The sequence below is a fragment of the Pseudomonas sp. 01L34 genome, assembly GCF_056400265.1.
Map to the genome: position 1 here is coordinate 619,302 of NZ_JBFTSX010000003.1, position 57,671 is coordinate 676,972.

Below are 57,671 nucleotides of genomic sequence, written 5' to 3' on the forward strand. Positions count from 1 at the left end.
GATTGGCAGGTCATGACCGCGGCTTCCGGTTTTGAAGCCCTTGGCCTGTTACTCGAACACGATGTCGACCTGGTGCTGCTGGATGTGCGGATGCCGGGCATGGACGGTTTTGAAGTGGCGCGTCTGATGCGCGGCAGCCAGCGAACCCGCCTTACACCAATCATTTTTCTTACCGCCAACGAACAGTCCCAGGACGCCGTGATCAAGGGCTACGCCAGTGGCGCGGTGGATTACCTGTTCAAGCCGTTCGATCCGCAAATTCTCAAGCCCAAAGTCCAGGCGTTGCTCGAGCACCAGCGTAATCGCCGTGCCTTGCAGCGGTTGAGCCATGATCTGGAAGTCGCCCGGGCCTTCAATGCCTCGGTGCTGGATAACGCCGCCGAAGGCATTCTGGTGGTGAGTGAGGACGGGCTGATTCGCTTCGCCAACCCGGCGATGTCTCGCTTGCTCAATGCCACGGTGAACGACCTGCAAGGCAAGGAGTTTCTGGATTTCCTGCAAAAACCGCACATTCCGATGTGGGCCGATTCCGAGTTGTTTGCCGGTTACAAACGCGGTGAAACCCTGCGCTTGCACGATGCGCTGCTGCGTACCGCGCCCGGCCAGCAAGTGCCGGTGGCGTTGTCTTGCGCGCCTTTGCCCGCCGAACAACATGCGATGGTGGTGACGGTGCTGGACATGTCGGTGGTGCGCCATCTGCATCAGCAGTTGGAGTTCCAGGCGGTGACCGACCCGCTGACCGGGCTGCTCAATCGCCGGGGTTTCTACCAGACCGTTGAAAACCTGCTGCTGCGCGGCGAACGTTCCGACAGCACTTGGGTGCTGTTGTACCTGGACCTCGACGGCTTCAAGCGGGTCAATGATTCCCTCGGCCACGATGCCGGCGACCGGGTGCTGCGTTGGGTGTCCGAGCAGTTGAAGGCGTGCCTGCGGCCCTTCGATATTCTGGCGCGGATGGGGGGCGATGAGTTCACTGCGTTGCTGGATCTTGAGCTCCCCGAGCAGGCGGCAAAGATTGCCGAGAAGCTCATCGAGCGGGTGTCGATCTGTCAGCAGATCGAAGGCATGGACATCGCCTTGGGTGCCAGCATCGGCATCGCCACTTATCCCGATTGCGGGTCTAATCTGGACGGGCTGATGCGCGCCTCCGACATTGCCATGTACGAAGCCAAGCGCGCCGGGCGTCAGCAATATCGCTTCTACGATCACGAAATGAACGGCCGGGCACGCTCGCGGCTGATGCTTGAAGAGAGCGTGCGCACGGCCATCGAGAACCGCGATTTCAACCTGGTGTATCAGCCCCAGGTGGCGATTGCCAATGGGCAGATCCGTGGGTTCGAAGCGTTGTTGCGCTGGCAGCACCCGAGTGTCGGCGATGTACCGCCGGGGCTGTTTTTGCCGTTGCTGGAAGAGGCGCGGTTGATCAGTCGCCTGGGTAGCTGGATTTATCATCGCGGGGCCAAACAGCGCAAAGCCTGGGAAACCTTGTTTGCCGAAGATCTGGTGCTGGGCGTCAGCTTGAGCAGCACCCAATTCGGGTTGCCCAACCTGGTCACCGAGCTGCGTCAGGTGCTGGAGCGCCATGGCCTGAAGCCGCAGCAGCTGGAAGTCGAGGTCACGGAAGAGGCCTTGATGTCTAACCCCGACGAGACCCGCAAACAACTGCGTTTACTGCGCAATCTGGGGGTACGGGTGGCGCTGGATGACTTCGGCTCCGGGGCTTGTTCGCTGGCGCATTTGCGCGACCTGGAACTGGACACGCTCAAGCTCGACCGGCATTTGATCGCCCGGTTGCCAGGGTCCGAGCGGGATGCGGCGCTGGCACGCAGTGTCATCGATTTGTGCAACCGGTTAGGGCTGCTGGTGATCGCCGAAGGGGTTGAAACGGTGGCGCAATATGAGTGGCTGCAAGCCAACGGTTGCCAGTATGTGCAGGGTTTCCTGGTGGCGCGACCGTTGATGGCCGAGGACACCGGTCACTTTGTCGAGCCGTTCGACTGGGGCGCGCTGACGAGTTGAATTCGCTACACTGGCGACCTTTTCGTGATGCGTGTTGCCGCTCCAATGACTGTGTTGAAATACCTCCAGGCTTATCCTGCCGCGTTGCAGGACCAGGTGCGCCAACTGATCGCCGAAGGTCGGCTGGGCGATTACCTGAGCCAGCGCTATCCGGAAAAACACGGGGTGCAGAGCGACAAGGCGCTGTACGCCTATGCCCTGGACCTCAAGCAGGAATACCTGCGTAACGCCCCGGCCATCGACAAGGTGTTGTTCGACAACCGCCTGGACCTGACTCACCGCGCGCTCGGTCTGCACACCGCGATCTCACGGGTGCAGGGTGGCAAGCTCAAGGCCAAGAAAGAAATTCGCATCGCCTCGCTGTTCAAGGACGCGGCGCCGCAGTTTCTGAAGATGATCGTGGTGCATGAGCTGGCGCACTTCAAAGAGTCGGATCACAACAAGGCGTTCTACAAGCTGTGCGAGCACATGTTGCCGGGGTATCACCAGGTGGAGTTCGATTTGCGGGTGTACCTGACGTGGCGGGATATGCACTGACAGACCAAGATCTTCTACAAGGAGTGCATGGATGGACGTGAGCAAGACCAAGAGCAGCTTCTACCGCCGATTGTACGTGGCGTACCTGATCGACAGCGGGCTGGCCAGTAACGTCCCTGCATTGACCGAGGTGACCGGCATGCCCCGACGCACGGCTCAGGACACCATCGCGGCGTTGGCGGATCTGGATATCGTTTGTGAATTCGAGCAGGAAGAGGGCGCACGTAACCACGCGGGGCGCTATCGGATTCGCGAGTGGGGGGCGATTGATCGGGGGTGGATCGAGCGTAATCTGCGGCAGATCAAAGCGGTGCTTGAATATCCCTGAATTCCCGACCCCGATCATTCCCACGCAGAGCGTGGGAACGCTCATAGGGGCCTCAGGAACGGCGCATCCCGATATGCGGAATCTGATCCTCGAGGTATTCCTCACCCACCACCACAAACCCGTACCGCCCGTAGTACCCCTGCAAATGCGCCTGGGCCGAGAGGTAGATCGGCACCTCGGGCCAGTGCTTCTCGGCCTGTTTCAACGCCTGGCTCATCAACTCATGCCCAAGCCCGGCACCGCGTGCCTGGGGTGCAATGATCACCCGGCCAATCACCACATCGCCGCCCTGCAACTCCGGGTCGAGCAATCGCAGGTAGGCCACCAGCCGATCCCCGTCCCAGCCCATCAAATGGCAAGTGTCACCTTCCAGGTCCTGGCCATCGATGTCTTGATAAGCGCATTTCTGCTCGACGACAAACACTTCGGCGCGCAGTTGCAAAATGGCATACAGCTGCTCTTTACCCAGATCGCTGTGGTGTTTGCAGACCCAATCGATTGTCATCTTCACATTCCTTGAACAACGTTGTTCCGATACTAAGCGCCCTGAGACGGGATGTCTTTATCGCAGGGGAATCTGTGATAAAGACCAAAATGCCATCATTCATTTCTCGCGAAGTTGTCTTCTTTGTGTAATCTGCGATGAAGCGCTGTGCAATGGCCTCAATGAGCTAATGTTAGGACCTGGGTTCGCCGGTAGAGGAATCCTGGAGTTTTGGCTGAAAAACACGTCGGGCAGCCCGCCCGCTAAGGATTTCTGGCATGCCGCGGTTTCATCGAGCGTTTGCTTTGATCGGATTGCTGTTGCTGACACAGGCCGAGGCTGCGGAAAAGCTGCGTCTGGTCGCCGATGCCTGGCCACCCTTTACCGACGCCACGCTGGTCAATGGCGGTGTGGCCACGGACATCGTCAGCACCGCGCTGGCCCGGGCCGGTTACGCCAGCGATTTCGAACAAGTGCCGTGGGCCCGGGCCTTGTTTGGGGTGGGCGAGGGACGTTACGACGTACTGGTCAACACCTGGTACACCGACGAGCGCACGAAGCTGGGGCAATTTTCCGGCGAATACCTGCTCAACCGCGTGCGCTTTCTCAAGCGCAAAGACACGCCAATCGAATACAACAACCTGCAACAACTGCACACCTACCCGATAGCGGTGGTACGCGGTTATGCCTATTCGCAGGAATTTGATGAGGATGTGTCGTTGCAGAAAGTCCCGGTGCATAACTTCGCCATGGCTGTGCGCATGGTCGCGGCCGATCGGGTCAAGCTGACTTTGGAAGACGAGTTCGTCGCCCGGTATTACCTGGCGCGGGAATCACCCAAAGTGCGCAATGCCGTGGAGTTCCTGCCCAAGCCGTTGAGCGAGAACAGTCTGCATATTCTGGTGAGCCTGAAGAACCCGGAGCATGAACAGATCGTCGCCGGTTTCGATCGCGAGATTGCGGCGATGAAGGCTGACGGGAGTTATGAGAAGTTGCTCAGGCAGCATGGGATGTAATCTGAAAGGCCTGCAGTGTCCGAGCTGAAGCCTTCGCGGGCAAGCCCAGTCGCTGCACATCTCAGGCTTCGTTAGTGTCCTTGATCAAATGCGCCGCCAACGTCCGTAGCGGCCCCAGTTGCCGACAGATCAACGCCAGTTGTGTCTGTACCAGCCGCTGCCCTTCATCGATTTCATCCGGCATCTGCTCAAGCGCATTGGCCAGTGCTTCTTCCTCATCACTCTGAATCGCAATCGGCTGTTTGCTCGCCAGGCCCTGGGCAATGTCGTCGAGGCTGGCGGCCACGCTCACGCCCGCACCGTCGATCAGGTGCTCGCGCACATCCGACGGCAGTTGGGTTTCACGGTGTGCCCCAAGCCCCGACAAATAGCTGAGCAGGGTGTGCGACAGCACCAGGAATCGGAATCCGACATCGGCTTCCTTACGGAAGTGCCCCGGCTCCATCAGCATGTTGGCCAGTGTCGTCGACAACGCGGCGTCGGCGTTGTGCGCGTTACGTCGGGCCAGGCGGTAAGCCAGGTCGTCGCTTTTACCGGCGGCGTATTGCTGCATGATCTGGCGCAGGTAAATGCTGTTGCAGGTCAGGGTATTGGCCAGCACTTTGTTCAGGCGTCGGCCCTGCCAGTCCGGCAGGAACAGGAACACCGCCAAGCCGGCGATCAGGCTGCCGAGCAAGGTATCGAATAGTCGCGGCAGAAGCAGCCCATAACCGTTGCCCACCTGGTTGAAGCAGAACAGCACCATGACCGTAATGGCGGCCGTCGCCAGGGTGTAGCGGGTGGTGCGGTTGGTAAAGAACACCACCCCGGCAACGATGGCGAAGCTCGACTGGATCAACGGGTTGGGAAACAGATCGAACAGCGCCCAGGCCACGGTCAGGCCGATGGCGGTGCCGATGATCCGCTGGCCCAGTTTGCGGCGGGTGGCGCCGTAGTTCGGCTGACAGACAAACAACGTGGTGAGGATGATCCAGTAACCTTGCGAGGGGTGGATCAAATGCACCATCGCGTAGCCGATGCTCAACGCCAGGGGCAGGCGCAGGGCGTGGCGGAACAGCAAGGACGTCGGCGTCAGCTGTGTGCGCAAGCGAATCCACACATCCTTGAGGCTGCGTGGCGAACGGTCGAGCAGGCTGCTGTCGGTGGCGTCTGCAAGCGCATCGGGGTTGCTGGCGTCGCTGAGCAAACGGTCGAGGGTGCCGAGGTTGGCGGCCAATGCCCGCAACGAGCGCAACAGACCGCGCCAGGCCGGATTGCTCTGGATGCGCAGGTGTTCGAGGGAGGCGTGCAGGTCGCTCAAGGCTTCGGCGAAGCTGGCGTCATAGATGAACGGCTGGCGCATCTGGATCGATTCGGCCAGCGCGCGGCACACCTTGCCCTGTTGGCGCAGCAGGCGCTGACAGCGGAACAGCACGTCGCTGTGGAAGAACGCCTCGGCCAGCGCGTTGTAAGGGTAGTGCGAGGAGCTGGCGCGCTCGTGGATGTCCTGGGCGAGGAAGTACAGCTTCAGGTAACGGCTGAGTTTCGCCCCCGGCCTGCCATCGCCGACCCGGTGCAGAATGATTTCCTTGGCGGCGTTCAGGGCTGCCACCACCCGACCGTTCTGCTGGGCCAGTTCCAGGCGGCGCGCTTCCACGTCCAACTGCCGGATCGGTTCGAACAACGACGATTTCAGTTTCAGGTAATAACCCAGTTCACGGAATAACCGCGCCAGGCTCTGTTGCACCGGCTGGTTGGAAAACAGCACCTGCCACAACACCGAGAGCAAGCCATACCACGCCGCACCCGCCACCAGCAGTACCGGCTCGTGCCAGAAATCAGTGACTGCGCCGCCGCGCTGGTCCACGCCGATCATGGTGTAGACCGACAGAATCAGCGTCGCTGACGCAATCGCGCCATAACGCTCGCCCAGCGCGCCGAGCATGGTCAGGCAGAAGCTGGCCAGGGCAAAGGCGATGATAAAGAGGATGGGGTAGGGGAAGAGCAGTTCGACGGACAGGGCGGCGACCATAAAACACACCAGCGTCACGGCCAGTGCGTTGAGGCGGCCCTGCCAACTGTCGTCGGTTTCGGCCAGGGCGCTGGCGATGATCCCCAGGAACAACGGGATCAGCAGCCCCATTTCATCTTGATACCAACACAGCGCCATGGTGCCGGTCAGGGCGATGAATACCCGAACGCTGTAACTGAATTTATCCAGCGCCCAGAGGCGACGCAGAGACTGCCGAAATGTGGTCGATGACATGAAGTGCGAAGGCCTTCCGAGGCAATGACGCTAAATTGAGCCACTAATGACGCCGACGCAATGGCGCCGATCACATCAGACAGCAAAATCTGTTCCTTCCCAGGCGAAACACGCTCCCCTGCAGGGGGAGCGGTGTAGTCAGACGTACTGCGCCGCCGCGTAACCGGACGCCCAGGCCCATTGGAAGTTGAAACCACCCAGATGCCCGGTGACGTCGAGCACTTCACCGACGAAATACAGGCCGGGGCTTTTCAGCGACTCCATGGTCTTGGATGACACTTCGCGCGTGTCGACGCCACCCAGGGTCACTTCGGCCGTGCGGTAGCCCTCGGTGCCGGCCGGCACGACTTTCCAGCTCGCCAGTTTTTCAGCGATGTCTGCAATTTCTGCGTGGGTGTATTGCTTCATCGGTTTGGAGACGAACCAGTTGTCTGCCAGCAAGTTGGCCATCTTCTTGGTGAAGATCTCACCGAGCAGGGTTTTCAACTCGCTGTTCGGGCGTTCGACTTGCTGCTGTTGCAGCCAGCTCGGTACGTCGTGATCCGGCATCAGGTTGATCTCTACCGTGTCGCCGGATTCCCAGAACGAAGAAATCTGCAAAATCGCCGGGCCGCTGAGACCGCGGTGGGTGAACAGGATGTTCTCGCGGAAACTCTGGTCGTTGCAGCTCACCAGGCAATCCACCGACGTACCGGACAGTTCGGTGCACAGCTCCTTGAGCTGATCGGTGATGGTGAACGGCACGAGGCCGGCGCGGGTCGGCAGCAGGTCGTGGCCGAACTGCTTGGCCACCTGATAGCCGAAACCGGTGGCGCCGAGGGTCGGAATCGACAAGCCGCCGGTGGCGATCACCAGGGATTGGCAAGTGATCTGGTCCAGCGTGGTATCCAGCAGATAACCGCTTTCGAGCTTCTCGATGGTCTGGATCGAGGTGTCCAGGTGCAGGCTGACGCCAACCTGATTGCACTCGTCGAGCAGCATGTCGAGGATGTCGCTGGATTTGTTATCGCAGAACAACTGGCCGAGTTTCTTCTCGTGGTATGGCACGCCGTGTTTGGCCACCAGAGCGATGAAGTCCCACTGGGTGTAACGTGCCAACGCAGATTTGCAGAAATGTGCGTTCTGCGAGAGGAAATTGCTCGGCTCGGTGTACATGTTGGTGAAATTGCAGCGGCCACCGCCCGACATGAGGATTTTCTTGCCGGCCTTGTTGGCATGGTCAAGCAACATCACCTTGCGCCCGCGCCCGGCGGCGGTCAGCGCACACATCAACCCTGCGGCGCCAGCGCCAATGATCACAACTTCGGTAGAGCGCAAAACGGTGTCCTCACACATTGATCGTTCCCACACTCTGCGTGGGAACGATCACAGGGAAATACAGTGTTCTTACAGGATGCGAACGCGCAGCGAACGACCTTTGATTTTACCGTCGTTCAGGCGCTGCAAGGCTTGCTTGGCGATCCCGCGTTCCACGGCCACATAGGCCTGGAAGTCGAAAATCGCGATCTTGCCGACCTGGGCGCCGGGAATGCCCGCCTCACCGGTCAGTGCGCCGAGAATGTCGCCTGGACGGACTTTGTCTTTACGGCCCGCACCAATGCACAGCGTGCTCATCAGCGGCAGCAGCGGACCGCCGCCCTGGGACGTGAGGTTATCCACCTGATCCCAATTCAACGGCGACTTCTGCAGTTGCTCGATGGCTTGGGCGCGATGGGCTTCGGACGGTGCGACCAGGCTGATCGCGATGCCTTTCTCGCCGGCACGACCGGTACGGCCGACACGGTGAATGTGGATTTCCGAGTCACGGGCCAGTTCGACGTTGATCACCATATCCAGCGCATCGATGTCCAGGCCGCGTGCGGCGACGTCGGTGGCGACCAGTACCGACGTACTGCGGTTGGCGAACATGGCCAACACCTGGTCGCGGTCACGCTGTTCCAGATCGCCGTGCAGGCCGACGGCGGAGATGCCTTTGGACGTCAGGTGATCGACGGTTTCCTGCACCTGCTGCTTGGTGAAGCAGAACGCCACGCAGGACGCCGGACGGAAGTGGCCGAGCACCTTGGTCACCGCGCTCATGCGCTCTTCCGGGGAGATTTCGTAGAAGCGCTGCTCGATCTGCGTGTCGTCGTGGAACGCCTCGGCCTTCACTTGCTGCGGATTACGCATGAACTTCGACGCCAACTGCTTGATGCCCACCGGATAGGTGGCGGAGAACAGCAGGGTCTGGCGACGTTCCGGGCACTGGGCGATGATTTCTTCGATGGAATCGTAGAAACCCATGTCGAGCATGCGGTCGGCTTCGTCGAGGATCAGCGTGTTCAGGCCGTGAAGCACCAGCGAACCCTTGCGCAGGTGTTGCTGGATGCGCCCTGGAGTGCCGACGATGATGTGTGCACCGTGCTCCAGCGAGCCGATCTGCGGGCCGAAAGACACACCGCCGCACAGGGTCAGGACCTTGATGTTGTCTTCGGAGCGGGCCAGGCGACGGATTTCCTTGGCGACCTGGTCGGCCAGCTCACGGGTCGGGCAGATGACCAGTGCCTGGCAACCGAAGAAGCGCGGATTGATCGGGTTCAACAGGCCGATACCGAAGGCGGCGGTCTTGCCGCTGCCGGTCTTGGCCTGGGCGATCAGGTCCATCCCCTTGAGGATCACCGGCAAGCTTTGCGCCTGGATCGGCGTCATCTGGGCATAACCGAGGGAGTCGAGGTTAGCCAGCATGGCGGCGGACAGCGGCAAAGTATTAAAAGCGGTGGCGATGGTGGTCACGGGACTGGCCTGCAAAACAAAATGTCGCGCAGTGTATCAGTCCCAGGCTCTCCACCTGCAAATTCTGGACGAATAGCCGTAGCAGCTATCGAGGTACGAGGCTGCGTTGCGTGTCCGCAGGACCGCCCCGGGGGGCCGCTTCGCAGCCCAACGCAGCCTCGTGCCTCGGCAGCTGCTACGGGTCAGTGCTCGATATCGTGCTCACGGCTGACCATCCGTCGGCCATCCTTTGGTGAAAGCTGCGAGAAGATGGTTGCAGCCAGCATCGCCATGATGCCGACCGTCACAAAAGTCAGCTGGAACGCGCCCAGCACCGTGTCCACGTCGTCATTGCCCATCTCCGCCGTGAATCCGCCGAGCAGCGCACCGGCGCACGCCACGCCCAGGCTCAGGGACAATTGCGCTACCACCGACAGCAAACTGTTGCCGCTGCTGGCGCTGGCGTCGTCGAGGTCGATCAGTGTCACGGTATTCATCGCGGTGAACTGCAAGGAGTTGATCGCCCCCAGAATCGCCAACTGGCCCAGCAACAGCCAATACGGTGTCTGCTCGCTGACCAGGCCCATGCTTGCCAGCATGATCCCCAGCGCCAGTGTGTTGCCGGTCAGCACGATGCGGTAGCCGAAACGTTCGATCAACGGCCGCGCCACCGATTTGGCGACCATCGCGGCCGCGGCCAGGGGCAGCATGCTCATCCCGGCCTGTGACGGCGAATAGCCCAGCGCCACTTGCAGCAGCAACGGCACCAGGAACGGCAATGCGCCGCTGCCCAACCGGGCGAACAGGTTGCCGAGGATGCCCACGGCAAAGGTCCGGGTCTTGAACAGCGATGGCGCAAACAGTGGATTGTCGATGTGCCCGGCCCGCAGCCAATAGGCCGCCAGACAGGCCATGCCGGCAAACAACAGCAACATCACCCGCAAGTGCGGCAGACGCAGTTCGCCGAGGCCTTCCATGGCGATGGTGATCAGCACCATCGCCGCGCCGAACAGCAAGAAGCCCAGGCTATCGAAGCGGGTGCGTTCACTGCCGCGCAGGTCGGGAATGAATTTCCACACCGCATAGCAGCCGATGACACCCACCGGCAGGTTGATCAGGAAGATCCAGTGCCAGGTCAGGTATTGCACCATCCAGCCGCCCATGGTCGGGCCGATCAGCGGGCCGAGCAGGCCGGGAATGGTGATGAAACCCATGATCCGCACCAGATCCGAGCGCGGATACGCGCGCAGCACTACCAAGCGTCCGACCGGCAACATCAAGGCGCCGCCCAGGCCCTGGATCACCCGGGCGCCGATCAGCATGCTCAGGGTGCTCGACAAGGCGCAGAGCAATGAGCCGATGCTGAACAACAGGATGGCACCGAAGAAGATTTTCTTGGTGCCGAAACGGTCGGCGATCCAGCCGGAGGCGGGAATCAGCAAGGCGACGGTGAGCATGTAGGCGATGATCACACCCTGCATGCGCAGCGGGTCTTCGGCCAGGTCCCGGGCCATGGCGGGGAGGGCGGTGTTGAGGATTGTCCCGTCGAGGGACTGCATGAAAAAGGCAATGGCCACGACCCATGGCAACCAGCGGGCGGTGACGGCGTCGAGAGGTGGGCGGTTGGGCATGGGGCCTCTTGTTAATGCAGATTCGTGGCTGGCGCTGAACCTTGTGGCGAGGGAGCTTGCTCCCGCTCGGCTGCGTAGCAGTCGTAAACCGGGCTATACGGTCTGTCTGCTGAACCGCGTTGGCAGGTTTGGGGCCGCTTCGCAGCCCAACGGGGCGGTGCGGCGGTCCGACAAGCCCCCTCACCACAAGGTCTTTGTGTTTACAGGGTCAAGGTCAATCGGCTGACGAGCGCTCCCGGCAGCAATGCCGAAGACGTGTTCCGCTGACTGTAGGTGCTGGCCGACAACATCAGCTCGCGTTCCTCGGTCAACGCTTCCAGCTGCGAACCGAGCAGGCTGTAGGCGCTGTCATCGAAACGCATGGTGCTGACCGGTGCCTGAATCTCGCCGTTCTCGACCCAGAAGGTCGCGAACCGTGTCATGCCGGTCAGGCGCGCTGCCGGTTGGTCCGAGTAGTTCAGGTACCACAGGTTGCTGATGTACAAACCGGTGCCCAGTTGCTTGAGAATCTCGGCGTCAGGCAAAGCGCCGGCCGCCATGTTCAATGCACTTGGGGCTTCACCGCCGCCGGCACCGTTGGCGGTCAGGCCGTATTCGGCGGAGCTGCGTGAACTGACCAGTTGCTCGCCTGCCTTGCCCTCAACAATCAGCCGCAGATCACTGCGCGGATAACCTTCACCGGAGAACGCCGGGCTCAGGGAGCCGCTGACTTTTTCATCCAGGGACACCAACGGGCTGAACGAGCTGTCGCCACCGTAGAGCTTCTGCAACGGACTGCTCTTGCTGGCAATCGACTGCGCCGAGAACCCGCCCCAACTGAGCATGCCCATGACTTCTTCCAGGGCTGCCGGCGCGAGGTAGGCGCGGTACTGACCCGGCGCCAGCGTGCGCAATGGCCGCCCGAGAAACGCCAACTGCTCGCGGGCCTGCTGGAAACGCCGGGAAAACCCGGCGCTGTTCCAGTCGTGCCCGGCATAGCTGGCTTTCACCGCCTGACCGTTTTCATGGAACAGGCTGAAATCGAAGTTGAAGCTATTGGCCTGATGCCAGCCGAACGCGCCCGAGGAGCTGGCGAAGCCGCGACTGATCGGCCCGGCGGCATAGAAACCGACCAGATCGAGCCCCTCGGCGGCCTGAGTGATTTCAGTGACCACCTGCTCGGTGTCCGGCAGCGGATGATCCTGCACGTTGTTGCTCCGCCAGTCGTCATGGTTGAGCAGCAGGTACGGGTCCTGAGGCAGCAACGGCAGGGTTTCGCGCAACTGTTGTAGCCCCTCGGCCAGACGCTGAAGGTCGACTTCCGGATCGCCCGACAACGTGATATCGAGGTCGGCGTGCCGGCCGTCGTTGATCAGTTTGAAGCCGATGCTTGCCTGCTGCACCTGCCCGGCCTGACGCACCTTGGCGTGGTTGAAGCGCACGAAGGCCGACGATTCGGCGGCGTAGCTGAGGGTGAACTGCTCAGGCGTGCGCAGTGCATCGCGCAGCCAGTCGACCAAGGCCTTGAACGAATCGGCCTGGTTTTTTGAAGTGCTCGTGGACGTACTCATCAGGCATCTCCCCCAAACACATCAACGTTGCTGAACACACAGGCCGGCGACGCATGGCCGACACGGATCACCTGGTTCGGTTCGCCCTTGCCGCAGTTCGGCGTACCCAGCACCTTGAAGGTGCTGACGTCACCGACGGCGCGCAGGCTCTTCCAGAATTGCGCGGAAATCGCCCGGTAATTCGGGTTCTTCACCACGCCTTTGAGTTCGCCGTTTTCGATCAACTGGCCCCATTCGCAACCGAACTGGAATTTGTTGCGCGCATCGTCGATGGACCACGAACGGTTGGTGCTCATCAAAATGCCGTGCTCGATGTTGCCGATCAGTTGCTCAAGCGGCTGATCGCCGGGCTCGATGTTGAGGTTGGCCATGCGGTCGATCGGCGGACGGTTCCAGCCGCAGGCGCGGCTGTTGGCCACGCCGTCGAGGCTGGCCCGGAACTGCGAGAGCGCGCCGCCCAATGGTCGCAGCAGCAAACCTTGCTTGATCAGGAATTGCTTGCTGGCGGCGGTGCCTTCGTCGTCATGGCCGTAGCTGGCGAGCTGTTCGGGGATGTCCGGGTCGAATGTCACGTTGAGCAGTTCGGAGCCGTATTGCAGGCGGCCGAAGTCTTGCGCCTTGACGAAACTGGTGCCGGCGTAATTGCGCTCGTCGCCCAGGATGCGGTCCAGTTCCAGCGGGTGACCGATGGACTCGTGGATCTGCAGCATCATCTGGTCGGGCATCAGCAACAGGTCGCGCGGGCCTTGCGGGGTGTTCGGTGCCAGCAGCAATTGCAACGCCTGGTCGGCGACTTTCGGGCCGGCGCCGATCAGGCCGCAGCGGCTGATCACATCAAAGCCGCCCTGCTGACCGAAATTCTCGCGGCCGAGGGTGCGGGTCTGGCTGTCGCTACCGTCGTAGGCGGTGACGTCCATGCTCGGGTAGACGAAGCGCTGGGCCTGGCGCAGTTCGGCGCCGGCGCTGTTGAGGTAGATCTGCTCGACGTTGGTGATACCGATGCTCGCCTGCCAGTTCACCAGGCGTTCGTCCTTGGGCACGGCGGCAGATTCGGCGCCGAGCAGTTGGTAGCAATCGCTGAGAGACGGGAAGGGTTGGTCGAGGCTCGGCGAGAAATAGTCGGCGCGCTCGCTGGAAACCGCTTGCTCACGCAAGTCGAGGAGGGCGTGTGGCTTGAGTCGACGGGCTTGTTGCTCGGCCTTCTCCAGCGCGGCTTGCAGCCCGGACTGGGACAAGTCGTTGGTCGCGGCATAGGCTTCGACGCCGTTGACCCGAACGGTCAGCATCGCACCTTCGTCCCGGCTCAGGCTCGGTGGTTCGGCGACGTTCTTGCGCACTGAAAGATACTGACCGGATTCGCGAACATAACGCAGCGAAAAGAATTCAGCGCCCGTGCGCAACGCAGCGAAGCGCTGCTTGAGCTGGGGGTGGAAATCGAACATTCGGGAACCTCCTTGGTATGGAGTGGCGGCGAATCGGTGTTGCGAGGGGGGGGAAACGTTTGCGTGGCGCTAGATTAGGCCTGCGTGGGGGGTAGGATCAAGTGAAGAGCGGTGTAGGAAGAGTTGAGGTTGGGTGAGTCAGGAATTTATAGGCTGATCGTTCCCACGCTCTGCGTGGGAATGCCGCCATGGACGCTCTGCGTCCGCTGTGTGACGCGGAGCGTCACGGGATGCATTCCCACGCGGAGCGTGGGAACGATCAAGGCCGCGCCTCGGTGTAACTGCGTTACTGAGCGGTAGGGCTCACATCCCGCAAGGGCTTGCCCTTCACCGGTGCATCGCCGGCCACGTAGTACTTGGCCTTGCTGCGCGGCAATGGTTTGCGACCGCGGATCTTGTCGGCGATTTTCTCGGCCATCATGATCGTTGGTGCGTTCAGGTTGCCGGTGGTGATGATCGGCATGATCGAAGCATCGACCACGCGCAGGCCTTGAATGCCATGCACACGACCTTCGCCATCGACCACGGCCATTTCGTCGGTGCCCATCTTGCACGAGCAGGACGGGTGGAACGCAGTTTCGGCGTGCTCACGGATGAACTTGTCCAGCTGCTCGTCGGTTTGCACGTCGATGCCGGGGCTGATTTCGCGACCACGGAAGGCATCCAGCGCCGGCTGTTGCATGATTTCACGGGTCAGGCGGATGCCATCGCGAAATTCCTGCCAGTCCTGCTCGGTGGCCATGTAGTTGAACAGGATGCTCGGGTATTCGCGCGGATCCTTGGACTTGGCCTGGATGCGACCGCGGCTTGGCGAACGCATGGAACCCATGTGCGCCTGGAAGCCGTGCTCTTTCACGCCGTTGCTGCCGTTGTAGTTAATCGCTACCGGCAGGAAGTGATACTGGATGTTCGGCCATTCGAATTCCGGGCGGGTACGAATGAAACCGCCGGCTTCGAACTGGTTGCTGGCGCCGATGCCGGTGCCGTTGAACAGCCACTCGGCACCGATGGCCGGCTGGTTGTGCAGGAGCAGCGACGGGTACAGCGAGACCGGTTGGGTGCAGGCGTATTGCAGGTACAACTCGAGGTGATCCTGCAGGTTTTCACCGACGCCCGGCAGGTCGTGGACCACCGGAATATCAAGCTTTTTCAGCAGTTCGGCCGGGCCGACACCGGAGCGTTGCAGGATCTGCGGCGACGCGATGGCGCCGGAGCACAGCAACACTTCTTTGCGGGCACGGACTTCAACGCGTTCTTCGGCGGCACCGATCAGGTAACGCACGCCGACTGCACGCTTGCCTTCGAACAGAATCTTGTCGGTCAGGGCGTGGGTGACGATGGTCAGGGTCGAACGCTTCTTGGCGATGTCCAGGTAACCGCGAGCGGTACTGGAGCGACGGCCTTTCGGCGTCACGGTGCGGTCCATCGGGCCGAAACCTTCCTGCTGGTAACCGTTCAAGTCTTCGGTACGCGGGTAACCGGCCTGCACGCCTGCTTCAACCATCGCGCTGAACAGCGGGTTGTTGCCGGCTTTGGGCGTGGTCACGCTGACCGGACCGTCGCCACCGTGGTAGTCGTTCGGGCCGATGTCACGGGTTTCCGCCTTGCGGAAATACGGCAGGCAGTCGAGGTAAGTCCAGTCTTCCAGGCCTGGCAGTTTCGCCCAGTTGTCGTAGTCCATGGCGTTGCCGCGGATGTAGCACATGCCGTTGATCAGCGAAGAACCACCCAGGCCCTTGCCGCGACCGCATTCCATCCGGCGACCGTCCATGTGTGGCTCTGGATCGGTTTCGTACGCCCAGTTGTAGCGACGACCTTGCAGCGGGAACGCCAAAGCCGCCGGCATTTGTGTGCGGAAATCCAGACGGTAATCCGGGCCGCCCGCTTCGAGCAGCAGGACGGTGACGCCTTCGTCTTCAGTCAGACGGGTCGCCAGGGTGTTACCGGCGGAGCCGGCACCGATGATGATGTAATCGAATACTTGGGACATTGAATGCACCCTCTTTGAAGTTGGTCAGGTCGCGGGTCGCCGATGCGCTGCGTAACCTGTGGCGAGGGGGTTTGCCCCCGTTCGGCTGCGCAGCAGTCGTAAAATCAGCGACCACGCTCTATCTGAAGACGTGCGATGTCTGGATGGGGGCCGCTTCGCGACCCAGCGGGGGCAAGCCCCCTCGCCACAGAGACCTCGCAGGCCTTAGAAAACCGAGGCGTAATCGCCCAGTTCGACCTGTACCGATTTGATGCGTGTGAAGTTGTTCAGCGAGCTGATGCCGTTCTCACGGCCCACGCCCGACTGCTTGTAGCCGCCGACCGGCATCTTGGCGTCGGACTCGCCCCAGGCGTTGATCCAGCAGATACCGGCTTCCAGTTGATGAATCACGCGGTGCGCGCGGTTCAGGTCTTTGGTAACAACGCCGGCAGCCAGACCGAAGTCGGTGTCGTTGGCGCGACGGATCACTTCTTCTTCGGTTTCGTAGGTCAGGATGCTCATCACCGGGCCGAAGATTTCTTCGCGCACGATGGTCATCTCGTCGGTGCAGTCGGTGAACACGGTCGGGGCCACGAATGCGCCTTTGGCGAATTCGCCGTCGGTCAGACGAGCGCCGCCGCACAGCAGGCGAGCACCTTCTTCCTTACCTTTGGCGATGTAACCCAGCACGCTTTCCATGTGGGCGAAGCTGACCAGCGGGCCGAAGTTGGTGTTTTCGTCTTCCGGGTTGCCAACGCGGATGCGCGCAACGCGCTCAACGATCTTGGCTTCGAACGCGGCTTTCAGGTGGCTCGGGACGAACACGCGAGTGCCGTTGGTGCAGACCTGACCGGAGCTGTAGAAGTTGGCCATCATCGCGGTGTCGGCGGCGCGATCGAGGTCGGCGTCGTCGAAAATGATCAGCGGGGATTTGCCGCCCAGTTCCATGGTCACGTCTTTCAGCGTGGAGGCGGAAGCGCTGGCCATGACTTTCTTGCCGGTGTCGGTGCCGCCGGTGAAGGAGACTTTTTCGATGCGTGGGTGTTCGGTCAGCCAGGTGCCGACTTCACGGCCGCTACCGGTCAACACGTTGAACACACCAGCCGGCAGGCCGGCTTCGGTGTAGATCTCGGCCAGTTTCAGGGTGGTCAGCGAGGTGACTTCGCTTGGCTTGAAGATCATCGCGTTGCCGGCCGCCAGGGCTGGAGCGGATTTCCACAGGGCGATCTGGATCGGGTAGTTCCACGCGCCAATACCGGCCACGATGCCCAGCGGCTCGCGACGGGTGTAGACAAAAGAGGTAGTGCGCAGCGGAATCTGCTCGCCTTCGATGGCCGGTACCAGACCTGCGTAGTATTCCAGCACGTCAGCGCCGGTGACGATGTCGACGTAACGGGTTTCGGAGTACGCCTTGCCGGTGTCCAGGGTTTCCAGGGCGGCCAGTTCATCGTTGCGCTCGCGCAGGATGTCGACGGCACGACGCAGGATGCGTGAACGCTCCATGGCGGTCATCGCGGCCCAGATTTTCTGGCCCTTTTCGGCACTGACCACTGCACGCTCAACGTCTTCCTTGGTCGCACGCTGTACTTTTGCGAGGACTTCACCGTTAGCCGGGTTGATGGCTTCGAAGGTGGCGTCGCTGCTGGCGTCACTGTAGCCGCCGTCGATGTAGAGTTTTTGCAGTTCGAAACGGGCCATAAAGTCCTCGCAAGTGCATAAGTTGGTTGGCGTTAACCACTGGGACGTGCCGTGTAGCGTTGGCGACGCTGATCAGTGGCGTTCAGGGGCTGAGCGGTTTTATGTGTGCTCTAACTCACCTGCTTGGCCAATTGGATATCCATGTATTCGTAAGCGATTCTTTGCGCCTGCTCGGTGTCGAAAGCATCTCCCGACAACGCGCCGCGCAACCACAAACCGTCGATGAGGGCTGCCAGGCCCCGGGCGGCGCTGCGCGCTTGATCAAGCGGCAACGCACGGCGGAACTGGCAGCACAGGTTGGAATACAGACGGTGATCGTTGATCCGCTGCAACCTGTGCAAAGACGGCTGGTGCATGCTGGTGGCCCAGAAGGCCAACCAGGTTTTCATTGCCGGGCCATTGACCTGGCTGGCGTCGAAGTTGCCTTCGATAATCACCTGCAGATGCGCCCGTGGGCTGTCATCTGCCATCGCCTGACGGCGCGCGGTGACGTTCTCGCTGAGGACGCTCATCAGATACCGCATCGTGGCGGCGATCAGGCCATTCTTGTCCTGAAAGTAGTGACTGATGATGCCATTCGAGACACCGGCCAAACGGGCGATCAGCGCAATGCTGGCGTCCCCCATGCCGACCTGATCGACGGCCTGTAGCGTGGCTTCGATCAATTGCTGGCGGCGGATGGGTTGCATACCGACCTTGGGCATCTTGCACATCTCCTTAGGCCTCCCGGTGGACGAAATACGCCTACCGGATTGAGGGCCAGTCTATTTTGTTTTGATTGAACGTTCAATCAACAAAGAATAAGATCTGCGACAATTCGTCGCTGCTTACAGATTTTTCCTACGTGTAAATGACGATAAACCGACATCCAAAAATGCTCGAAACCCATACGCAGACGCGTTCCAGGGGCTTCGGGCTTTTTTCGGGGTGTCTTTATATCACCCGCCGGTCGGCTGCCAACTAATCGATTGGTCGGGTACCGCGTTGCCTTGTGTTCTTCTCTCGCACTGCCCGGAGCATCTGTGCCATGAGTTCTGCCTCTCTAATAAAGACCCCACCCGAGAAGGTGATGGTCAACGGTTGGGTGTTCTACACCTCTACCGCGCTGATCCTGCTGTTGACCGCCATTCTGATCGTCGCCCCGCAAGAGGCCGGCAGAATGCTCGGTATTGCCCAGGCCTGGTTGTCCCGCAGCTTCGGCTGGTACTACATGGTGGTGATCGCCGCCTATCTGGTTTTTGTCGTCGGCCTGGCGTTTTCGTCTTACGGCAAGCTCAAGTTGGGCAGCAAGGACGATACCCCGGATTTCAGCTACGGCGCCTGGGCGGGGATGCTGTTCTCGTCGGGTATCGGCATCTCGCTGTTGTACTTCGGTGCGTCCGAGCCGCTGGACCATTACTTCAACCCGCCGGAAGGCGTCGCCGGCAGCAACCTTGCCGCACGCCAGGCAGTGCAGCTGACGTTCCTGCATTGGGGCCTGCATGGCTGGGCGATCTACGCCTTGGTCGGCCTGGCCGTGGCGTACTTTGCTTATCGTCATAACCAGCCGTTGGCATTGCGTTCGGCGCTTTATCCGTTGGTCGGCGAGCGTTGGGTCAAAGGCGCGGCCGGTCATGCGGTGGACGGCTTCGGCATGTTCGTGACCCTGCTGGGGCTGGTGACGAACCTGGGGATCGGTTCGCTGCAAGTCTCGTCGGGGTTGGAAAACCTGTTCGGCATGGCGCACAGCAACACCAACTTGCTGATCGTGATCATCGTGATGAGCACCGTGGCGACCATCGCAGCGGTGTCCGGCGTGGAAAACGGCATTCGCCGTCTGTCCAACCTGAACATCGTGCTGTTCAGCGGTCTGCTGATTTTCGTGCTGTTGTTCGGCCCGACTCTGCACCTGCTCAACGGCTTTGTGCAGAACATCGGTGACTACCTGAATGGCGTGGTGCTGAAGACCTTCGACCTCTACGTGTATGAAGGCGACAGTGAGAAGTCTGACCGCTGGCTGGGCCTGTGGACCCTGTTCTACTGGGCCTGGTGGATTTCCTGGGCGCCATTTGTCGGCATGTTCATCGCGCGTATTTCCCGTGGTCGCACGGTGCGTGAACTGGTCGCCGGTGTGCTGCTGATCCCGCTGGGTTTCACCCTGGCATGGCTGTCGATCTTCGGTAACTCGGCCCTGGACCTGGTGATGAACCATGGCGCGGTGGAGCTCGGGAAGACGGCGCTGGAACAGCCATCGATGGCGATCTACCAGTTGCTTGAGCATTACCCGGCGTCGAAAGTTGTCATTGGCGTGTCGATTTTTGTCGGTTTCGTGCTGTTCCTGACCCCGGCGGACTCCGGCGCGGTGATGATGGCCAACCTTTCGTGCAAGGGCGGCAACGTCGACGAAGACGCGCCGCACTGGCTGCGGATTTTCTGGTCGGTGGTGATCACCCTGGTGACCATCGGTCTGCTGTTCGCCGGTAACTTCGAAGCCATGCAAACCATGGTGGTGCTGGCGGGGCTGCCGTTCTCGGTGGTGCTGGTGTTCTTCATGTTCGGTTTGCACAAGGCCATGCGCCAGGACGTGCAGATCGAACAGGAGCAAGCGGAACTGGCGGCGCGTGGTCGTCGTGGTTTCAGCGAGCGTCTGACCCAGCTGGATTTGCAGCCGAATCAGTCGATTGTTCAGCGTTTCATGGACAAACAAGTCAGCCCGGCGCTGGAAGAGGCCGTGGTTCAACTGCGTGGCAAGGGCCTGAACGTGCAAACGTTGCTGGGTAAAGCCAAGCGTTGCATGGGCCTGCGGATCGAGATGGAAGAGGGCAACCCTTTTGTCTACGAAGTGAGCCTGGACGGTTATCTGGCGGCGGCGAGTGAAGCGGTGTCGGCCGAAAGTGCCGATGAACCGCGCGCACGTTACTACCGCGCTGAGGTGTACCTGCACAACGGCAGCCAGGACTATGACTTGATGGGCTTCACTCAGGATCAGATCACCCGTGACGTGCTCGATCAGTTTGAAAGCCATCGGCAGCTGCTAGGCCGGGTTTATAGCTGAGGTTTGAGGTGATGCGGTGCAGTGAATGCACCGCATCTCCATTGTGGCGAGGGAGCTCGCTGCCGTTCGGCTGCGAAGCAGTCGTAGATCCTGGTTACGCGATCTATCTGAAATACCGTGGTGTCTGGATTGGGGTCGCTCCGCAACCCAGCGGGAGCAAGCTCCCTCGCCACAGTTGTCGGTATTCCAGACCTGATATCTGCACAAACAAAAACGCCGCGATCATCTCGCGGCGTTTTTGTGTCTGCTGTCTTGCTTACCCCAGGTTCTTGCCGAGCAGCGCGTGGTACAGCTCGCTGTCGCCCAGGATCCCGACCACTTTGTTGTTGTCGTGCAGCACCAGCTTGTTGCCGGTCTGGTAACGAATCTGCAGCGCATCGCGCATGCCGATGTTGGAGTCCACCAGCGTTGGTCGACGGCCCAGGGCTTCAACCGCTTGCCCGGGTATCCATTTCTGCAGATCCAGGCTCGAGCCGTTCTGGCGCGCGCCTTTGATGGTGTTGCCTTCGGCCAGGTCCAGCCACGAATCGCCGCCCGGATCCAGGCACACCGAACCGTTGATGCGTTTGCAGTTGTCCAGGGTGCGCATCAGGCTGCGACCACACAATACGTTCAGCGGATTGGTGTGGGCGACGAAGGTGCGCACGTAATCGTCCGCAGGGTTCAGGACGATTTCTTCCGGCACGCTGTACTGGATGATCCGGCCGTCTTTCATGATCGCGATACGGCTGCCCAGCTTCAGGGCTTCATCGAGGTCGTGGCTCACGAAGACGATGGTCTTGCTCAGCTTGTTTTGCAGTTCCAGCAGCTCGTCTTGCAGACCCTGGCGGATCAGCGGGTCGAGGGCCGAGAACGGTTCGTCCATCAGCAGGATGTCGGCGTCCATCGCCAGCGCACGGGCCAGGCCGACACGCTGCTGCATGCCGCCGGAGAGCTCATTGGGTTTCTTGTTGCGCCACTGGGTCAGGCCCACCAGCTCAAGCTTCTCGTCCACCAGCTTGCGGCGTTCTTTCTCGGGGCGACCCTGCATTTCCAGACCGAAGCTGATGTTCTCGCGCACCGTCAGCCAAGGCATCAGGGCGAACTTCTGGAACACCATCGCGATGCGCTTGGTGCGCATCATCTTCAGTTCCGCCGGGGTGCAGGACGCGATGTCGATCTGCCGGCCTTCGTGTTCGACGAACAACTTGCCACGGCTAACGGTGTTGAGGCCGTTGATGCAGCGCAACAGGCTGGATTTGCCGGAGCCGGACAAACCCATCAGTACGCAGATTTCACCTTTCTCGATGTCCAGGCTGGCCTTTTCGACACCGACGATTTGCCCGGTCTTTTTCAGAATCTCGTTGCGGGTCATGCCCTGGTCGAGCAGTTTGAGAGCGGCGCGTGGATCTTTGGAGAAGATCACGTCCACGTCTTCGAAGCGAATAATGCTCATGCGTCACCCCCTACTTTGGCTTCGGGTTGTTTGCAGATCCGGTCGAGCATGATCGCCAGCAGTACGATCGCCAGGCCTGCTTCGAAGCCCAGTGCGATATCAGCAGTGTTCAGTGCGTTGACCACAGGTTTGCCCAAGCCGTCGGCGCCCACCAGTGCCGCAATCACCACCATCGACAACGACAGCATGATGCACTGGGTGATACCGGCCGCGATGCTTGGCATGGCGTGGGGCAGTTCGATGCGCGAGAGCAACTGACGGCGCGAGCAGCCAAAGGCTTTGCCGGCGTCCATCAGTTCGTCCGGAACATCGCGGATACCCAGGTAGGTCAGGCGGATGGGCGCGGCAATCGCGAACACCACCGTCGAGATCAGACCCGGGACCACACCCAGACCGAAGAGGGTCAGGGTAGGAATGAGGTACACGAAAGTCGGTACGGTCTGCATCAGATCGAGCACCGGCCGCATCAGTGTGTAGAACATCGGTTTGTGCGCGGCGACGATACCCAACGGCACGCCGATCACTACGCAGACCAGGGTGGCGAACAACACCTGGGCGAGGGTTTCCATGGTTTCCTGCCAGTACCCCAGATTGAGGATCAGCAGGAAGGAGGCGATGACGAAAACGGTCAGGCCCCATTTGCGTTGGATGAAATGTGCCAGTAGTGCGATGAGGCCGATCAATGCCAGCGGGTTGAACCAGGTCAGCGCAAAAGTCACGCCGTGGATCATCGTTTCCAGTGACACGGCGATGGCGTCGAAGGTGCTGGCGCCGTGTTGCGTCAACCATTCAACGAAGCTCGCGATGTACTGGCCTAAGGGTATTTTCTGATCAATCAGCATGGTAGTGAACGTCCGCATGCAAGGAAATAAACAGCCCGGGCAGGCGAGCCTGCCCGGCGTAAGCGATTACTGCGCGAGCTTGGCTTTCACGGCCTCCAGGCCTGGTTTACCGTCAATGGTGGTCACGCCAGCGAGCCAGGTATCGAGCACCTGTGGGTTCTTTTTCAGCCAGGCCTTGGCGGCCGCTTCAGGCTTCATCTTGTCGTCCAGGATGTTGCCCATCAGCGTACTCTCCATGTCGACGGTGAACTCCAGGTTTTTCAGCAGTTGGCCGACGTTGCTGCACTCTTGGGTATACCCCTTGCGAGTGTTGGTCGCAACGGTGGCAGCACCGAAATCCGGGCCGAAGAAGTCATCGCCACCGGTCAGGTACTGAATCTTGAAACGTTTGTTCATCGGGTGCGGTGCCCAGCCGAGGAACACCACGGCGGTGTCGCGTTTTTGCGCACGGTCGACTTGCGACAGCATGCCCGCTTCGCTGGACTCGACGACTTTGAAACCGGCGGTTTTGAGACCGAAGGCGTCTTTGTCGATCATGCTCTGGATCAGACGGTTGCCGTCGTTGCCTGGCTCGATACCGTAGATCTTGCCGTCGAGTTCTTTCTTGAATTTGGCGATGTCGGCAAAGTCATGCAGCCCTTTGTCGTACAGCGCTTGTGGTACGGCGAGGGTGTATTTGGCACCTTTGAGGTTGGTGCGCACGGTTTCCACGGTGCCGGCATCCCGATAGGCCTTGATGTCGTTTTCCATGGTCGGCATCCAGTTACCCAGGAACACGTCCATGTTCTTGCCGTCGGCCAGGGACTTGTAGGTCACCGGCACGGAAATCATCGTGGTCTTGGTCTTGTAGCCGAGGGCGTTGAGCACAACGCTGGTGGTCGCGGTGGTCGCGGTAATGTCCGTCCAGCCGACATCGGAGAAGTTTACGGTGCTGCATTCGGCCGGCTCTGCGGCTTGAGCCAGGAACGGCAGACTCAGCATGGCGGCCAACAACAACGACGGGGAACCTTTCATAGGGGCGACTCCTAAGTGTTTTTTTTGGCAGTGTTCCGACTGGACCACCGCACTTATCTGTTGCGGTTGGATGGCGTTTTGGAGACAGCTCTACCACAGCGCCTTGCAATCGAGTCGATACGATCATGTACCAGTGAAAATCTGACGCCTACAGGGTGCGTCGTAACCAGTACAGGGATGGTCGCATCCAGTGTCGGTGACGTCGTTTACAGCTTTTTTCAGCCCGATTTGCCCCGCTGATCCGCAAAAAAGCGGCGAAAACATTGCGTAAGAGACCTGCGGCGCTAGTGGGCATGAGTGCGTCGGTGTGAGACGTTGAACGACATGGTAAAAGCCTGATGATGCGGCCATCTCGACGGATTGCAGCTTGAGCGTAGCAGCTCCGTCACTGGGCGCTTTTGCGCCTGGAGCAGGCACATCCAGGAGTTCAGCAGTAATGGCTATCAGCGTTTTCGACCTGTTCAAAATCGGCATCGGCCCTTCCAGTTCGCACACCGTGGGGCCTATGCGCGCCGCGGCGCTGTTCGTGCAAGGTTTGCGCGAGCGGGGACTTCTGGAGCAGGTGTGTCGCATCGAAGTTCAGCTATACGGATCGCTCTCGGCCACCGGCATCGGCCACGGCAGCGACAACGCGGTGATCATGGGGTTGATGGGCGAGTGGCCCGACGCGATCGATCCGTCGCAAATCGGCATCCGTATAGAAGCCTTGCGTGAAACTCACACGCTATTGCTCGACGGCCGTTTGTCGGTCCCGTTCATCTGGGCTCGGGACATGCGCCTGATCGACGAGAACCTGCCGTTCCATCCGAACGCCATGACCCTGGTCGCCGAAGGCGATCACGGCGAGCTGCATCGCGACACCTACTATTCCATCGGCGGCGGTTTTGTCGTCGACGAGGCGCAAGCTTCCAGCGGTGTGGTGGATCTGGATAACACCGTGCTGCCTTACGACTTCTCCAGTGCCGTCGAATTGCTCAGCCTGTGCAAGAAGCACAACCTGCGCGTGGCCGAATTGATGATGGCCAACGAGAAAGTCTGGCGCAGCGAAGAAGAAATCCGCAGTGGCCTGATGAAGCTCTGGCGCGCCATGCAGGATTGTGTGGAGCAAGGCCTCAAGCACGAAGGCATCCTGCCCGGCGGTCTTAATGTGCGCCGTCGCGCGGCCAAGTTGCACCGCAGCTTGCAAGAGCTGAACAAGCCCAACGTGATCGGCTCGACCTTGAGCGCGATGGAGTGGGTCAACCTGTTCGCGTTGGCGGTCAACGAAGAAAACGCTGCCGGCGGGCGCATGGTCACGGCACCGACCAACGGTGCGGCGGGGATCATTCCGGCGGTGTTGCACTACTTTATGAAATTCAGCGAGGCAGTGACCGACGCCAATGTGGTCGATTACTTCCTCAGTGCCGCGGCGGTGGGGATTCTGTGCAAAAAGAACGCCTCGATCTCCGGTGCCGAAGTCGGTTGCCAGGGTGAAGTCGGTTCGGCTTGCGCCATGGCGGCGGCCGGGTTGGCGGAGGTTCTTGGTGCCACGCCGGAGCAGCTGTGTAACGCGGCGGAAATCGGCCTGGAGCATAACCTCGGCTTGACCTGCGACCCGGTGGGCGGGCTGGTGCAGGTACCGTGCATCGAGCGCAATGCGATTGCTGCGGTGAAAGCGATCAACGCCGCGCAGATGGCGCTGCGCGGTGACGGCCAGCACTTTATCTCGCTGGACCGGGTGATCCGCACCATGCGTGATACCGGTGCCGACATGCACGACAAATATAAAGAGACATCGCGCGGTGGCTTGGCGGTTAGCGCGGTTGAGTGCTGAGACCGAGTTGACCTGTGGAGAGAGGGCAAGCCTGCTCTCCACAAAGACCTCATGTGCTACACCAGACCAGTCAAAACTGCGCACCAAGTGAACACGCGCACTAAAACGCGCCACCTTTTGGCGCGTCGCAAACAGGCAAGCCCGGCTCCCCGGTCGGGGATCAAATTCAAACTCTGACCGTTCGTCACCTGTGCCAGCGGTGACACTCTTGACCGCCGCGTCGCAGACCTGTTCCCACAAGTGCTACCGATTTGCTCACACGCAACGGGGGCACGGGTTTGGGGCCTTTGATAGCACTTTTAACCTCTTATCTCTGCGCGCCATATCTAGACGCATCGCGACGTCGTTTTCAGGAGTTATTGAACGCGCATTCAATTTAGGCATGGCAATTGCTCTGTCATTACAAAGCCCGTCTCCCACGCGAGAACGATGGCAATAAAAAGAGCCTCCGCCTGAGGCCATCACCCGCTTTGTGTGAGGAGATACCGCGATGACGACGTTCAACTCCGGGGCCCAACCCCAGAACCGTGCGCCTCAATCCATCGGCTTTCTGCTGCTGGACAATTTCACGCTGATTTCTCTGGCCTCTGCAGTAGAACCTCTACGCATGGCCAACCAATTGTCCGGCCGCGAGCTGTATCGCTGGACCACGCTCACCGTCGATGGCGGTCAGGTCTGGGCCAGTGACGGCCTGCAGATCACCCCCGACGCCTCCATGCACAAAGCACCACCCATGGACACCGTCATTGTCTGCGGCGGCATCGGCATTCAGCGCACCGTAACCCGTGAGCATGTGTCGTGGCTGCAAAGCCAGGCGCGTCAGTCCCGTCGTCTCGGCGCGGTCTGCACCGGCAGCTGGGCCCTGGCGTGCGCCGGCCTGCTGGACGGTTTCGATTGCAGCGTGCACTGGGAATGTCTGGCCGCTATGCAGGAAGCTTTCCCGCGAGTGGCCATGAGCACCCGGCTGTTCACCCTCGACCGTAACCGGTTCACCAGCTCCGGCGGCACCGCGCCGCTGGACATGATGCTGCACCTGATCAGCCGCGATCATGGCCGTGAACTGTCGGCCGCGATTTCGGAGATGTTCGTCTACGAGCGCATCCGCAACGAGCAGGATCACCAGCGCGTGCCGCTCAAGCACATGCTCGGCACCAACCAGCCGAAACTGCAGGAAATCGTGGCGCTGATGGAGGCGAACCTCGAAGAGCCGATCGACCTCGATGAACTGGCGGTTTATGTCGCCGTTTCGCGTCGTCAGCTGGAGCGGCTGTTCCAGAAATACCTGCACTGCTCGCCGTCGCGTTACTACCTGAAACTGCGCCTGATCCGCGCACGGCAACTGCTCAAGCAAACGCCGATGTCGATCATCGAAGTGGCGTCGGTGTGCGGGTTCGTGTCCACGCCGCACTTCTCCAAGTGCTACCGCGAATACTTCGGAATTCCGCCGCGTGACGAGCGCGTAGGCTCCAATACCACGCAACAAGTGGCGATGATGCCGCTGCCGCAAGCCTTGGTGCTGTCGCCGTTGTCCGGGCCGCTGTCGGCGTTGAGCCAGGCGCGTAATGAATCGACGTTTGCCAGCGTAAGGCTCTAAACCAGGCAAACTATTGTGGCGAGGGAGCAAGCTCCCTCGCCACAAAGTGTTCACACCCCGGAAATCAGGCGCTATGGCTCTGTTGGTACTGCGCCAATGCCGGTAACAGTTGCTTGTCAATGGCCTGACGCACGGCCGGCTGGATTGACGCGCTGCTGGTGTACATCTGCTTGACCATGGTCCGCAGTTCGATTGCCCGCTCGTTGTTCAAGCCCCGTACTGCGCATTCGCAGGCTTGCTCGGCGGTTGCGCCGGGGGGCACTGAAAACCCCAACGCTTTCAGCTGGCTCAACAGGTCTTCCTGGTCTATCAAATCGGCGTACATCATGACGCAATCCTTCTTCAGGGAACGGTGTCGTGGTTCGATTCTGGTAGGGGCTGTAGGCGTCGGCAAGGACGATTTGTCGCAATGGCCGCAATACCTATGAACAGGTCGTTTTCGGCTAACTTGCAAGCGGGGAGAGCGGGCACACTGGATTCAGCTGGCTACACGAAGGTTTGGTCACCCTCGCGCAACAGCTCCTCAACAGTACCCTCCTCAGCTCCGATCTTGTCACGGCTTGATCGGGGTTTTTTTTGCCTGTGAATCGGTAATGGACGTGTTGATTGGGCTGACGCTTTCGCGGGCAAGCCTCGCTCCTACAGGGATCGCGAATACCCTGTAGGAGCGAGGCTTGCCCGCGATGAACGATGACGCGGTCTAGCGTTGTAAAACGAGAATGCGCGACAGCAATTCATCCCGGTCGACATAGCAACCCTGGAAATGCCGGGCGCCGGTGGCGGGGTCGAAGGCGTTGCGGGCGTGGAGGGTGCGGCGGTTGTCGAAGCACCACAACTCGCCGGGGTTGAGCCGTGTCACCACCCGGAAGCGCGGCTCGCGGGTCATCGCAATGAAACGCCGGTAAGCGCGATACAGCCTTGGCATCTGCTCCACTGAAGCATCGAATGGCCCACGCAGAAAGTTCGCCATGCGGATTTCCGACACTTGCCCGAATGCATCCAGCGCGATGATCGGCGCCAGGCAGCGGTAGTCACTGTGGCGGTCCTTGTTGCGGAACTCCACGGGGGTTTCACACAAGGCTCGAAACGCCTCTGGATCTTCCTGACGCAAAGCTTGGGCGATGGCAAAACCGTCGACGAAAATACTCTCGCCGCCGTCGGCGTCATTCACCAGGCAATGCAGAAATTGCAGCCCCGGTTGCAACTCCCGGGTCGGCAAATCGCTGTGCAGTGGCAGGTTGAAGGCGGTGTAGGCATTGCTGTCGGCATCGGCCTTGGATTGCACGTTGAACAGCACGCCGAAATTGCTCTCGCGGATGAACGAAATCCGCTGGGCGATCAGCTTCAGCGAGCCTGGCTCGGTGGGGACTCCGCGCACTTGAGTCAGGCCGATATCGCGCACGGCCAGCAGCCATTGCAACAAGGCGTCGTTGTTCTCCATCAGGGCCTGGTATTCGAACACTGGCAGCTGCAAATCGCTATGCCAAAGCCTGGCTTTCGGTTTTCCGGCCTGGCGTTCGGCGCGGGACTCGTCGTCATAGGCATGGGCCCGCAGCCAGCCCGGATCGAAGCGGCTGAGGTGGCCATCCTGCCAATCGACGCACAGGCAGCCTTCGGCATCGACCGTGGCGTTTTCAGGCATCAGGTGCTCTGCGACATCGACGATTTCCAGCACTTGCTCACGCGTCACCGTGTAGACGCACTGTGGGCACGGGCAGTTGTCCCGCAGCCATTGATGATGAAAAGGGCTGACCCGACCGTCCGCCCACTTCACTTGAATGCGGTCCGCCAGGGTGTGCACGGCGGTCAACGCGCTGATCAATGGATAGGTGCGGAAATCGGCAAAAGCGGCGGCGGTGTTCATGGCGGGCTCCTTGTTATTTTTCGGGGGGTAATGCGATCACTCGGCCGATCCAGGCGGGTGCGGGCAAGTCGGCTTGATCAGCGACAATGGCCTGTAGCTTGCTCAAGGTTGCTTCGCTGAACGGTGCGGATCGCGGTCCGGCGAGGTCGACGTGCAGCAGCATCTGTTCATTGCCCGCCAGCTCCTTGTCACCGCCCACCAGATGCAGGCTGTGGTAGAGGTGCAGGCGCTTGCGGTCGTGGCCGATAATCTGCGTATGCACTTCGACGTCGGCATCGAGTTTCACTTCGTGCAGGTAATTGAGGTGCAGTTCGAGGGTAAACAGCGAGTGGCCGCTAGCCTCGCGGTTGTTGCTGTCCATACCCAGCCGATCCATCAACGCGTCAGTGGCGTAGCTGAAAATCAGCAGGTAGAAGGCATCGCGCAGATGGCCGTTGTAGTCGACCCAATCGGGGATGATTCTGGTTTGGTAGGTGGTGAGGGTGGGCATGGTGGAACTCCACAGATAATCGCTGGTGTACACATGTGTGGCGAGGGAGCTTGCTCCCGCTGGACTGCGAAGCAGTCCCAAAACCGGTGGATGCGAGGTATCAGTCAAATCGCGTTTGCTGGTTTTACGACCGCTTCGCGGCCGAGCGGGAGCAAGCTCCCTCGCCACAGGGTGTGTGTTTATTCGCTGAAGGCCATCCCATGCTTCTCTTTGGTGGTTTTCACCGCCTCCAGCACCGCCAACAAGCAATCGTCACGATAGCGTTCCAGTGCCGAGATGCTGTGTGTGCCCAACTGATCGCTGGTGCCATCCACCACATCGTCAATCAACTTGTCGGTCAGCTCCGGTGCCGGCAGGTACGTCCAGGGCAGCTGCAATGCTGGTCCGAACTGCGCCATGAAGTGCCGCATCCCGGCATCGCCGCCTGCCAGGGTGTAAGTCAGGAAGGTGCCCATGAACGACCAGCGCAGACCCGCGCCAAAACGAATTGCATCGTCGATTTCACCGGTGGTCGCCACGCCGTCGTTGACCAGGTGCAGCGCCTCACGCCACAACGCTTCGAGCAAACGATCGGCGATAAATCCCGGTACTTCCTTGCGCACATGCAGCGGACGCATCCCCAGGGATTCATAGACTTTCATCGCCGCTTGCACCGCTTCTGGCGCGGTGTTCTTGCCGCCGACCACTTCCACCAATGGCAGCAGATAAACCGGGTTGAACGGGTGCCCGACCACACAGCGTTCCGGGTGCGTCGAACTCTCGTAAAACTCGCTCGGCAACAGTCCCGAGGTGCTGGAACCGATCAACGCATTGGGCTTGGCCGCCGCGCTGATTTTGCTGTGCAGTTCCAGTTTCAGTTCCAGACGCTCTGGGGCGCTTTCCTGAATGAAATCCGCATCGCGAACACATTCTTCGATGGTGGCGACAAAGCGCAGCCGATCCTGCGATGCGCCGGGTGCCAGGCCTTGTTTTTCCAGCGCGCCCCAGGCATTGGCGACACGTTTGCGCAGCGCCGCTTCGGCACCGGGTGCCGGGTCCCAGGCCACCACATCGAGGCCGTGGGCGAGGGCGCGGGACACCCAGCCGCTGCCGATGACACCGCTGCCCAGTGCTGCGAAGGTTTTGATATCAGTGATAAAGCTCATGGCGACTTCCTGAATTGGGCTCAAAAAAAATGTGGGAGCGAACCTGTGTGGCGAGGGGGCTTGCCCCCGTTGGGTCGCGAAGCGGCCCCAAAACCTGTTGCCGCGGTGTATCAGCCACACTGCATGCAATGTTTTACGACTGCTTCGCAGCCGAACGGGGCGGTGCGGCGGTCCGACAAGCCCCCTCGCCACACAAACTCGCTCCCACAGGGGGAAAGGGTGATTTGTTTCAACCGCGCTTGGTCAGGCCCATTTTTGCCCGGCCTTCTGCCGGGGTCAGAACGCGGGCGCCGAGGCGGCTGAGGATTTCCGAGGCGCGTTCGACCAGTTGGCCGTTGGTCGCCAGTACGCCCTTGTCCAGCCACAGGTTGTCTTCCAGGCCGACCCGCACGTTGCCACCGAGCAGCACCGCTTGCGCCGCCATCGGCATCTGCATGCGCCCGATGCCGAACGCCGCCCAGACCGCATTGGCCGGCAGGTTGTCGACCATGGCTTTCATGGTGGTGGTATCCGCTGGCGCACCCCACGGGATGCCCAGGCACAGCTGGAACAACGGGTTATCCAGCAGACCTTCCTTGATCATCTGCTTGGCGAACCACAGGTGACCGGTGTCGAAAATTTCCAGCTCAGGCTTGACGCCCAGCTCTTGAATGCGTTTGGCGCCAGCACGCAGCTGGGCAGGGGTGGACACGTAAATGGTGTCGCCGTCGCCGAAGTTCAGGGTGCCGCAATCCAGGGTGCAGATTTCCGGCAGCAATTCTTCAACGTGGGCCAGGCGGGTCAGTGGGCCGACCAGATCGGTGTTCGGACCGAACTCCATCGGGTTCTCGCCTGCGCCGATTTCCAGGTCGCCGCCCATGCCGGCAGTGAGGTTGACGATGATGTCGACGTCCGCCTCGCGGATGCGCTCCATCACTTCGCGGTACAGCGCCACGTCACGGCTGAACTTGCCGGTTTGTGGGTCGCGAACGTGGCAGTGGACCACGGTAGCGCCCGCCTTGGCGGCTTCCACGGCGGCGGCAGCGATTTGTTTCGGGGTGACCGGCACGTGTGGGCTCTTGGCGGTCGTGTCGCCAGCACCGGTGAGTGCGCAGGTGATGATGACGTCGTGGTTCATGAGGCGGTTTCCTTCAGGCTTGAGTTTTTTGGTGGAGCTTGGGCGTGGCGATTCCGCTCGCAGCCCGCATCGGGCTGCGAATCGGTGGTTCATTTCGGTTCTATTTGCTGGTCAGCTTCAGGTTTTCAGCGGCCGGCTTGCCATCGAATGTGGTCACGCCTTCAAGCCAGCGTTGCTTGTCTTGCGGGTGATCCTTGAGCCACTGTTTGGCCGATTCGAAAGCGTCCTTGTGATCCAGCAGCGGCTGCATCATCCGGCTCTCGTCTTCGGCGGTGAACGTCAGGTTGCTCAGCAGGCGACCGACGTTCGGGCATTGCTGCGCGTAGTTCGGCGAGGTGACGGTCCAGACCGTGGCCATGCCTTCGTTCGGACCGAGGGCGTCGTCGCTGCCGGTGAGGTAGGTCATCTTCACGTTGACGTTCATCGGGTGCGGCGCCCAGCCGAAGAACACCACGGCTTCCTTGCGGCGTACCGCGCGATCTACTGCCGCCAGCATGCCGGCTTCGCTGGACTCGACCAGCTGGAACTTGCCGAGGCCGAACTGGTTCTTGGCGATCATCGCCTTGATCTGGGTGTTGGCGCCCGAGCCAGGCTCGATGCCGTAAATCTTGCCGCCCAGTTCTTTTTCAAACTTGGCGATGTCGGCGAAAGTTTTCAGGCCCTTGTCGGCAAGGTAAGTCGGTACTGCCAGGGTGGCGCGGGCGTCCTTGAGGCTTGGCGCTTCAAGCACTTTGACCTGCTTGGCATCGACAAACGGCGTGATGGTCTGGGTCATCAGCGGGTTCCAGTAGCCCAGGAACAAATCCAGGCGCTGGTCGCGAATGCCGGCAAAGACGATTTGCTGGGAGGCGCTGGTTTGTTTGGTGCTGTAGCCGAGGCCGTCGAGCAGGACCTGGGTCATGGCGCTGGTGGCGATCACATCGGTCCAGTTCACTACGCCCATGCGCACGTTCTGGCACGACGCGGGTTCGGCTGCCATGACACTGGCGCTCAAGAAAGCGGTACCGCTGAGTGCAAGAACACAGCTGCTGATCAGTCGTTTCATGTCGGGGTTCCTCGGCAGGTCGTTTATTGTGGGTTCCGGTGTCTGATGCGCCGGTGATGCCAAGTTACGCAGCAAAGCCCCCGTGAAAGCGCACTGCGGCGACCAGCTCTTGCACTGCGGCGACCTGCGCACTTGAATGCTGCTGGCAAGTGGCGTATCAACGTCCACACGCTTCCCGCCCTCTCGTTGCCTGCCAGTCGAGTGCGCTCCATGTCCCAGGATTTCTACTTCTTGTTGATGCCGGGTTTTTCGGCGATCGGTTTTATCTCGGCAATCGAGCCGCTGCGGGTCGCCAATCGCTTTCGCGGCGAGTTGTACCGCTGGCATGTGTTGAGCGCCGATGGCGGGGCGGTTTTGGCCAGTAACGGCATGTCGGTCAACGCCGATGCGGCGCTGGAGCCGCTGAAGAAAGGCGCAACCCTGTTGGTGGTCGCCGGTTTCGAACCGCTGAAGTTCGCCACCCCGGCCCTGGAGCATTGGTTACGTCGGCTGGACAACGAAGGCGTAACCCTCGGCGCCATCGACACCGGCAGTTTCATCCTCGCCGAAGCCGGCCTGCTCGACGGCCATCGCCTGACCCTGCACTGGGAAGCGATCGACGCCTTCAAGGAATCTTATCCACAGCTGAGCGTCACCCAGGAGCTGTTCGAGATCGACCGACGGCGTATCACCTCCGCCGGCGGCACCGCCTCGATCGACCTGATGCTTGACCTCATCGGTCAGGCCCATGGCCCGGAACTGGCGATTCAGGTCAGCGAACAATTCGTACTCGGGCGCATTCGCCCGCGCAAAGATCACCAACGCATGGAAGTCGCCACGCGATATGGCATCAGCAACAAGAAACTGGTGCATGTCATTGGGGAGATGGAACAGCACAGCGAACCGCCGCTCAGCACTTTGGAGCTGGCGGAATCGATCAAAGTGACCCGGCGTCAGCTAGAGCGCCTGTTTCGCCTGCACCTGCACGACACGCCGAGCAATTTCTATCTGCGACTAAGGCTGGAGAAGGCGCGGCAGCTGCTGCGCCAGACGGACATGAGCGTGTTGGAGGTGAGTATCGCCTGCGGGTTTGAATCGCCGTCGTATTTCACCCGCAGTTATCGGGCGAGGTTTGAGCGGTGCCCGCGGGAGGATCGCCGACAAAGCCAGAAGGCCTGAAACCGACCTCCTACGGGATGTATGTCGTTACTTCTTCATCAGCGCCGAGCAGGCCGCTTTGTAGGCCTCGTGCTGATACTTGTTCAGCGTGGCCGGCAGTTCAAAGTCGAACTTTTTGTTCTGCGCATTGATGGTTTGCGGCGACAGCAGCGTTACCTCGCAATTTTCCAGTAACTGGAAAACCCCTTCGATCTTGAACGTGGTCGGCCCACCGGCGAACTCACCTTTCTTGCTGCGCTTCTTGATTGCGATCCGGTCGATTGAATTCTCACGAATAAACGACGCCACCTGAGCGGCAAAGACTTTGACGTTGGCGGCTTCGTCGTCATTGTCGAGGGCGATTTTCTTGGTGGCCAGCGCGACGTGGGTCAGCCCCTGATCGTCGAGGGAGGCCACGGCAAGGATTGCTTCGCTGCCTTTGATTTCGATGCCGCAGATTTTCATTTCAATCCCTTTTCCGATGTTGGCGTGCAGCTTACAGCTCTAGTTGATTGGCGGTGATGCCAAAAGCCGCGGCGATTTTCTCACGCGTGGCCTTGCGGGGCTTGGCAACCGTTTCCTGCTGGGCAAAGGCTGGTTGGGAGATGCCCATGCGTCTGGCCACTTCATCCTGCGTAAGGTTCAGGTGTTCACGCCAGGCACGAACAGGGGGTGCGCCATCGACGATGCGGCTGACTACTTCGTGTGGGATCAAATGATTCTCCATTTTTATGTTTTTATTCCTGCCCAATCGACTCCAAAAACTCCGACCGCTCGTCACTCATCCGCGCCACGCAATCATTTTGCGCAATGTTGAAGGCTTTACTGCCGCTCGTCGCCGGGAACGCTTCCACCGCGCAATCGGCATCCCGGGTCTTCAGCCATTGTTGTTGCGCAGTTTTGATTTTTGCGGTGATGTCGGCCAGTTGCGCCTTGTTACTGCCGTAGCGCGTTTGCATGCGCTCGTTCAGGCCTTGGTAGTTGTCGCTCAGCAGCTGTTCGGCGGTGTTTCTGCTGTAAGCCGAGCATTCCAGGGTCTGGACTTCGTTTTCGACGGCGTCACAGGGGTTGTCGTCGGCCCCTTCGGCCGCCTGTACGCCGGTCGCTATCAGTGCCAAAGCCAAGAAGATGGATTTCATTGCGTCGCCGCCCTTAATTCAGTGAAACATTCGGTGATGCGACGAATTCTGGCCCATGCGAACGGGCTTGAACAGGTAGGCAATCATGTCGGTTGGCGACCCTTTGTCGCGGATTGACGCTTTCGGCAATTCCCCTGTCGTTTTTGCACCCGGCTGCACCGTCCCTCAGGCATATGCTGGCCCCAAAGCGCCGGCACACGATTCGGCGCATGAATCGTTAATAGGGGACTGCCTGATGAGCCCAGCCGAATTACACGCCGACAGCATCGTTATCGACGGCCTGATTATTGCCAAGTGGAACCGTGAGCTGTTCGAAGACATGCGCAAGGGCGGTCTGACCGCGGCCAACTGCACCGTGTCGGTGTGGGAGGGCTTCCAGGCCACCGTCAACAACATCGCCGCCAGTCAGAAGCTGATTCGCGAGAACAGCGACCTGGTGATCCCGGTGCGCACTACCGCCGACATCCGCAAAGCCAAGGAGCAGGGCAAGACCGGCATCCTGTTCGGCTTCCAGAACGCTCACGCCTTCGAAGACCAGATCGGCTATGTCGAGGTTTTCAAGCAGCTGGGCGTCGGTATTGTGCAGATGTGCTACAACACCCAGAACCTGGTCGGTACCGGTTGCTATGAGCGCGATGGCGGCCTGTCGGGTTTCGGTCGTGAAATCGTTGCCGAGATGAACCGCGTCGGTGTCATGTGCGACCTGTCCCACGTCGGCTCGAAGACCTCCGAAGAAGTCATCCTCGAATCCAAGAAGCCGGTCTGCTACTCCCATTGCCTGCCGTCGGGCCTGAAAGTGCACCCGCGCAACAAGTCCGATGAAGAACTGAAGTTCATCGCCGATCACGGCGGTTTCGTCGGCGTGACTATGTTCGCGCCGTTCCTGGCCAAGGGTATTGATTCGACCATCGACGATTACGCCGAAGCCATCGAATACACCATGAACATCGTCGGCGAAGACGCCATCGGCATCGGCACCGACTTCACCCAGGGTCATGGCCAGGACTTCTTCGAATACCTGACCCATGACAAGGGCTACGCCCGCCGTCTGACCAGCTTCGGCAAGATCATCAACCCGCTGGGCATCCGCACCGTGGGCGAGTTCCCGAACCTGACCGAAACCCTGCTCAAGCGCGGCCATTCCGAGCGCGTGGTGCGCAAGATCATGGGCGAAAACTGGGTCAACGTTTTGAAAGACGTTTGGGGCGAATAAGCCGCCGCATCTGAAGAATCCTTTCCCCCGGCCGTCCGTGCCGGGGGCAACACAACGAATTTTCTGGAGTTAAGTTTCCATGGCCAAGATCGCCCCGCAATTGCCAATCGAAGTCGACAGCGAAACCGGTGTCTGGACCTCCGACGCCCTGCCGATGCTGTATGTGCCGCGTCACTTCTTCGTCAACAACCACATGGGCATCGAGGAAGTGCTGGGCGCCGACGCCTACGCCGAAATCCTCTACAAGGCCGGCTACAAGTCCGCTTGGCACTGGTGTGAAAAAGAAGCTGAATGCCATGGCCTGGAAGGCGTCGCGGTGTTCGAGCACTACATGAAGCGCCTGTCGCAGCGCGGCTGGGGCTTGTTCAAGATCCAGGACATCGACCTCGACAAAGGCACCGCCAGCGTCAAGCTCGAACACTCCGCATTCGTCTACGTGTACGGCAAGGTCGGGCGCAAGGTCGACTACATGTTCACTGGCTGGTTCGCCGGCGCCATGGACCAGATCCTGGCTGCTCGCGGCAGCAAGATCCGCACCGTCGCCGAACAAGTTTACGGTGGCTCCGAAGAAGGCCACGACGACGGTTTGTTCACCGTCAAGCCGTTGTAAGTCGAGGAACCCGCCATGGCTTTCGAAGCAATGTTCCAGCCGATCCAGATCGGCAAACTGACCATCCGCAACCGCGTGCTCAGCACCGCGCATGCTGAGGTCTACGCCACCGACGGCGGCATGACCACCGATCGGTACGTCAAGTATTACGAAGAGAAAGCCAAGGGCGGGATCGGCCTGGCGATTTGCGGCGGTTCCTCCAGCGTGGCCATCGACAGCCCGCAAGGCTGGTGGAAGTCGGTCAACCTGGCCGACGACCGGATTATTCCGCACTTCCAGAATCTGGCCGATGCCATGCACAAGCATGGCGCCAAGATCATGATCCAGATTACCCACATGGGTCGCCGCTCCCGCTGGGACGGTGAGCATTGGCCAACCCTGCTGTCGCCGTCGGGCATCCGCGAGCCGGTGCACCGCGCGACCTGCAAAACCATCGAGCCGGAAGAAATCTGGCGGGTGATCGGCAACTACGCCAGCGCCGCAGCACGGGCCAAGGCCGGTGGCCTGGATGGCGTCGAGCTGTCTGCCGTGCACCAGCACATGATCGACCAGTTCTGGAGCCCGCGAGTCAACAAGCGTACCGACGAATGGGGCGGCAGCTTCGAGAACCGCATGCGTTTCGGCCTGGAAGTGATCAAGGCTGTGCGCAAGGAAGTCGGTCCGGACTTCTGCGTTGGTATCCGTATCTGTGGTGACGAATTCCACCCTGATGGCCTGAGCCATGAGGACATGAAGCAGATCGCCAAGTACTACGACGACACCGGCATGATCGACTTCATCGGTGTCGTGGGCTCGGGTTGCGACACTCACAACACCCTGGCCAACGTTATTCCGAACATGAGTTATCCACCGGAGCCGTTCCTGCACCTGGCCGCCGGTATCAAGGAAGTGGTGAAGGCTCCTGTGCTGCACGCGCAGAACATCAAGGACCCGAACCAGGCGACCCGTATTCTGGAAGGCGGTTACGTCGACATGGTCGGCATGACCCGCGCTCACATCGCCGACCCGCACCTGATCGCCAAGATCAAGATGGGCCAGGTCGACCAGATCAAACAGTGCGTGGGCGCCAACTACTGCATCGACCGTCAGTACCAGGGCCTGGACGTCTTGTGCATCCAGAACGCCGCGACCTCCCGTGAATACATGGGCGTGCCGCACATCATCGAGAAATCCACCGGGCCGAAGCGCAAAGTCGTGATCGTCGGTGCCGGCCCTGCCGGGATGGAAGCTGCTCGTGTATCCGCTGAACGTGGCCACGACGTGACCCTGTTCGAGAAGAAAGAATTCATCGGCGGGCAGATCACTACCGCCTCGAAAGCCCCGCAACGGGACCAGATCGCCGGTATCACCCGTTGGTTCCAGCTGGAACTGGCGCGTTTGAAAGTCGACCTGCGCCTGGGCGTGGCGGCGGATGCGGCGACCATTCTCGACCTGCGTCCGGACGTCGTGGTGCTCGCCGTTGGCGGCCATCCGTTCCTGGAGCAGAACGAGCACTGGGGTGCGGCTGAAGGCCTGGTGGTCAGCAGCTGGGACATCCTCGACGGCAAAGTGGCGCCGGGCAAGAACGTGCTGGTCTACGACACCATTTGCGAGTTCACCGGGATGTCGACAGCCGACTTCCTCGCCGACAAAGGCAGCCAGGTCGAGATCGTCACTGACGACATCAAGCCGGGCGTGGCCATCGGCGGTACGTCGTTCCCGACTTACTACCGCAGCATGTACCCGAAAGAAGTGATCATGACCGGCGACATGATGCTGGAAAAGGTCTATCGCGAAGGCGACAAGCTGGTGGCGGTACTAGAAAACGAATACACCGGCGCCAAAGAGGAGCGGGTGGTTGACCAGGTGGTCGTCGAGAACGGCGTGCGTCCGGACGAAGAAATCTACTACGCCATGAAGGAAGGCTCGCGCAACAAAGGCCAGATGGACATCGAAGCCCTGTTCGCGATCAAGCCACAACCTTCGCTGAGCCAGGCGGGCGACGGCTACTTGCTGTTCCGCATCGGTGACTGCGTGGCCCAGCGCAACACTCACGCGGCGATCTACGACGCGCTGCGGTTGTGCAAGGATTTCTAACGGATTTACCACCATCACCTGTGGCGAGGGAGCTTGCTCCCGCTGGGCTGCGAAGCAGCCCCAAAACCTGCAGTCGAGGTGTATCAGGTGTACACCTGAGACTGTTTTGGGAGCGCTTCGCACTCCAGCGGGAGCAAGCTCCCTCGCCACAAGTAGGTGCGTCGCTCTCATCGGCACGCACATGACCCCGAGGTCTTTGGGAGCTCCACATGTTGAACACCCTTCTTCCAATTCTGTTGTTCGCTGCCCTGGGCCTGGCTGTCCTGGGCGCGTTGCGGCGGGTGGCTATGTGGCGTCAGGGCCGGGCTTCGAAAGTCGACCTGATCGGCGGTCTGTTCGCCATGCCCAAGCGTTACATGGTCGATTTGCACCACGTCGTCGCGCGGGACAAATACATCGCCAATACTCACGTCGCCACGGCCGGTGGTGCGGTGGCGTCCATTGTGCTGGCGATTCTGGTTCACGGTTTCGGCCTGCATAACCGCATCCTTGGTTATGCACTGCTGTTGATGACGGCAGTGATGTTCGTCGGTGCGATCTTTGTCTTCCTGCGCCGCCGCAACCCACCGGCCCGCTTGTCCAAAGGTCCGTGGATGCGCCTGCCGAAAAGCCTGCTGGCATTCTCGGCGTCGTTCTTCCTGTTGACCCTGCCGGTGGCGGGCATCCTTCCGGAAAACTTCGGTGGCTGGGTACTGGCGGCGATTCTCGGCGTCGGTGTGCTGTGGGGCGTGTCGGAACTGTTCTTCGGCATGACCTGGGGCGGGCCGATGAAGCACGCCTTCGCCGGTGCCCTGCACCTGGCGTGGCACCGTCGCTCTGAGCGGTTTGGCGGTGGTCGTTCCACCGGCTTGAAGCCGCTGGATCTGAACGACCCGACCGCGCCACTGGGCGTGGAAAAACCCAAGGATTTCACCTGGAACCAACTGCTCGGCTTCGACGCCTGCGTGCAGTGCGGTAAATGTGAAGCTGCGTGCCCGGCGTTCGCCGCCGGCCAGCCGCTGAACCCGAAAAAACTGATTCAGGACATGGTCGTCGGCCTGGCCGGTGGTACGGATGTCAAGTTTGCCGGCAGCCCTTACCCAGGCAAGCCGATCGGTGAGCACGCCGGTAATCCGCATCAACCGATCGTCAACGGTCTGGTGGACGCTGAAACCCTGTGGTCCTGCACCACCTGCCGCGCCTGCGTCGAGGAGTGCCCGATGATGATCGAGCACGTCGATGCCATCGTCGACATGCGCCGCCATCTGACCCTGGAAAAAGGCGCGACCCCGAACAAGGGCGCCGAGGTCCTGGAAAACCTGATCGCCACCGACAACCCTGGCGGCTTCGCGCCGGGCGGGCGGATGAACTGGGCGGCGGATCTGAACCTGAACCTGCTCAGCGAAAAGAAAACCACCGACGTGCTGTTCTGGGTCGGCGACGGTGCCTTCGACATGCGCAACCAGCGCACCCTGCGTGCCTTCGTCAAAGTGCTGAAAGCGGCCAAGGTCGACTTCGCAGTGCTGGGCCTTGAAGAGCGCGACAGCGGTGACGTGGCCCGGCGTCTGGGCGACGAGGCGACGTTCCAGCTGTTGGCCAAACGCAACATCCAGACCCTGGCCAAATACCGCTTCAACCGCATCGTCACCTGCGACCCGCACAGCTTCCATGTGCTGAAAAACGAATACGGCGCCTTCGATGGCAACTACCTCGTGCAGCACCACAGCACTTACATGGCGGAGATCATTGGCGAAGGCGCTCTGAATCTCGGTCAGCACAAAGGCAGCAGCGTGACTTATCACGACCCGTGCTACCTCGGTCGCTATAACGGCGAATACGAGGCGCCGCGCGAAGTGCTGCGCGCCCTGGGCATCGAGATCAAGGAAATGCAACGCTCCGGTTTCCGTTCGCGCTGCTGCGGCGGCGGTGGTGGTGCGCCGATCACCGACATTCCGGGCAAGCAACGGATCCCTGACATGCGCATGGAAGACATCCGCGAAACCGGCGCCGAACTGGTGGCCGTGGGTTGTCCACAGTGCACCGCGATGCTTGAGGGCGTGGTCGAGCCACGGCCATTGATCAAGGACATCGCCGAACTGGTGGCTGATGCGCTGCTTGAAGACGCCACGCCGGGAAAGCCTTCGGCACCGGCCAAACGTGAACCTGCGGAGGTGCATTGATGAGCGACATTATCCGCCGCGACCCTCGCGCTGAATGGATCGCCCGCAACCGTCTGCACCCGCTGCACGCGGCCATGCAACCGGTGCAACACAGCTGGATGGGGCCTAACGGCGTCATCCGCAAGAATCCCCACGGGATCGGTTTTATCGGTCCCAACGGGATCAAACGGATCGACCGCAGTGGCGCTCAGCAGGGCGGGGCAACTAAACGCTCGGCCGCGGTTGAAGTGCAATTGCCGCTGCATCAAGTGGCTGCACCCGCGTTCTACATCAGCGTGGTGCCGGACATGGTCGGCGGCCGCTTGAGCAGCCACGACCGCGATTTGCTCGGCCTGGCCCATCAGTTGGCCGGCAAGGACGGCGCGGTACTGGCGGTGGTCTTCGGTGAGCACAAGGAAAGCGCCTTCGCCACGGCAGGCGTTGACCGCTTGCTGGTACTGGAAGGCGACGAATTCAGTGGTTATGCACCGGAACAACGCGTGCAGGGCCTGCGGGCTGTGGATAACCAGTTCAGCCCGCGTCACTGGCTGCTGCCGGACAGCCGCAGTGGTGGCGGCGAACTGGGTCGACGCTTTGCTGCCGCACTGGGCGAACGTCCGGCCACACGGGTCTGGCAGGTCAAGGATCAGGAATGCATCGGCCGTGCCGGTGCCGGTTTGCAGGACCTTGCGCGGCCGGTGGCCCGCTTGATTCTGGCGGCTGCCGAATGCGCCGAACCGGTCAGCGAAACCCGTCACGAAGCGTTGCCGGTGGAGTTATCCACAACGGTCGCTCGCAGCCTGTCGCGGATCGAAGATCTGGGCGCGGTGGCGGTGGACCCGGCGGCGATTCCGATGGCCGAAGCCGAGTTCATCTTCTCTGGCGGCAACGGTGTCAAGGACTGGGGACTTTTCCACAGGACGGCCGAAGCGTTGGGCGCGACCGAAGGTGCGTCGCGGGTGGCGGTGGACGATGGTTTCATGGCGCGCGACCGTCAGGTCGGCGCGTCCGGCACCTGGGTAACCGCGCGGGTTTACGTGGCGGTGGGGATTTCCGGGGCGATCCAGCACCTGCAAGGCATCGGTGCCTGCGACAAGGTGGTGGCGATCAACCTCGATCCGGGGTGCGACATGATCAAACGGGCCGACCTGTCGGTGATCGGCGAGAGCGCCGAGATTCTTCAAGCCTTGATCGATGCGGTAGAGGCTTACCGCAACGACGCCAAGCGCGATGCGGCTTAAGGGAAGGAAAGGGTTATGAGCACGAAAATCATCAGCCTGGTGTCCATCGGTGCCCACCCGACCTCTGGCCGGCCACGCCGCGCCGAGCAGGACGCGCGGGCCGTTGAGCTGGGTCTGCAGCTGGCTGGGGATAACCTGCAAGTGCTGCACGCTGGCGACGTTGCGGAACCGGCGCTGCGTGCCTATCTGGGCATGGGCCTGGAACAGTTGCATGTGCTGGAACAACCGGTCGGCGCAGATGCGCTGCCAGCGTTGACCGACTATTTGCGTGACGCCGGGGCGCAGGTGGTGTTGACCGGCAGCCAGGCGGAAACCGGTGAAGGCTCGGGCATGTTGCCGTTCCTGCTGGCCGAAAGCCTCGGCTGGCCGCTGGTGGTGGGTTTGGCGCAAGTCGAATCCATCGACGGTGGTTCGGCGCTGGTTCTGCAGGCCTTGCCGCGCGGTCAGCGCCGTCGCTTGAAAGTGCGCCTGCCGTTTCTGGCGACTGTGGATAACGCAGCGCCCAAGCCTCGGCAAAGTGCCTACGGTCCGGCGCGACGCGGGGTATTGCAGGCAGATGAAGTTGAAGTGGTCGACGATGAACTGCTGGCAGTGGCCACGCTGCAACCGGCCAAGCCACGACCCAAGCGCCTGAAAGTGATCAAGGCCAAGAGCGGTGCCGACCGCATGAAGGCCGCGACGGCCAAGGCCAGTGGCGGCGGTGGGCAAGTGCTCAAGGGCGTGACCGCGCAGGCGGGCGCCGAAGCCATCCTCAAGTTGCTGATTGAAGAAGGCGTGGTTCGCTGACAAGTAGTCACCATCGATGTGGGAGCCTGTGTGGCGAGGGGGCTTGCCCCCGTTGGGCTGCGCAGCAGTCCTGAAATCTCTGATGTACCAAAGATCCTGTGAGTGCTACGCACTCAAACGGGGGCAAGCCCCCTCGCCACAAAGTGCTCCTGACGTGCTGGAGACGCAGGTCTGAAAACCATCTCACCGAAGTTAATGGGGAAATAATGGAAGTTGAATTTCGTCCGGCATTGCGCACGGATGCGCGGGAGATTGCCCGTTTGTTCCAGATTTCGTCAGAGGGGGCTTCGGATTACATCTGGAGCCAGCTGGCGGAACCCGGGCAGGATCTGCTGGAAGTGGGGGCGATTCGTTACGCCCGTGAAGATGTCGATTTCTCCTATCAGAACTGCGTTATCGCGCAGGTGCAGGGGCGGGTCATCGGCATGATGCACAGTTACGTGACACGTCACGATCCGTTGGCGGCTCCCGTGACCGATCCGGTCCTGGCGCCTTACGCCGACATGGAAGTCCCCGATACCCTTTATATTTCAAGCCTGGCCCTGCATGAAGGTTGGCGCAACAAAGGCTTGGGTGTGCGCTTTCTCGAGCACGCTCAACAGCGCGCCGATCAACTGGAACTCAACGGCCTGAGCCTGATCGACTATGCAGCGAATACCGGGGCTCGGCGTTTTTATGAGCGCCATGGTTTTGGGATCGTCAAAACCTGTCAGGTTGTTTCTCATCCGATGATTCGGGTGACGGGTGATGCCTATCTCATGCATCGGCCTTAGGGGCTTCCCGGTTTTGATTGTGTACATATCCGTTGCTGCGGTAATGGCGACTGGCGGTTTCGCTCTTACAGCGAGTCACTTTCGAAAAGCCGGAATGCCGGCCCAGGCGAAAGTAACCAAAGCGCTCTTGCCCCTTTCGTTCGGCGCCTCGCCTAGGCTCGGCATGCCCTCGTTCCGGTCCTGCTCCGTGGGCCCACTGCGCAGAACCTCCACTCGGCCTCTCGAGGGGGCGGTGCGTCAAAATCAAAAGCAAGGCGGCCTACCGGCCGGCCTGATCTCACGTGCACGCATTTCCCTGTAGGAGCTGTCGAGCGAAGCGAGGTGGCGATCTTTTGATCTTGCTTTTGCTTTGCTTTGCTTTGGTTTTTGATCTTGATCTGTACGCCCCTTTCCCAGAGGCCGAACGCAGGCGTTGCGCAGGGGGCACCGCGGCAAGGATGCCGCGGTAGCCGCCCCCGGCCATGGATGGCCGATGGCGGCGGGCCCCCGGAGCAATGCCGGAGTGAGGGTATGCCGAGCCTAGGCGAGGCACCGAATGGCGGGGCAAAAGCGTTTTGGTTACTTTGGCGCTTTTCCAAAGTGACCCGCTGTAAGAGCGGAACCATAAGCCGCCGTTACCGCAGAAACGGATATGTACTCCTAACGCACTTGGGTTACCCACAATCCCTGTTAGCGCTTCTGTGGATAACATGTTCGCCCCTCGCTACACCCCATGCCAATCAAGCCCTGCAGCCCTCCGTACAAAAAACAACCAGCCTAACCCACGGTTTTTTCGGGCTTTTTCCACAGAGTAACGTCGCTCACTGGCCGACACTTGCCCCCAATCTCTGTTGGCGCTTCTGTGGATAAGATGTTCGCTGTCCGCTACAGGCCATACAGATCGCGGCTTTCAGTGGGTTGATCAAATATTGTTCAATTCGGCGTTTTCCTCCGCTAATCGTCCCGTAAACCCGGAATACTCGCGGGTTTCAGCGGTTTTCCACAGAGACCGCAAAGTTGCCCCCAAAGTCTGTTGGTGCTTCTGTGGATAAGGTGTTCGCCATCCCCTGCACGCTATGTAAAACGTGGTCTGCAAGCTTCTGATTAAAAAACAACCAGTGCCCGGCTAAAACCCTGCTTCTGGATAAGTCACGGTTTTTCTTCGGTTTTTGTGAATAGATTTAGCCTGTCACCCGCAGTTGTCCCCATTTGCTGTGGGTGGAGATGTGGATAACTTGTTCGCTGAACCCTGTAAGCCACGGCCCGTATAGGCCGGAACGCGATAGATCAGATTTCATACAGTTCTAAGGCACTTCCTTGACTTCGATCTGTCGCCTGTCTTCACTCTCATCGCATAAGGACAACTGTCACTTATCCACATCTGGTTCAGGGAGAACGCGTGATGGATAGCCAGCCACATCGCTCGCAGCCACATTCGCACCCCAGCCCCTGCGTGACCTGTGTTCCGACATCCGCCACCTCGTTGCACAAGCGGATTCATCGTCGCGCCGCCAATCAGCGCGCTCGTCTATAGCGCCTGGCCCCCTTAAGCCATAACACCGCTGCCATTGAGGCCCGACCGTGCCCGGTGACCAGGCGTTTGTTCGTCTATCGATTGCAGGCAACCGCAGAGTTGCCCCATCTGCCCGAGAGGAAATGACCCATGACACGGATCGCCACGCCCATCAGCGATATCAAGGAACATTACGACGTGATCGTCATTGGCTCCGGCTACGGCGGCGGGATCGCGGCGTCGCGCCTGTCCCGGGCCGGCAAGCGGGTATGCCTGCTGGAGCGAGGCCGGGAAATCCAGCCCGGCGAATACCCCAATACGATGCTGGCGGCCACTGAAGAGCTGCAAGTGCATGACCCGGACGGGCACATCGGTTCGCGCACCGGGCTGTTCGACCTGCACGTCAACGCCCAGCAGAACGTAGTGGTCGGTTGCGGTCTGGGTGGCACGTCGCTGATCAACGCCAACGTCGCGCTGGAACCGGAACCCGGTGTATTCGACGATCCGCGCTGGCCGCTGGCGGTACGTGAACATCGCGACACGCTGCTCAAGGACGGATACGCCCGGGCTCGGGAGATGCTCAAGCCCAATCCCTATCCGAAAACCGCTCCGACCTTACCCAAACTCGAGGCTAACCAGAAGTCCGCCGATTACCTCAAGCAAGGCGCGCACTTCTACAAGCCGCCGATCAACGTGACCTTCGACAAACTGCCGAACAACCTCAACCACGTCGGCGTCGAGCAATTGCCGTGCAACCACTGCGGCGACTGCGTTTCGGGCTGTAACAACAAGGCCAAGAACACCACGTTGATGAATTACCTGCCGGATGCCTGCAACCACGGCGCAGAGATTTTCTGCCAGGCCGAGGTCCGGCATCTGGAGCGCGACGGCGATGGCTGGATCGTGCACTTCCAATACCTGGACAGCGGCCGCGAGAAATTCTCCGCGCCGACGCTGTTCGTCAAGGCGGACATCGTCGTGGTGTCTGCCGGCACCCTGGGCTCCACCGAAATCCTCCTGCGCTCTCGGGACAAAGGCCTGTCGACGTCCAATCAGCTTGGCGAAAACATGAGCGGCAACGGCGACATCCTCGGTTTCGGCCACAACTGCGATGAAACGATCAACGGCATCGGTTTCGGTGCCCATCCGGCCAAGGAGATGAAACCGGTCGGCCCGTGCATCACCTCGATCATCGACATGCGCACCGAAGGCGACTGGCGCAGCCGCATGGTCATTGAAGAAGGCTCGATCCCTGGTGCTCTTGGCCGGCCCATGGTGCCAAGCATGGCCACGTTCGCCGGGTTGATCGGCAAACCCACCGATGACAGCTTCACCGGCAAGCTCAAATACGCCGAGCGCGAAGCCGAAAGCTTCCTGCGCGGCCCGTACCACGGCGCCCTGCACAACATGCAGACCTACCTGATCATGAGCCACGACGACGGCAAGGGGCGCATGGTGCTCGACAGCAAGGATCAGTTGCGCATCGACTGGCCGGGCGTTGGTGAGCAGGAAAACGTCAAGATCGGCAACGAGCGCCTGCACCAGAGCACCAAGGCCTTGGGCGGGATCTGGGTCGAGAACCCGATCTGGACCGAGCTGCTCAAACACAGCATCGTTTCCGTGCACCCATTGGGCGGTTGTGTGATGGGCGAGGATGCGACGCAAGGCGTGGTCAACCACAAGGGCCAGGTGTTCAGCGGCGTCAGCGGCACCGATGTCTATGCCGGGCTGTACGTGGCCGACGGTGCGGTGATCCCGACCTCACTGGCGGTCAATCCGTTGCTGACTATCTCTGCCGTGAGCGAGCGCAACATGGGGCTGCTGGCGGCCGATCGTGGTTGGCACATCGACTACACGTTGCCCTCGGCACCGCGCAAACCGGTGGCGGCACCGACTCTCGGCGTGCAGTTCACCGAAACCATGAAGGGCTATTTCTCCAAAGATTTCACCCAGCCCCAGGGCACCGATCTCAAACTCTACGAAGCGGCGGCCAAACGCGGCAAGTCGGATAACTCGCCGATCGAATTCACCTTGACCATCACCGCCAACGACCTCAATCGCATGATCAAGGAGCCAGAACACGCCGCGACACTGGTCGGCTCTCTGGATGCGCCGGGCTTGTCGCCGGAACCACTGACCGCCAGCAATGGTGTGTTCAATCTGTTCGAGGAATATCAGGAACAGGTCGGTGTGCGGCACATGAATTACGACATGAAACTGACCGCCGAGGACGGCAGCGATTATTACTTCAGCGCATTCAAGACCGTTCCCGAAGACAACGGCGTGCTTAACGTCTGGCACGACACCAGTACGCTCTATGTGACGCTGTATCGCGGGCCGGACAAGACGGGCGAAGTGATCGGCTCGGGGGTGATGCACATCGAGCCGGCCGATTTTGCCAAGCAGATGACCACCATGAAGGTGCTCAACGCGCGCAACGAACGTGAGCGCATTGAAGGGCTGGCGCGGTTCGGCAAGTTCTTCGCCGGCATCTTGTGGGAGAGCTACGGCGGGGTGTTCGCCGGAGACATCTACTTCAACCCCGATGCGCCGCCCCGGCAGAAACGGCCGCTGGATGCGCCGACGCCAAGCGTGCAGTTCTTCCAGACCGAAGACAGCGTCCAGCTACGCTTGACCCGCTATCAGGGCGGCACCAAGGGGCCGGTGATGCTGGTGCATGGTTTGGGTGTGGGCTCGAATATTTTCTCCACCGACACCATCCAGACCAACCTGCTGGAGTACCTGTGCAAGCACGAGTACGACGTCTGGCTTCTGGATTTTCGGGTCAGCATCCTGCTGCCGGCCAGCAAACATGAATGGAACGGCGACCAGATTGCCCAGTACGACTTCAAGGCCGCCATCGAGCATATCCAGCAGGCCACCCTCGCCGCTGACGTGCAGTGCGTGGTGCATTGCTACGGCGCGACGACCTTCTTCATGTCACTGCTGGCCGGCTTGCAGGGCGTGCGTTCGGTGGTCTGTTCGCAGATCGCCGCGGACACGGTGGTCGCCACGGCAACGGGGCTCAAGGCCGGTCTGCATTTGCCGGGGATGCTCGACGCCATCGGCATCAAATCCCTCACCGCGTATGCCGACAACAAGGAGAGCTGGTTCAACAAACTCTATGACAAGGCCCTCAACATCTACGCCCGCATCGAGGCTCAAGGTTACTGCACCAACCCGGTGTGCCACCGCATCACCTTCATGTACGCGTCGCTGTACCGCCACGACACACTCAACGAAACCCTGCACGACAACCTGCACGAGTTGTTCGGCGAGTCGAACATACAGACCTTCGAGCACCTGGCGCTGATCCTGCGCAAAGGCCATCTGGTGGACTTCAAGGGCCAGGACGTCTACATGCCGCACTTCGACCGGCTGACCATGCCGATCTGCTTCATCAGTGGCGAAGACAACCAGTGCTACTTGCCCGAAAGCACGCTCAGGACCTATGAGCGCGTGTGCAAAATCCATGGACCGGAACGCTACAGCCGGCATGTGGTGCCGGGTTATGGGCATATCGACTGCATGTTCGGCAAGAACGCGGTGGTCGATGTGTACCCGATCATCCTGCAGCACCTGGAGAAAACCGCCCTCGGCTAGCACTGCTCACCTGTGGCTTGGGGCTTGTTGTGGCGAGGGGGCTTGCCCCCGTTGGGCTGCGAAGCGGCCCCAAATCGGCAAATGCGGTCATTCAGGAACATTGCGATTGCATGTTTCACGACTGCTTCGCAGCCGAGCGGGGGCAAGCCCCCTCGCCACGGGTATGTGCCCACTCAAGATTCGTTGGTGGCTAGGGACAAAAAGGAAATGGATGCCATGGACAGTTACATCCGCTGGTTTCAACGCTTCATCTGGATAGGCATCGCAATGAACATGGTCTTCGCGATTCCGGCGCTGTTCGCGCCGGCATTGCTGACCTCGATGCTCGGAATGCCTCCGCAGCTCTCCGATCCTTGGCTGGAGAACGCCGGCATGTTGCTGGTGGGGATCAGCCTTTTTTACATGCCGTCAGGCTTCAATGCCCCCAAATACGTGGTGCATTCGTGGCTGTGCGTATTGTCGCGGTTGGTCGCCGTGGCGTTCTGGATTTACCTGATCAACACCAGCAACCAGGCCCAGGTGTTCGTGCCGATGCTGCTGGGCGATCTGGGCATGTTCCTGATCCTCGGGATTCTGCTGTACCTGGGCAGCGCGCCGGCCAATCGGCCGTTCGCCCTGCTTCGCGATGGCTGGCGTGAGTGGTGCGCAGCGTGGGCGCGACGCTGGCGGCGGCACAGCTTCAAGGTCGCCACGCTGGTCGTGGTGCTGGCGCTGGGGTTTATCGGCTACGAAACCTGGTACCAGATGCTGCGGGTGGTGCCGGCCGAGCAATACGCTTCTGACGAAGACCACTACAAATACGCCGCCATCGGCCTGGGCATCGAAGCACGGATTCCCTATTACCTGTTCGCCGTGTTGCCGCAGATGTGCCCGGAGAAACTGCCGAAGCCCGGCGGTTACGAAGTGTTCGGTTTCCTCTACGAGAACGGCAAGGACCTGCCGATCGGCATGGCCAAGCGGCAGATCGGCTACCCGACCGTGGAGCCCAACTGCGCCTTGTGCCACACCGGCTCCTACCGCGCCAATGCCAGCGACGTTGCTACCCCGGTGGCCTCCGCGCCGGCCAATACCCTGCAACTGCAGGCCTTCCAGTGGTTCGCCTACGATTGCGCGAGCGACCCCAAATTCACGCCCGACGCGGTGATGACTGCGATCAACAGCAAGTTCCAGCTCGGGTTCTTCGAGCGCCTGTACAACCGCTATCTGATCATCCCGATGGCCACCAGCGCGCTGATCAAACAGAAACAGGCTTATGCCTGGCAGAAGCTGCGCGCACCGCAAGGGCCGGGGCGTACCGACACTTTCAACCCGACGAAAATGGTGGTGTTCGGCTTCCCGGATGACTCGACCATCGGCACCGTCGACTTGCCGCAAGTCTGGAACCAGAAACCCCGGGAATCGCTGTACCTGCACTGGGACGGCAACAACAACGATATCCATGAGCGCAACTACGCGGCGGCCATGGCCGTGGGCGCGACGCCGGAGTCGGTGCTGCCGGACAGTTTCAACCGGGTGACCAATTGGCTGCTGGGCCACAAGGCACCGGCCTGGCCGTTCGCGCTGGATCAGGCCAAGGTCGCCCGGGGCAAGCCGGTCTGGGAAAAGAATTGCGCCGGTTGCCATGACTTCGGTCGCACCGACACCGGTCAGGTCACCACCACGATTGATGAACTGGGCACCGATCCCCATCGGCTGAACTCGTTCACCACCGGTTTAGTGACAGCCTTCCACGGCTTCAAGAAACCGCCGTTCGACTTTGGTGCTTACCGCAAGACCCAGAGCTACAGCAACACGCCCACCGACGGCATCTGGTTGCGCGCGCCGTACTTGCACAACGGCTCGGTGCCGACCCTGTGGGATTTGCTGCAACCGCCGGAACTGCGGCCGCAGGTGTTCTTCACCGGTTCCGACATTTATGACAAGGACAAGGTCGGCTACGTCACCAGTGGCGAGCAGGTGAAAGCCTCGGCGGACTTCAAATACGACACGCGCCTGGAGGGCAACCACAACGGTGGCCACCTGTACGGCACGCAGTTGTCGGAACTCGATAAGCGGGCGCTCATCGAGTTCATGAAAACCCTGTGATTCCACTACGGATGGAGGAAAGCGACATGTCATTGGTCAGACATTGGGAACATGAATACGACAAGGTGAAGGTGCGCCTGCACGGGCTGTTCACACGGCTGGAAATGGCCTGGAAGAAGCTCGTCAGCGAGCTTGAACCGGAGGAGTACCAAGCCATCGTCGCGCTGCTGCAGCGGGGGCACGATCAGGCGCAATACGTGCTCAAGCACGGCGACTTGCCGGACGATCAACCGAGTGTGCCGTGGGAGTTGTCCCACGGTTTGTCGATCCTGCACATCGGCAACGCCAGCCCCTTGCCGCAATCGGTAGATGAGCTGCAGACCCAAGTGCTCAAGGATGGCAGCCTGCTCGGTTGTCGCAAATGGGAGCTGCTGGATCTGTTGTGGAGCGAAGCGTTGCTCAAGTGGATCGAGAACCTGCGGCATCACGCACCGTTCGCCACCAACCCGGCGTTGATGCGCATGGACAGTGACGTGACCCTGGCCATTGCCGGCGACTGGGGCACCGGGCCGTTCGACAGTCATGCCCCGGCAGTGGCGGTGGCCGATCAGATGCAACTGGCCCAGGCCGACTTCACCATTCATCTGGGGGATGTGTATTACGCCGGCACCCGCTCCCAGGAAGACGTCGACATGGTCGGTTGGCCGATGGGCAAGCAGGGCTCATTCACTCTCAACTCCAACCACGAGATGTACAGCGGCGCCCATGGCTACTTCAAGGAACTGGCCAAACGTTTCCCGGCGCAGCAGGGCACCAGTTATTTTGCGTTGTACAACGATGACTGGCTGGTGGTCGGGATCGACTCGGCTTATGCCTCCAGTCCAATCAACCTGTATATGGACGGCGCGCTGAACAAGCAGCAGATCGACTGGATGAAAGACCTGCCCAAACGCAAGAAGATCATGGTGCTCAGTCATCACCAGGGCTTTGACATTACCGGGCGTGACAAGACCGCGCTGTACAAGCCGGTCTGCGATGCCTTGGGGCGCGAGCCGGATTACTGGTATTGGGGGCATTTGCATAACGGCATCTGCTATGCCACTCAAGGTGGCTTGCATGCACGTTGCGCCGGGCACGGGGCGATTCCCTATGGCAATGCCAGCGAGCTGAACGGGCATCCGGGGGTGCTGTGGTCGGAAACGCAAAATGGGCGGGATGAGGCGTACCCGGATCGGGTGTTGAACGGTTATGTGAAGGTGCGGCTGGTGGGGGAGAACATCGAAGAGACGTTTATTGGCGAGGATGGTTCGGTGCGGTGGTCTTCAATTTAGCGAGGAAGGATCGTTCCCACGCCTGGCGTGGGAACGATCAGATTTCGATTAACCCTGAACCGGAACACCTTTGAGGTAAGGCGCAGGCTCGGCCCCCAGGTTGTTCAGCATCCGCTCGCTGTACCAGTCCACGAAGTTCACCACGCCGAACTCATAGGTCTTGGAGTAAGGCCCTGGCTGGTACGCGGTGGAGTTGATCCCGCGCTGGTTCTCTTCGGCCAGGCGACGGTCCTGGTCGTTGGTCGCATCCCAGACCTGGCGCATGCGCTCCACGTCGTAGTCCACGCCTTCGACCGCGTCCTTGTGGACGATCCACTTGGTGGTGACCATGGTTTCCTGGGCGCTGATCGGCCACACGGTGAACACGATGATGTGGTCGCCCATGCAGTGGTTCCACGAGTGCGGCAGGTGCAGGATGCGCATCGAGCCCAGGTCCGGGTTCTTGATGCGGCCCATCAGTTTGGCGCAGCCCTGTTTGCCGTCCATGGTCATCGATACGGTGCCCTTGAGCAGCGGCATGCGCACGATACGGTTACGCAGGCCGAAACTGGCGTGGGCGTAAGGGATCTTCTCGGCTTCCCAGGCAGCGGCGGAAGCGGCTACGTGGTCCTTGAAGGCCTGGTCGGCACGCGGATCGGTGACGTCGTCCCATTCCAGCAGGGTTTTCAGCAATTCCGGGTGTGAACCGCCGCAGTGGTAGCACTCGCGGTTGTTTTCCAGCACCAGTTTCCAGTTGGCCTTTTCCATCAAGGTGGTTTGCACCGCCACCTTGGTGTTCTCCATGTCGTACGGTTCCATGTAATGGCTGAGCGTCGACAGGAAGTCATCGATGGCCGGCGGGTTTTCTGCCAGGCTGATGAAGATGTAACCGCCGGCGGTCTTCACGTTCACCGGTTTGAGGCCGTATTGCTTCATGTCGAAGTCGGCGCCCATTTCGGTGCCGGCGAACAGCAGGCGACCGTCCAGCTCGTACGTCCACTGGTGGTAGTGGCAGACCAGTTTGGCGACCTTGCCTTTTTCACTGGTGCACAGGCGTGAACCACGGTGGCGGCAGACGTTGTGGAACGCATGGACCACGCCATCGGCGCCACGAATCACGATGATCGGGTTCTTGCCGACTTGCAGGGTCAGGTAGTTGCCCTTGGTCGGGATCTCGCAGGTCATGCCGGCAATCAACCACTCTTTCTGGAAGATTTCCTGCATGTCGATATCAAACAGCCGCTCGTCAGAGTAAAACGGCTGCGGCAGCGAGAAAGTGCGCTCGCGCTCTTGCAGCATCTGCGCAGTGGCCTTGCGTGCGGGTTCCAGTGGATCGCCCAGGCTCAGGGTAGTGGTGACGTCCATCGTTTAATCCTCAAGGCCATTCTGTGTGGCCGGCGAAAGTGGCTAATCAGGTTTGCTACGCAAGGTGTAAAGGTTGTGTCTTGGTATGGGGCGAGTGTGGGGCCGGCGCTCCCCGGAACCTTATCCATGGGCGACATGGCCCAATCTGTTCCCGACGCCCAACCCCCGGTAATTGGGGGCTGGTCGCGATAAGTATGTCAATGTCGCAGATAGGTAAATGGCGGGGCTGCGCTATACGCAGAATCGCCAACATAAAGGCCGGTAGTCGGCCGTGGAGATCAGCATGTCCAACAACTTCCTGAACCCGGTAACCACCCAGACCTGGGCCAATGGTCGACACATTGTCCGTTGCGTCAAAGTCATCCAGGAAACCTGGGATGTGCGCACCTTCTGCTTTATGGCCGACCAGCCGATCATGTTCTTCTTCAAACCGGGGCAATTCGTCACCCTGGAGCTGGAAATCGAAGGCCAGCAGATCATGCGTTCGTACACCATTTCCAGCTCGCCGTCGGTGCCGTACAGCTTCTCGGTGACGATCAAGCGCGTACCGGGCGGCAAGGTCTCGAACTGGTTGCATGACACCCTGCATGAAGGCTACGAACTGGCGGTGCACGGCCCGGTCGGGCTGTTCAACGCCATCGACTTTCCGAACCCGAAAGTGTTGTACCTCAGTGGCGGCGTGGGCATCACCCCGGTGATGTCCATGGCGCGCTGGTTCTTCGATACCAACGGCAATGTCGATATGGCCTTCATCCATAGCGCCCGCTCGCCGAAAGACATCATTTATCACCGCGAGCTGGAGCACATGGCGGCGCGGATCGAAAACTTCAGCCTGCACCTGATCTGCGAGAAACACGGTTTCGGTGAGCCGTGGGCCGGATACCGCGGTTATCTCAACCACAAGATGCTCGAACTGATGGTCCCGGACTTCCTTGAGCGGGAAGTGTTCTGCTGCGGTCCGACGCCCTACATGAATGCGGTCAAGCGTTTGCTGGAAAACGCCGGCTTCAATATGAAGCGCTACCACGAAGAGTCCTTCGGCGCCACACCGCCAGAGGCTATCGCCGATGCAGAGGAACACGCTGAACAAGCGGCCGACGCCCCTGCAATCGACGCCGCCGACCTGCATCAGGTGGAATTCACCGCCTCCGGCAAGAGCATCCGCGTGGCTCCGGGCGAAACCGTCCACGCCGCTGCCGCCAAGCTGGGCCTGATGATCCCCAAGGCCTGCGGCATGGGTATCTGCGGTACCTGCAAGGTAATGAAGCTTGCCGGCGAAGTGGCAATGGAACACAACGGCGGGATTACCGAGGAAGACGAAGCCGAAGGGTTCATCCTGTCTTGCTGCAGCGTGCCGAAGGGTGACGTGCGGATCGAGTATTGATCGCTCGAGATGATCGCTGAATAACCTCTACAGGAGCAGCCTTCGGCAGCGCCTGTAGAGGGCGCGCTTCAGTCAGTCGACAAACAGGTCTGGCATCAGTTTGTCGGTGGAATCAGGCGCATACCGATACCCTTCAAAATCCGTCACCCCTTGCTCGCGCAAAATCTCCTCATCGATCAGCAACCGACCGGTAATGCTGCGACCGCTGCTGTCGAGAATGACGTGGGCGGCATCCGCCATGATCGCGGGTGTGCGGGCATGTTTGAAAGATTCGCGCGATCCGAGCTGAAACTCGATCGCGGCCGTGGCGATCATGGTCTGCGGCCATAGAGAGTTGACGCTGATACCGTAGGCGGCGAATTCCTCGCTCATGCCCAGGGTGAGCATGCTCATGCCGTACTTGGTGACGGTGTAGGGGCTGTATTGGGCGAACCATTTGGTGGCCAGGTTCAACGGCGGTGACAGGTTGAGGATGTGGCCGCTGGATTTTTTCAGATAGGGCAGGGCGGCCTGGCTGCACAGCAGCACGGCGCGGGTGTTGATCTGGTGCATCAGGTCGAAGCGCTTGAGTTCGATGTGCTGCACGCCGGTCAGCTTGATCGCTCCTGCATTGTTGACCAGCACGTCGATGCCGCCGAAATGCTCATTGGCGTCAGCCAGGGCCTGGCGCACGATGGTTTCATCGCGCACATCCACCTCCAGGGCCAGCGCCTTGCCACCCGCGGCTTCGACTTCCGCTGCCACGCTGAAGATGGTGCCAGGCAGTTTGGGGTGAGGGGCGGCGCTTTTCGCGGCAATCACGATGTTGGCCCCGTCGCGCGCGGCCCGCAGCGCAATCTCACGACCAATCCCGCGACTGGCGCCGGTGATGAACAGGGTTTTGCCTTCTAGTGACATGCGGACGCTCCCGATTGGCGTGATCCGAGCGGATCGAAACGGCTCGCAGTCAATGTAGACCAAGTCTTGCGGGACTGTGGCAAGGGGGGGCAAGCCCCCTCGCCATAAGATCTCTTGCCAATCAAATAGCTGAGGTCGAGCGCAGAACCTGTGGCGAGGGAGCTTGCTCCCGTTGGGTTGCGAAGCAGCCCCAAAGCCTGAGCATGCGGTCTGTCAGGTGGACCGCGTTGGCTGGTTTTACGACTGCTGCGCAGCCGAGCGGGAGCAAGCTCCCTCGCCACAAAGTCGCATTTCAACCAAATAGCTGAGGTGGAACACAGAGCCTGTGGTGAGGGGGAGGGAGTCAGGCTGTCATCACGTGCCGAATATCCGCCGCCAGTTCCCGCACGCGTTCTTCTTCGGTGTCCCACGAGCACATGAACCGTGCGCCGCCGTTGCCGATGAAGGTGTAGAAGCGCCAGCCCTTGGCGGTCAGTGCGGCGATGGCCGGCTCGGAGAGTTGCAGGAACACACCGTTGGCCTGCACCGGGAACATCAGCTCGACGCCAGGAATGTCGCTCACCAGTTCGGCCAGCAACTGCGCGCAGTGGTTGGCGTGGCGGGCGTATTTGAGCCAGGCGTCGTTTTCAAGAATCCCGACCCAGGGGGCCGAGAGGAAGCGCATCTTCGACGCCAGTTGCCCGGCCTGTTTGCAGCGGTAGTCGAAGTCTTCAGCCAGTTTGTGGTTGAAGAACAGAATCGCTTCGCCCACCGCCATGCCGTTTTTCGTACCGCCAAAGCACAGCACGTCGACGCCGGCCTTCCAGGTCAGGTCGGCTGGCGAGCAACCCAGATAAGCGCAGGCGTTGGAGAAACGGGCGCCGTCCATGTGCAGGTTCAAGCCCAGTTCTTTACAGGTGACGCTGATGGCGCGGATTTCTTCCGGGGTGTACACGCTGCCGACTTCAGTGGCCTGGGTCAGGGTCACGACGCGTGGTTTCGGGTAGTGGATGTCCTGGCGCTTGAGGGCAATTTCGCGGATCGATTCCGGCGTCAGCTTGCCGTTTTCGGTGCGGGCGATGAGCAGCTTGGAACCGTTGGAGAAAAACTCCGGCGCGCCGCATTCGTCGGTTTCGACGTGGGCGGTTTCCGAGCAGATCACGCTGTGGTAACTCTGGCACAGCGACGACAGGGCCAACGAGTTGGCCGCGGTGCCGTTGAAGGCGAAGAACACTTCGCAGTCGGTTTCGAACAGTTTGCGGAATTGATCCGCGGCGCGTGCGGTCCACTCATCGTCGCCATAAGCGCGCTGGTGTCCGTGGTTGGCCTGTTCCATGGCAGCCCAGGCTTCAGGGCAAATACCGGAATAGTTGTCGCTGGCGAATTGTTGGCTCTTGTCGGTCATGGCCGGCTTCCGTGATCGAGGCGCTTGTGGCGCTT

At 60.5% G+C, this 57,671-nt stretch carries 43 protein-coding genes and 1 pseudogene (1 of these 44 only partly in view); 19 read left to right on the forward strand and 25 right to left on the reverse strand.

The window, feature by feature from the left end; genetic code table 11:
- The 3 genes in view from AC1DQM_RS11455 to AC1DQM_RS11465 are tightly spaced (at most 45 nt apart) and all read left to right on the forward strand, a layout consistent with a single transcriptional unit that may run on beyond the window.
- Positions 1-2,019: the 3' portion of a putative bifunctional diguanylate cyclase/phosphodiesterase gene (locus AC1DQM_RS11455; RefSeq protein WP_477746195.1), read on the forward strand. The gene continues 105 nt to the left of window position 1, outside the view; only the last 2,019 of its 2,124 coding nucleotides appear in the window; its start codon lies off the left edge, out of view; it ends in the stop codon at positions 2,017-2,019.
- Between the two features lie 45 nt (positions 2,020-2,064).
- A complete protein-coding gene (locus AC1DQM_RS11460) occupies positions 2,065-2,556 on the forward strand; it encodes a M48 metallopeptidase family protein (RefSeq protein ID WP_007937938.1) in 492 nt (163 codons plus the stop codon).
- Positions 2,557-2,587: 31 nt separating this feature from the next.
- Positions 2,588-2,884 carry a winged helix-turn-helix domain-containing protein gene (locus AC1DQM_RS11465; RefSeq protein WP_007937940.1) on the forward strand — a complete coding sequence of 99 codons (297 nt, stop codon included), beginning with the start codon at positions 2,588-2,590 and terminating at the stop codon, positions 2,882-2,884.
- Between the two features lie 52 nt (positions 2,885-2,936).
- Here AC1DQM_RS11465 and AC1DQM_RS11470 read toward each other — a convergent pair whose 3' ends face one another.
- The gene (locus tag AC1DQM_RS11470; protein ID WP_064620871.1) at positions 2,937-3,389 is read right to left on the reverse strand and encodes a GNAT family N-acetyltransferase; all 453 of its coding nucleotides are present in this window, start codon (positions 3,387-3,389) and stop codon (positions 2,937-2,939) included.
- 257 nt (positions 3,390-3,646) lie between these two features.
- Here AC1DQM_RS11470 and AC1DQM_RS11475 point away from each other — a divergent pair, with 257 nt between their 5' ends.
- Entirely contained in the window at positions 3,647-4,384 is a 738-nt protein-coding gene (locus AC1DQM_RS11475; protein WP_018928760.1) for a substrate-binding periplasmic protein, read from the forward strand.
- A 61-nt stretch (positions 4,385-4,445) separates the two neighbouring features.
- Here AC1DQM_RS11475 and yccS read toward each other — a convergent pair whose 3' ends face one another.
- The 9 genes from yccS to betI form a co-directional block, all read right to left on the reverse strand.
- Positions 4,446-6,629 carry a YccS family putative transporter gene (gene yccS, locus AC1DQM_RS11480; RefSeq protein WP_477746196.1) on the reverse strand — a complete coding sequence of 728 codons (2,184 nt, stop codon included), beginning with the start codon at positions 6,627-6,629 and terminating at the stop codon, positions 4,446-4,448.
- Positions 6,630-6,767: 138 nt separating this feature from the next.
- Complete coding sequence (locus tag AC1DQM_RS11485; protein WP_258612775.1) at positions 6,768-7,946, reverse strand: BaiN/RdsA family NAD(P)/FAD-dependent oxidoreductase; 1,179 nt, start codon at positions 7,944-7,946, stop codon at positions 6,768-6,770.
- 69 nt (positions 7,947-8,015) lie between these two features.
- Positions 8,016-9,353, reverse strand: a complete 1,338-nt coding sequence (gene dbpA / locus AC1DQM_RS11490; RefSeq protein ID WP_230175555.1) for an ATP-dependent RNA helicase DbpA — start codon at positions 9,351-9,353, stop codon at positions 8,016-8,018.
- Positions 9,354-9,583: 230 nt separating this feature from the next.
- Positions 9,584-11,092: a multidrug transporter subunit MdtD gene (gene mdtD, locus AC1DQM_RS11495; RefSeq protein WP_477746243.1), complete on the reverse strand. Its 1,509-nt coding sequence runs from the start codon at positions 11,090-11,092 to the stop codon at positions 9,584-9,586.
- Between the two features lie 119 nt (positions 11,093-11,211).
- The gene (locus AC1DQM_RS11500; RefSeq protein ID WP_477746197.1) at positions 11,212-12,561 is read right to left on the reverse strand and encodes a TldD/PmbA family protein; all 1,350 of its coding nucleotides are present in this window, start codon (positions 12,559-12,561) and stop codon (positions 11,212-11,214) included.
- Positions 12,561-14,003 carry a TldD/PmbA family protein gene (locus AC1DQM_RS11505; RefSeq protein WP_018928766.1) on the reverse strand — a complete coding sequence of 481 codons (1,443 nt, stop codon included), beginning with the start codon at positions 14,001-14,003 and terminating at the stop codon, positions 12,561-12,563. The genes AC1DQM_RS11500 and AC1DQM_RS11505 overlap by 1 nt, the downstream gene beginning before the upstream one ends.
- A gap of 286 nt (positions 14,004-14,289) precedes the next feature.
- A complete protein-coding gene (gene betA, locus AC1DQM_RS11510) occupies positions 14,290-15,993 on the reverse strand; it encodes a choline dehydrogenase (RefSeq protein ID WP_477746198.1) in 1,704 nt (567 codons plus the stop codon).
- 204 nt (positions 15,994-16,197) lie between these two features.
- A complete protein-coding gene (gene betB, locus AC1DQM_RS11515; protein ID WP_477743638.1) occupies positions 16,198-17,670 on the reverse strand; it encodes a betaine-aldehyde dehydrogenase in 1,473 nt (490 codons plus the stop codon).
- 110 nt (positions 17,671-17,780) lie between these two features.
- Entirely contained in the window at positions 17,781-18,374 is a 594-nt protein-coding gene (betI, locus tag AC1DQM_RS11520; RefSeq protein ID WP_018928769.1) for a transcriptional regulator BetI, read from the reverse strand.
- Positions 18,375-18,754: 380 nt separating this feature from the next.
- On the opposite strand from betI, the gene AC1DQM_RS11525 reads away from it, so the two are divergent.
- Positions 18,755-20,704, forward strand: coding sequence for a BCCT family transporter (locus AC1DQM_RS11525; RefSeq protein WP_231508959.1), 1,950 nt, complete (start codon positions 18,755-18,757; stop codon positions 20,702-20,704).
- Positions 20,705-20,960: 256 nt separating this feature from the next.
- On the opposite strand, the gene choV is transcribed toward AC1DQM_RS11525, so the two are convergent.
- The 3 genes from choV to AC1DQM_RS11540 form a co-directional block, all read right to left on the reverse strand.
- Positions 20,961-22,139, reverse strand: a complete 1,179-nt coding sequence (gene choV / locus AC1DQM_RS11530) for a choline ABC transporter ATP-binding protein (protein WP_018928771.1) — start codon at positions 22,137-22,139, stop codon at positions 20,961-20,963.
- On the reverse strand, positions 22,136-22,981 hold the full coding sequence (gene choW, locus AC1DQM_RS11535) for a choline ABC transporter permease subunit (protein WP_018928772.1): 846 nt from the start codon (positions 22,979-22,981) through the stop codon (positions 22,136-22,138). The genes choV and choW overlap by 4 nt, the downstream gene beginning before the upstream one ends.
- A gap of 66 nt (positions 22,982-23,047) precedes the next feature.
- Positions 23,048-23,995, reverse strand: coding sequence for a choline ABC transporter substrate-binding protein (locus AC1DQM_RS11540; protein WP_477746199.1), 948 nt, complete (start codon positions 23,993-23,995; stop codon positions 23,048-23,050).
- Between the two features lie 436 nt (positions 23,996-24,431).
- Between AC1DQM_RS11540 and AC1DQM_RS11545 the strand changes: the two genes are divergently transcribed.
- Positions 24,432-25,808, forward strand: a complete 1,377-nt coding sequence (locus AC1DQM_RS11545) for an L-serine ammonia-lyase (protein WP_018928774.1) — start codon at positions 24,432-24,434, stop codon at positions 25,806-25,808.
- A 490-nt stretch (positions 25,809-26,298) separates the two neighbouring features.
- Complete coding sequence (gene gbdR / locus AC1DQM_RS11550) at positions 26,299-27,402, forward strand: choline metabolism transcriptional regulator GbdR (protein WP_007975492.1); 1,104 nt, start codon at positions 26,299-26,301, stop codon at positions 27,400-27,402.
- 64 nt (positions 27,403-27,466) lie between these two features.
- On the opposite strand, the gene AC1DQM_RS11555 is transcribed toward gbdR, so the two are convergent.
- From AC1DQM_RS11555 to AC1DQM_RS11580, 6 genes are all read right to left on the reverse strand, one after another.
- Complete coding sequence (locus AC1DQM_RS11555) at positions 27,467-27,730, reverse strand: hypothetical protein (RefSeq protein ID WP_018928775.1); 264 nt, start codon at positions 27,728-27,730, stop codon at positions 27,467-27,469.
- 372 nt (positions 27,731-28,102) lie between these two features.
- Positions 28,103-29,266 (reverse strand): gamma-butyrobetaine dioxygenase, encoded by a 1,164-nt coding sequence (locus tag AC1DQM_RS11560; protein WP_477746200.1) that lies wholly within the window; start codon positions 29,264-29,266, stop codon positions 28,103-28,105.
- 13 nt (positions 29,267-29,279) lie between these two features.
- Positions 29,280-29,756, reverse strand: coding sequence for a thioesterase family protein (locus tag AC1DQM_RS11565; protein WP_111452947.1), 477 nt, complete (start codon positions 29,754-29,756; stop codon positions 29,280-29,282).
- Between the two features lie 179 nt (positions 29,757-29,935).
- Positions 29,936-30,901: an L-carnitine dehydrogenase gene (locus tag AC1DQM_RS11570; protein WP_258612770.1), complete on the reverse strand. Its 966-nt coding sequence runs from the start codon at positions 30,899-30,901 to the stop codon at positions 29,936-29,938.
- Between the two features lie 229 nt (positions 30,902-31,130).
- Positions 31,131-32,018: a 3-dehydrocarnitine:acetyl-CoA trimethylamine transferase CdhC gene (gene cdhC / locus AC1DQM_RS11575; RefSeq protein ID WP_019580671.1), complete on the reverse strand. Its 888-nt coding sequence runs from the start codon at positions 32,016-32,018 to the stop codon at positions 31,131-31,133.
- Between the two features lie 100 nt (positions 32,019-32,118).
- A complete protein-coding gene (locus tag AC1DQM_RS11580) occupies positions 32,119-33,063 on the reverse strand; it encodes a choline ABC transporter substrate-binding protein (protein WP_007937989.1) in 945 nt (314 codons plus the stop codon).
- 210 nt (positions 33,064-33,273) lie between these two features.
- On the opposite strand from AC1DQM_RS11580, the gene AC1DQM_RS11585 reads away from it, so the two are divergent.
- Positions 33,274-34,221 carry a GlxA family transcriptional regulator gene (locus AC1DQM_RS11585; protein ID WP_064620848.1) on the forward strand — a complete coding sequence of 316 codons (948 nt, stop codon included), beginning with the start codon at positions 33,274-33,276 and terminating at the stop codon, positions 34,219-34,221.
- A 27-nt stretch (positions 34,222-34,248) separates the two neighbouring features.
- On the opposite strand, the gene AC1DQM_RS11590 is transcribed toward AC1DQM_RS11585, so the two are convergent.
- From AC1DQM_RS11590 to AC1DQM_RS11600, 3 genes and pseudogenes are all read right to left on the reverse strand, one after another.
- A complete protein-coding gene (locus AC1DQM_RS11590; RefSeq protein WP_018928781.1) occupies positions 34,249-34,665 on the reverse strand; it encodes a DUF3010 family protein in 417 nt (138 codons plus the stop codon).
- A gap of 31 nt (positions 34,666-34,696) precedes the next feature.
- Positions 34,697-34,930: pseudogene (locus AC1DQM_RS11595) on the reverse strand (helix-turn-helix domain-containing protein); the annotation flags it as partial.
- Positions 34,931-34,937: 7 nt separating this feature from the next.
- A complete protein-coding gene (locus AC1DQM_RS11600; protein WP_018928783.1) occupies positions 34,938-35,339 on the reverse strand; it encodes a lysozyme inhibitor LprI family protein in 402 nt (133 codons plus the stop codon).
- A 235-nt stretch (positions 35,340-35,574) separates the two neighbouring features.
- Here AC1DQM_RS11600 and AC1DQM_RS11605 point away from each other — a divergent pair, with 235 nt between their 5' ends.
- The 10 genes from AC1DQM_RS11605 to AC1DQM_RS11650 all read left to right on the forward strand — a co-directional run bounded on the left by AC1DQM_RS11605 (position 35,575) and on the right by AC1DQM_RS11650 (position 52,627).
- Positions 35,575-36,552, forward strand: coding sequence for a dipeptidase (locus AC1DQM_RS11605; protein WP_007907542.1), 978 nt, complete (start codon positions 35,575-35,577; stop codon positions 36,550-36,552).
- Positions 36,553-36,631: 79 nt separating this feature from the next.
- The gene (locus AC1DQM_RS11610) at positions 36,632-37,162 is read left to right on the forward strand and encodes a DUF5943 domain-containing protein (RefSeq protein ID WP_007926354.1); all 531 of its coding nucleotides are present in this window, start codon (positions 36,632-36,634) and stop codon (positions 37,160-37,162) included.
- 15 nt (positions 37,163-37,177) lie between these two features.
- The gene (gene dgcA, locus AC1DQM_RS11615) at positions 37,178-39,238 is read left to right on the forward strand and encodes a dimethylglycine demethylation protein DgcA (protein ID WP_007938000.1); all 2,061 of its coding nucleotides are present in this window, start codon (positions 37,178-37,180) and stop codon (positions 39,236-39,238) included.
- A gap of 209 nt (positions 39,239-39,447) precedes the next feature.
- Entirely contained in the window at positions 39,448-41,397 is a 1,950-nt protein-coding gene (gene dgcB / locus AC1DQM_RS11620; protein WP_477746201.1) for a dimethylglycine demethylation protein DgcB, read from the forward strand.
- Positions 41,397-42,617 (forward strand): electron transfer flavoprotein subunit alpha, encoded by a 1,221-nt coding sequence (gene etfA, locus AC1DQM_RS11625; protein WP_018928785.1) that lies wholly within the window; start codon positions 41,397-41,399, stop codon positions 42,615-42,617. Before dgcB ends, etfA begins: the two co-directional genes overlap by 1 nt.
- Positions 42,618-42,632: 15 nt before the next feature.
- The gene (gene etfB, locus AC1DQM_RS11630; protein WP_019650283.1) at positions 42,633-43,403 is read left to right on the forward strand and encodes an electron transfer flavoprotein subunit beta; all 771 of its coding nucleotides are present in this window, start codon (positions 42,633-42,635) and stop codon (positions 43,401-43,403) included.
- Between the two features lie 206 nt (positions 43,404-43,609).
- A complete protein-coding gene (locus tag AC1DQM_RS11635) occupies positions 43,610-44,176 on the forward strand; it encodes an N-acetyltransferase family protein (protein ID WP_477746202.1) in 567 nt (188 codons plus the stop codon).
- Between the two features lie 1,642 nt (positions 44,177-45,818).
- Positions 45,819-49,271, forward strand: a complete 3,453-nt coding sequence (locus AC1DQM_RS11640; protein WP_138866418.1) for a GMC family oxidoreductase N-terminal domain-containing protein — start codon at positions 45,819-45,821, stop codon at positions 49,269-49,271.
- Positions 49,272-49,487: 216 nt separating this feature from the next.
- Positions 49,488-51,356 carry a c-type cytochrome gene (locus AC1DQM_RS11645; RefSeq protein WP_138866417.1) on the forward strand — a complete coding sequence of 623 codons (1,869 nt, stop codon included), beginning with the start codon at positions 49,488-49,490 and terminating at the stop codon, positions 51,354-51,356.
- 26 nt (positions 51,357-51,382) lie between these two features.
- Positions 51,383-52,627 (forward strand): metallophosphoesterase family protein, encoded by a 1,245-nt coding sequence (locus tag AC1DQM_RS11650; protein ID WP_477746203.1) that lies wholly within the window; start codon positions 51,383-51,385, stop codon positions 52,625-52,627.
- 48 nt (positions 52,628-52,675) lie between these two features.
- Here the strand turns inward: AC1DQM_RS11650 and gbcA are convergent, their stop codons facing one another.
- A complete protein-coding gene (gene gbcA, locus AC1DQM_RS11655) occupies positions 52,676-53,971 on the reverse strand; it encodes a glycine-betaine demethylase subunit GbcA (RefSeq protein WP_018928791.1) in 1,296 nt (431 codons plus the stop codon).
- 283 nt (positions 53,972-54,254) lie between these two features.
- Between gbcA and gbcB the strand changes: the two genes are divergently transcribed.
- Positions 54,255-55,355 (forward strand): glycine-betaine demethylase subunit GbcB, encoded by a 1,101-nt coding sequence (gene gbcB, locus AC1DQM_RS11660; protein WP_018928792.1) that lies wholly within the window; start codon positions 54,255-54,257, stop codon positions 55,353-55,355.
- Positions 55,356-55,427: 72 nt separating this feature from the next.
- On the opposite strand, the gene AC1DQM_RS11665 is transcribed toward gbcB, so the two are convergent.
- A complete protein-coding gene (locus AC1DQM_RS11665) occupies positions 55,428-56,252 on the reverse strand; it encodes an SDR family oxidoreductase (protein WP_477746204.1) in 825 nt (274 codons plus the stop codon).
- Between the two features lie 343 nt (positions 56,253-56,595).
- Positions 56,596-57,636: a threonine aldolase family protein gene (locus AC1DQM_RS11670; RefSeq protein WP_018928794.1), complete on the reverse strand. Its 1,041-nt coding sequence runs from the start codon at positions 57,634-57,636 to the stop codon at positions 56,596-56,598.
- Between the last annotated feature and the right edge of the window lie 35 nt (positions 57,637-57,671).

Coding starts and splice junctions, on each gene's coding strand:
- gbdR (WP_007975492.1), top strand. CDS start 26,299: ATGACGACGTTCAACTCCGGGGCCCAACCCCAGAACCGTGCGCCTCAA.
- AC1DQM_RS11565 (WP_111452947.1), bottom strand. CDS start 29,756: ATGCCCACCCTCACCACCTACCAAACCAGAATCATCCCCGATTGGGTC.
- etfA (WP_018928785.1), top strand. CDS start 41,397: ATGAGCGACATTATCCGCCGCGACCCTCGCGCTGAATGGATCGCCCGC.
- AC1DQM_RS11470 (WP_064620871.1), bottom strand. CDS start 3,389: ATGACAATCGATTGGGTCTGCAAACACCACAGCGATCTGGGTAAAGAG.
- choV (WP_018928771.1), bottom strand. CDS start 22,139: ATGAGCATTATTCGCTTCGAAGACGTGGACGTGATCTTCTCCAAAGAT.
- AC1DQM_RS11605 (WP_007907542.1), top strand. CDS start 35,575: ATGAGCCCAGCCGAATTACACGCCGACAGCATCGTTATCGACGGCCTG.
- AC1DQM_RS11610 (WP_007926354.1), top strand. CDS start 36,632: ATGGCCAAGATCGCCCCGCAATTGCCAATCGAAGTCGACAGCGAAACC.
- AC1DQM_RS11580 (WP_007937989.1), bottom strand. CDS start 33,063: ATGAAACGACTGATCAGCAGCTGTGTTCTTGCACTCAGCGGTACCGCT.
- yccS (WP_477746196.1), bottom strand. CDS start 6,629: ATGTCATCGACCACATTTCGGCAGTCTCTGCGTCGCCTCTGGGCGCTG.
- dgcA (WP_007938000.1), top strand. CDS start 37,178: ATGGCTTTCGAAGCAATGTTCCAGCCGATCCAGATCGGCAAACTGACC.
- gbcA (WP_018928791.1), bottom strand. CDS start 53,971: ATGGACGTCACCACTACCCTGAGCCTGGGCGATCCACTGGAACCCGCA.
- AC1DQM_RS11570 (WP_258612770.1), bottom strand. CDS start 30,901: ATGAGCTTTATCACTGATATCAAAACCTTCGCAGCACTGGGCAGCGGT.
- AC1DQM_RS11585 (WP_064620848.1), top strand. CDS start 33,274: ATGTCCCAGGATTTCTACTTCTTGTTGATGCCGGGTTTTTCGGCGATC.
- cdhC (WP_019580671.1), bottom strand. CDS start 32,018: ATGAACCACGACGTCATCATCACCTGCGCACTCACCGGTGCTGGCGAC.
- AC1DQM_RS11505 (WP_018928766.1), bottom strand. CDS start 14,003: ATGTTCGATTTCCACCCCCAGCTCAAGCAGCGCTTCGCTGCGTTGCGC.
- gbcB (WP_018928792.1), top strand. CDS start 54,255: ATGTCCAACAACTTCCTGAACCCGGTAACCACCCAGACCTGGGCCAAT.
- AC1DQM_RS11460 (WP_007937938.1), top strand. CDS start 2,065: ATGACTGTGTTGAAATACCTCCAGGCTTATCCTGCCGCGTTGCAGGAC.
- AC1DQM_RS11665 (WP_477746204.1), bottom strand. CDS start 56,252: ATGTCACTAGAAGGCAAAACCCTGTTCATCACCGGCGCCAGTCGCGGG.
- dgcB (WP_477746201.1), top strand. CDS start 39,448: ATGTTGAACACCCTTCTTCCAATTCTGTTGTTCGCTGCCCTGGGCCTG.
- dbpA (WP_230175555.1), bottom strand. CDS start 9,353: ATGCTGGCTAACCTCGACTCCCTCGGTTATGCCCAGATGACGCCGATC.
- AC1DQM_RS11545 (WP_018928774.1), top strand. CDS start 24,432: ATGGCTATCAGCGTTTTCGACCTGTTCAAAATCGGCATCGGCCCTTCC.
- AC1DQM_RS11600 (WP_018928783.1), bottom strand. CDS start 35,339: ATGAAATCCATCTTCTTGGCTTTGGCACTGATAGCGACCGGCGTACAG.
- betB (WP_477743638.1), bottom strand. CDS start 17,670: ATGGCCCGTTTCGAACTGCAAAAACTCTACATCGACGGCGGCTACAGT.
- AC1DQM_RS11645 (WP_138866417.1), top strand. CDS start 49,488: ATGGACAGTTACATCCGCTGGTTTCAACGCTTCATCTGGATAGGCATC.
- AC1DQM_RS11500 (WP_477746197.1), bottom strand. CDS start 12,561: ATGAGTACGTCCACGAGCACTTCAAAAAACCAGGCCGATTCGTTCAAG.
- AC1DQM_RS11635 (WP_477746202.1), top strand. CDS start 43,610: ATGGAAGTTGAATTTCGTCCGGCATTGCGCACGGATGCGCGGGAGATT.
- choW (WP_018928772.1), bottom strand. CDS start 22,981: ATGCTGATTGATCAGAAAATACCCTTAGGCCAGTACATCGCGAGCTTC.
- AC1DQM_RS11650 (WP_477746203.1), top strand. CDS start 51,383: ATGTCATTGGTCAGACATTGGGAACATGAATACGACAAGGTGAAGGTG.
- AC1DQM_RS11640 (WP_138866418.1), top strand. CDS start 45,819: ATGACACGGATCGCCACGCCCATCAGCGATATCAAGGAACATTACGAC.
- AC1DQM_RS11560 (WP_477746200.1), bottom strand. CDS start 29,266: ATGAACACCGCCGCCGCTTTTGCCGATTTCCGCACCTATCCATTGATC.
- AC1DQM_RS11555 (WP_018928775.1), bottom strand. CDS start 27,730: ATGATGTACGCCGATTTGATAGACCAGGAAGACCTGTTGAGCCAGCTG.
- betA (WP_477746198.1), bottom strand. CDS start 15,993: ATGTCCCAAGTATTCGATTACATCATCATCGGTGCCGGCTCCGCCGGT.
- etfB (WP_019650283.1), top strand. CDS start 42,633: ATGAGCACGAAAATCATCAGCCTGGTGTCCATCGGTGCCCACCCGACC.
- AC1DQM_RS11475 (WP_018928760.1), top strand. CDS start 3,647: ATGCCGCGGTTTCATCGAGCGTTTGCTTTGATCGGATTGCTGTTGCTG.
- AC1DQM_RS11540 (WP_477746199.1), bottom strand. CDS start 23,995: ATGAAAGGTTCCCCGTCGTTGTTGTTGGCCGCCATGCTGAGTCTGCCG.
- AC1DQM_RS11670 (WP_018928794.1), bottom strand. CDS start 57,636: ATGACCGACAAGAGCCAACAATTCGCCAGCGACAACTATTCCGGTATT.
- AC1DQM_RS11465 (WP_007937940.1), top strand. CDS start 2,588: ATGGACGTGAGCAAGACCAAGAGCAGCTTCTACCGCCGATTGTACGTG.
- betI (WP_018928769.1), bottom strand. CDS start 18,374: ATGCCCAAGGTCGGTATGCAACCCATCCGCCGCCAGCAATTGATCGAA.
- AC1DQM_RS11590 (WP_018928781.1), bottom strand. CDS start 34,665: ATGAAAATCTGCGGCATCGAAATCAAAGGCAGCGAAGCAATCCTTGCC.